We start from the raw sequence: 57671 nt of genomic DNA on the forward strand, positions 1-57671 counted from the left end.
ATGTGATTGCAAATATTACCATCACTGCGGCGTCACGTACGTCATTGTTACTAACCGAGCAGTTGCCTGAAAACACCGCTAAGATATCGGGTCGCGTGTTTGTGGATATTGCTCAAAATGGTGTATTTGAAGCACAAGACGTCGTGCTAACTCAAGTAACCATAGAACTGTCAGGTCAAAATGTATTAGGTCAAAGCGTATCGCTTACTACCCAGACTGATGAGCAAGGTGACTTTAGCTTCGAGCAGTTGTATGCATCTGATGCTGCGGGCTATCAAGTAAGCCAAGTACAGCCTGCACAGTATGTTGATGGTGCTGATTACTTAAATTCGCAACGTATTTCAGAGCAAAATGATCTGATTTCTGATCTGGTTCTGAATGCGGGTCAGCAGCAAACGTCGCTGATTTTCACTGAGCAATTTAATGAATTAGGCAGTATTGCTGCACAGGTTTATTTAGATGCGGATCAGAATGGTGTGCCAAGTGACACTGAGCTAGGCCTACCAGCTGTTACTGTGACATTAGTCGGGACTGATATTTATGGTCGTGAAGTCTCGCTTGAACAGTCAACAAATGAGCAAGGCATTGTTAAGTTCGAAGGGCTTGCTGCCAGTGACACGCAAGGTTATGTGTTAATCCAGTCTCAGCCGGAAGGTTACTTTGATGGTAAAGAGTCTGATCAAGGCGAAGTACTTGCTGAAAATAACGATCAGATCAGCATCACACTTACGTCTGAGCAACAAAGAACTGGGCTTGCCTTTGCTGAGCTTGAAGCGGGTAGTATTGCCGGTCATGTATATGTCGATAGTGATAACAGCGGTACATTTACAAGTGATGCAGATCGTGCCATCCCTTATGTGGCATTAACGCTAAAAGGTAGTGACTTATTTGGTCAGCCGCTAGAGCGTCAGGCTCAAACTGATATTGATGGCGCATACCAGTTTACTGGCTTACCGCCAAGTGATGGCAACGGGTATCAGGTAAGCCAAGCACAACCTGAGTTCTACCTTGATGGCTTTGATTATATTGCTGGCGTCGTTGTTGAAAATTCAACGCAAACAGATGTTATTTATGTTGGCACATTAAAATCAGCACAGCAGATCAACAACATTGACTTTACAGAATCTTATGGTCTTACTGTGATGGGCTATGTGTTTGTTGATAAACAAGACCAAGGTGTTTTAACGCTGGCAGACGATATGTCAGAGATTGCAATTGCCAACAGCGAAATCACGCTCACAGGCTATGACTACCGAGGTCAGTCGGTTGAAGTGACCACCACCACCGACGAAAACGGTCAATATCGTTTTGAAAAACTTGCACCGAGTGACGAGCAAGGTTATGCGATTTCGCAGACCACTCAGCCAAGCGATTACATTGATGGTTCTGAGTCACTTAACGAAGAGGTGTTTGCCAACTCGAAAGGTCGCGACGACATCTTTACGGTAGAGCTAAAAGAGTTACAAACCTTCGGTATGTATAACTTTGCTGAGCTACCTCGTGCTTCATTAGCAGGCGCTGTATACGTTGATAGTAACGAAGACGGTGTGATTAATGACTCTGAGCAGTTACGTGTTGGCAATGTTGAGATCACCCTTGAAGGCACAACCTTAGAGGGTGAAGCCGTGAACCTGACAGTGCGCACTGATGAGCAAGGTGAATACTTGTTCGACTACCTTCGTCCTGGCCAATACAGCATTACCCAAACTCAACCATCAGCATGGCTAGACGGTGAAGAGCAACTTGGTTCATTAGGCGGTGAAGTCGGTCAGGATACCTTCACCAATATCAATTTAGAGCTTGGCGTAAAAGGCTCGGGTTACTACTTTGCTGAACGTGGTAGTCACCTAAGCGGTACGGTTTATGTTGATTTAAATGACAACGGCACCCAAGAAAGTAATGAGCTGGGTCTTGCGAATACACAGCTAGTTATTTCGGGTACCGACTTAGACGGTCAGCCTGTGCAACGTGAAGTACTGACAGACGGGTATGGTCGTTACCAGTTTAAGCAACTACCACTGAGTGGTGGTGAAGGCTTTACTATCACCGAAACACAACCTGAGAATACTCAAGATGGTCTGGACAGCATTGGTAGTATTGGCGGTGTTCAAGAGCAAAATGACGAGCTGAAGCACATTCAGATCAGCGAGCACGTTACTCATGGCGTTGACTATAACTTCGGTGAGCAACTGATGGACCCGGCGAGTATCAGTGGTCTAGTGTGGCTCGATAAAAACCATAACCGTGCCAAAGATGACAACAACGGTCAGTCGGGTTGGATAGTCGAGCTATTACTTGACCCGCAAACGGGTGAAGCAAATCCATTAGACGAAGAGCCGTTGGCAACAACGACTTCGGATGAAAATGGTCGCTACACGTTTGCAGGCCTACCAGTTGGTACCTATGAAATTCGTTTCCGCCACCCTCAAGGTGGGGTTATTTACGGCACGCCAGTGACTGATGATCCTGACGCATCGAGCGAAAAAGGCACCATCTTAAACCTTCGCTTAAGTGCTGGTGAAGAGGTCGACAACCAGTCATTACCTATCGATCCATCGGGTGTGGTTTACGATGCGCAAACGCGTAAGCCAATTCAAGGTGCGATCGTGAAGATCATCGGCCCTGCAGGCTTTGAACCAGATCTACACTTGGTAGGGGGCAGTGCGAACGTTGAACAAACGACCGCAGAAGATGGTTTCTATCAGTTCTTATTCTTTGCACAATCACCAACGGGTATTTATCGTTTAGAAGTTACTGAGCCGGTTGGTTACTTAGCAGGGGGCTCAACACAAATCCCTGTGTGTGAAAACACCTTAACCGCGGGTGCGAGTGAGTTACCTATATTGGTGCATTTTGAAGAGTTGGTACCACAGTTAGATGCACCAATTCACGATCCGAGCGCGTGTGTGGCGCATTCAGATCAGATCACTCAAAACAACAGCAGTACTCAGTACTATCAGAGCTTCTATATTGACCCTACGTTGCCATCTGGCAATGTGGTGAATAACCATATTCCGCTCGACCCGTACGGTGATGACATGGTGCAGGTAAGTAAAACGGCATTAAAACAAGATGTGGTGATTGGTGAGCTAGTGCCTTATCAGATCAGCTACAAGAACCGCTCTAGTGAGACATTAGCACCACTTTCTTTAATCGACCAACTACCTGCTGGCCTGAAATATGTGCCGGGTAGTGCCCGTGTTGATGGTTTTGCCAAAGAGCCTGAAGTACTTGGTCGCGTACTACGTTGGCACAGTTACAGCCTTGCTCCTGAGCAAGTGATAAACATCGAGCTGATGGTTGTGGTGGGTAGTGGTGTAAGCCAAGGCACTTATATTAACCAAGCATGGAGCGAGTTTATTGGTGGTCAGCATTCACTTGATAGCGGTTGGCGTATTTCAAATATTGCCACTGCAGCTGTACGTGTTATCCCAGATCCGGTATTCGACTGTAGTGACTTGAGCGGTAAAGTATTTAATGACCTTAACCGTAATGGCTATCAAGATGGTGATGAAAAGGGTCTACCTGCAGTGCGTTTAGCCACTGCGCAAGGTTTGTGGATCACCACCGACGAGCATGGTCGTTATCACCTAGCCTGTGCCGATATTCCAAATGCGGTGCGTGGTAGCAACTTCATCGTTAAGGTCGATGAGCGCAGCTTACCGTCTGGTGTACGTATTGTGTCTGAAAACCCACGCGTAGTGCGTTTAACGCGTGGTAAATCACAACAAGTTGATTTTGCTGCCAACATTCACCGAGTGGCGCGTATTCAACTGACGCCAAGCGCGTTTGTTGAAAGCAAACTTGCTAATGATTACGAAACACGTTTAGTGGCATTACTCGATGCACTAGATACGCGTCCAACGGTGATCCGCGTGGCCTATCAGGCCAAGCCATCACTTCAGACCGATCAACAACTGAATAACTTAAAGCACTGGCTAAGCGAACAAGCTGAGCTCAGAGAATTACAGCTAACTATAGAAACAGAAATGACCCCAGTAGCAATTCCTACCTTGTCTTCTCTAACTAAGGAGACAAGCCATGACTAAATTACCTTCATTAAGCCCAATTATGCTTGGGCTAGTTTTGGGCCTGCCTGCTTATGTGCAGGCTGAGGAAGCGCAACCCGTATTACCTAAAGCTGGGGTGGCGAAAAACACCGAGCAAGTGTTAGTACAAAAACACTTTGTATTTCATGGTCTAGCCGCACCAACCCCTAAAACGGTGCAAGAAGACTATAAAGAGCAAAGCGATCATAAAGCGGAGTTTGTGAAAGAGTCGGCCATTCGCTTCGTATCGGGCAAGCATTACTTAACCGGCTCAACACGTCGTGAAATGAACCGTATTGTGGACTTTTTACGTGGTAAAAAGCAGCTGCGTATTCATTTCATTGGTCATGCCGACTCACAACGCTTAAGTCCGAGAGCGAAGAAGATCTATAAAACCAACCAAGGTCTGTCTGAGCACCGAGCGAAAATTGTGTCCGAGTTCTTCCGTCAGCAGTTAGAGCTTGATCCGTCGGTGATCACCACAGAAGGTCGCTCTAATCACGAACCAGTCGCAGATAACGGCACGCTTGAGGGGATGGCGAGAAACCGCCGCGTAGAAGTCATTGCCGTCTACATTGAAGAAAAAACCAAAACTCGTGAAGTAATGGGAGCTATGCCAAGTCGTGATCTGGTTTGTCAGGGCGCGCTTGCTAATGCAGCACCTATGATGATCACATTAGATGGTGAAGCGTTTTCTGATCAAGACAGCAGTAATAACGCTGATGAACAGCGTTGTGCTGACGTTGCATTAGCCAACATGCAACTGCAACTGAAATACGACCCAATTAATCTTATTCCGCGTTTGAGTGTGCAGCATGCACTCACTAAGTCGGGCAGTACCCTGATGATGCACTTGCGTGGTTACAGCAACTACGATGCATTTATTGATTATGCTGAAGTGCAGATCATGGCACCAGATGGGCGTTCAATTTTAACCAAGGTTAAGTTAGACAAAAACCACAATGGTAAATGGCGACTACCGAGCAACTTGCTAGGTATGAGTTTGCAGTATCGCCTGCGTGTTTACGACAAACACGGTCGCTACGACGATACACAAATGCAGCAAGTGGACTTTAGACCACGCTTTGCGGTCGAAGCTGAAAAAGTTGATGGCTACTTGATGACCGCCTACGGTGAGTCGCAGATTGCACAAAAGAATATCAAGCTTAATGGCGGCATGTTAACTCTGTACGGTGAGCAAGTGCCAGATCGCCATAACGTGTATTTCTTAGGGCGCACCGTCGCCATTACCCGTGAGCGCAAGTTTGTGCATCAACAAATCGTCCATACCGGTTTCCATCGTGCCGAAGTGGCGGTTCTTGATGGTGAAGGCAACGGTCATTTAATTCACCGCGACTTGGAGCTGCCAGAAAGCGATTGGTTTTATGTGGCGATGGCTGATCTGACACTGGGTCAAAACAGTCATAATGGGCCTGTTGAGCTACTTTCTAGCGATCACAATAAAGATGGTAACTTATTCGCAACGGGTCGTTTAGCTGGTTACATCACAGGTAAATGGCGCGACGAATACAAGGTCACTGCGCGGATCGACACCCAAGAGCAGCCAGTCAATAAACTGCTCTCAGGGTTACATGAAAAAGATCCGAATAGCCTGTTCCGTCGCTTAGAAGAAGAGCAACACCCAGCCGAATATGGCGATGATTCAGTGGTGCAAGATGATGCGCCTTCAAACGGTAAGGTGTATTTAAAAATCGCCAAAGATGACTCGCACGTGATGTGGGGTAACTTCTTTACTAAGATCCAAGATACCGAGCTGGCGCGAGTTGAGCGCGGCTTATACGGTTTACAAACTCAGTATCAGAGCGAAGCAAAAACCAGTTTTATGGATGCAAGCACCCAAGCGCAAGTGTTTGTTGCTCAAGCTGAAACCATGCCTGCATTTGAATCTCATCGCGCGACAGGTGGTTCACTCTATTACTTACAGCATCAAGATATTGTGCGCGGCTCAGAGCAGCTTGCCATTGAAGTACGTGACAAAACCTCAGGCTTAGTACTAGTCAGGCGCTCGCTGATGGCTGGGCAAGATTACGACATTGATGCGTTGCAAGGCCGAGTTATTCTAAATCGCCCGCTGTCTTCATTTGAACAAGACGACCTGGTGGTACGAGCCGCAGCCATGGATGCCAATCCGGTATTCTTAACGGCGCAATACGAATTTACCCCTGGTTTTGATGAGCTCGACAACCTCTCTTACGGTGCGCGTGTTAGTCATTGGCTAACCGAGCAAGTCAAAGTTGGTGCGACACTGAGTGAGCAGCAACTCGATAGTCATGATGACAGCTTATATGCCCTAGATACCACTTATCGATTGAGCGAGCACAGCTATGTAAAAGTTGAAGTCGCCCAATCAGAAGGCATTGGCGAAACACTGAACTCATTTAATGGCGGCATGAATTTTAATCCGGTGCAATCGGGCATATTACCTGTAAAAGCCAATGCGCAGCGCATTGAAGCGGCATTCTCTCTGGCCGACTTATTTACTCAAAATAATGATGAGGCAGAAGAGGCATCTCGTCTGCAATTCTTTTGGCAGAAAATGCAAGCGGGCTTCTCGGGCGTAGGCCAAACCAGCCGCACTGATACCACACTTGCGGGTATTAAAGGTGAGTTTGAGCTCAGTGATGACACACAGTTAATCGTCAAAGCCGATCAAAATAAACAACAAGCGCTTGAACAGCGTCAAGCAGTAGAAGTGAATGTTGCCCATCAGGTGAATGACAATTGGCAAGCAACCGCGGGTATTCGCCACGACGATAGAGAGCCGTTACAGGCGCTTGCTGATTCAACACCTTCGCCGCTCAACCTAGATCAAGGTACGCGCACCGATGCGGTTGTTCAACTCGACTACCAAGGTGCAACAGATTGGCAGGCCTATGGTTTTGTACAAGCTACTTTGAATAGTGAGTCGAGCAGGTTGCGTAATAATCGTGTTGGCTTTGGTGGTGAAATTCAGCTGACTGAAAAATTGGCTCTCAATGGTGAAATCTCTGACGGTAACTTGGGCTTGGCTGGAAAAGTCGGGGTCAGCTATGACTATGCGCCAGAAAGTAACCTCTATGTTGATTTTAGTGACGACCCTGATGGCGGCATGATTACTCAAGGCAAACAGAAAAATTGGGTAACGGGTGCTAAGCATCGCTTTAACGACAGCACTAGCATGTATGCCGAGCAGTTATGGCAATCACAAGCGCAGCAGCAAGGACTAACTCACGCCTATGGTATTGATCATCAAATCAATAGTCGTTGGCTGGTCGGGGTGAACTTTGAGACGGGTGAATTAGAAAGTGATACCAGTAAAGTGCAGCGCGATGGCACAGGACTTTCAATTAGTTATACTTCGCCGATTTTCCAGTGGCGCAGTGCCATTGAATATCGTGAAGATCAAGACACCACTCAAACTCGCACGTCTTGGTTAACGCGTCAAAACTTACGTGCCAACATAAACGAAGATTGGCGCGCACAATTGCGCTTTGATTGGGCGAAGAGTGATTCATCTCAACAAGCCGAAGTGGGCGCGTTGAATAGCGACTTTACTGAAGCACAGTTTGGAGTTGCATATCGACCATTAAAAGCGAGCCCTTGGTCGGGACTTGCGTCAGTGACTTACCTCGAAGATTTAGCACCCGCAGGGCAGCTAAATGGTATTGGCCTTGATAATACACCACAGCAACGCAGTCGAGTTTGGGCAGTGGACGTGAATTATCAGCTCACACCTAAATGGCGTTTCGGTACTAAACTCGCTGAGCGTCATGGTGAAATGCGTATGCGTGATGGCAACAGTCCATGGTTCGACTCAACTGCATCACTCCAAGTGTTTAGAGCCGACTACCATTTACAGCATAACTGGGATGCTACATTAGAATGGCGCCGTTTGGCCGTAGACTTGGCACAAGATCAACGCGAAGGCGCTTTAATTGGTATTCATCGCCACATTGGTGAACACATGAAGTTAGGTGTGGGCTACAACTTTACCGATTTCTCTGATGATCTCACTGATTTAGACTACGACTCAAAAGGTTGGTTTATCAACATAGTGGGTAAATTCTAAAGTAGGCAAAAAACTCTCTGATTGGCTGCTTAATCGCGGCCTTTTTTGTAGCTCGTCGTTCACGGCGACAACTAGAATTTAGGTTCTGTGCTTTGTCGGGCTAAAGCCGCGACCTACAGTTAAAACAAGCACTTGAATTTTAGGCGCGATTTTATATCGCGTATTGGTGTTTATACCGCGCTTTAATGCAGGTCGTCGATTACGGCGACAACTGGTTTGATAGCAAAAACCTAGTTATTTTCGCTGCAAACTAAATTGTTTATAAAAGCTTCATCTTGATAGTTAGGTCATTATTCAGAAGTGCGTTAGAATAGAGGTAACTTTATTCGAAAATAGCAGTGAATGACAAAACAGGATCCCCATCTCCAACGAGAGCAAGAAAAATACGATAACCCGGTACCAAGCCGCGAGTTTATTTTAGAGCACATCAAAAAAGCCCCAGCGAAAGCCACGACGTTTAGCCATCTTTGTAGCAGTCTTAATGTATTTGAAGAAGACCGACAAATTGCATTTAAGCGTCGCTTGCGTGCAATGGAGCGTGACGGTCAGCTGCATTTTAATAAATTTAAGCGCTACGTGATCCCAACTGACGATGGGTTAGTGAAAGGTCGTGTGATTGGGCATCGTGATGGTTTTGGCTTTTTAGTCGTTGAAGGTGAGCCAAAAGATTGGTTTATTGCTAAACACCAAATGAACTCGGTATTACACGGTGATATCGTACTTGCAAAAGCGGCCAGTCGCGGCAGTGGCGGTAAAGTCGAAGCGCGTATTGTACGTGTACTTGAAAGTGAGCGCGCGCCGATTATTGGCCGTTATTTCGTGGAGTATGGCTCTGCGGTGGTGGTGCCAGAAGATCCAAGGATCACGCAAGATATTATTATTCTGCCAGGCTCCGAAGGCGGTGCACGTCACAACCAAATGGTGCAAGTGGAGATCACTCAGCGTCCAAGTCGTCAAATGAATGCAGTAGGTCGTGTGACTGATGTACTGGGTGACCATATGGCACCGGGCATGGAAATCGAAGTGGCACTTCGTAATCATGATATTCCCCATGAATGGCCTGACAAAGTCGTTGATCAAGTTGCAAAGCACGGCGAATTTGTAGAAGAAGCAGATAAAAAAGGGCGTGTAGATTTACGTCACTTACCGCTAGTGACCATAGACGGTGAAGATGCCCGAGATTTTGATGATGCAGTTTACTGTGAACGTAAGAAGTCAGGTGGTTGGCGTTTATGGGTCGCGATTGCTGATGTCTCGCACTATGTGCCAAAAGGCAGTCCGCTTGATAAAGAAGCGATAGAGCGCGGTAACTCAGTCTATTTCCCTGAGCAAGTGATCCCTATGCTGCCAAAAGTGTTATCAAATGGCCTGTGTTCACTTAATCCGAAAGTAGACCGCCTATGTATGGTCGCAGAAATAACGGTGTCAGAAGCCGGTAATTTATCTGGTTATCGTTTTTACGAAGCGGTGATGAATTCACATGCACGACTGACTTACACCAAAGTACACAGCATTTTGCAAGGCGATGAAGTGCTACGTGAGCAATATGCAGAGCAAGTGCCGCATCTCACTGATTTGCACCAAATGTATATGGCCCTTAAGTCTTCTCGCCAGCAGCGCGGGGCAATTGAGTTTGAAACGGTTGAAACGCGTTTTGTGTTTAACGCACATCGTAAGATTGAATCAATCGTACCTGTCGTCCGTAATGATGCACACAAACTCATTGAAGAGTGTATGATTTTAGCAAACGTCGCAGCAGCTAAATTGCTTGAAAAGCATGAAGCGCCAGCACTGTATCGTGTACATGACGAGCCAGATCAAGAAAAACTGAGTCATTTTAGACAGTTCTTAAATGACTTGGGTATTGAAAGTAACCTTGCTAACGACCCATCTCCGTTAGAGTTGACCGAAGCACTCGCACAATTGGGTGAGCGCCCAGAGCAAGAGCTGATTCAAACCATGTTGCTCCGCTCAATGAAACAAGCGGTTTATCAGCCTGATAACATCGGTCACTATGGTTTGGCATTAAAAGCCTATGCGCATTTTACTTCGCCAATCCGACGTTATCCTGATCTGGTTGTGCACCGTGCGATCAAAGCTATTTTAGCATCTCAAGGTCAGCAAACATCTGGCGAATATGCTTATGAAAATGATGAAGCCGATCAGTTGGGTGAACAGTGTTCAATGACCGAGCGTCGTGCAGACGATGCGACTCGCGAAGTAGCCGACTGGCTGAAATGTGAGTTTATGCAAGATCATGTTGGCAGTGAGTTTAGCGGTGTAGTTTCATCAGTCACTAATTTTGGCTTATTCGTTCGTCTAGATGAGCTACAAATCGATGGCATGATCCATGTGTCGACACTGGGTAATGAGTTCTTCCATTTTGATGGCGCGAAACATTGCCTTGTGGGTGAGCACAGTCATCAGGTTTATCGCTTAGGTGATAAGTTACAAGTACAAGTATCGTCAGTCAGTTTAGATGAACGCCGCATCAATCTGGTGCTTGCGGGTGAGTTAGTACAAGACCGCTATGCACGCCGAAGAGCTAAGCCTTCAACAAGTCGCTCGACAGATAAACCGAGTCGTAAACCAAGCGTGCGAGAGCAGCTTAAAGCAGGTAAAATCCCGGGTAAATCGACTAAGTCGGGTGAGCAAGCGAGTGAAACTCGAGGCGAGAGCCATGATGGCAAGCGCAGCTCAAAACGTAACGAACAAGGTAAAAAGCCTAAAAAAGGCAAAAAGACGACGCCAAAAGGCAAACTAAAAAAAGCCAAGAAGGCAGCACTCGATAACCCAACGGGTGCTAAAAAGTCTAAAAAGACCAAAGCAAAGAAAACGCGCCCAGGTAAAAATGCCCGCAAGCGTAATAAACCGAGCGCAGGAGAGTAAAGACAGTGAGCAGTGAATTAATTTTTGGTTTTCATTCTATTGAAGCGATTTTAGCGAATGAACCTGAGCGCTTTTTAGAGATCTTTGCATTAAAAGGTCGTGAAGATAAGCGTTTGAATCCTGTAATTAATGAAGCGCGTAAATTTGGCATTTCAGTGCAATTTATGCAGCGTAAAGCGTTAGATAACAAAGCCAAAGGTGAGCAGCACCAAGGTATTATGGCACGCGTAAAACCTGCGCGTCAGTATAGTGAAAAAGATCTTGATGAGATTATTGCCCGTGAAGCAACACCTTTCTTTCTAGTTTTAGATGGTGTTACTGATCCACATAATCTAGGTGCATGTTTGCGTAGTGCAGATGCGGCTGGAGTACATGGCGTGATTGTGCCAAAGGATAAGTCAGCAAAGCTTAACGGTACAGCCCGTAAAGTTGCTTGTGGTGCAGCGGAAACCGTACCTCTTATTCAAGTAACTAACCTTGCGCGTACATTACGTGACATTAAAGAAGCTGGTGTATGGGTTGTTGGTACTGCAGGTGAAACCGATACCCATGTGTTCGATGCGAACCTAACTGGCCCGATGGCCATTGTGATGGGGGCAGAAGGTGACGGCATGCGCCGTTTAACGCGCGAGCATTGCGATGTGTTAGTTAAAATCCCAATGGTTGGTACGGTATCAAGTTTGAACGTATCAGTAGCAACGGGAATTTGTTTATTTGAAGTGCTACGTCAACGTAGTCTTTAATAAACCAGAACATCACATGAAAAAGCACGATTGATATCGTGCTTTTTTGTGTCTGCACGTGGCATAAAGCCAAGCCTACAGACAGTTTTCAGCTGTGGATTTGTAGGCGCGATTTTATATCGCGCAATGTTTAAACCCTTACCTATGCAGCAATTTTATCAGCTAATAACTCTGCTAATTCATACAAGGAACTAACCGTATAGGTTGGCTCAATCCCGTCTTTACCTTCAACACCTGCATGTTGTAACCAACAGCTATCAATGCCAAAACGATTTGCACCTAGCACATCGCTTTCTAAGGTATCACCTACCATCAGCACCTTACTTTTATCTGGATTACCAAGCTTTGCTAATGCTGCGGCGAAAGGTTCAGGTGCGGGCTTTGCCTTGCCTATTTGCTCAGAAATGATCAAAGCTTCAAAGTAATCGGCAAAGCCAGTATGTGCTAAACGCTTTTGCTGTAACTTGTTAAAACCATTGGTGATGATCCCAAGTTTCACTTTGCCATGTAATGATTCAAGCAGGGCTTTTGCGCCTAACAATGGCTGACAGATCTCCGCCATGGCATCTAAAAATGCGTCGTTTAATTCTTGAGGATTAACGTTGAGCTCTTCCGCTAACTTTGTGAAGCGAGTGACTTGCAACGTTTCAGCGTTAATCTCACCATTTTGATATTGCACCCAAAGCGCTGCGTTATCGTCTTTATACCCTTGGTAATCTTGCTCACTGAATTCAACACCGTAGTTTAATAACATGGTTTTCAAACCTAGATAGGCGTTGAAGCTAAATAGGGTTTCGTCGGCATCAAATAAAATATGTGTGTACTGCATCGTGCTATCACTTATTGTAGAGTTTAGGATGATTAAATGGCGCCATCGCAAGTAATAAAGCTTGTGTATAGCTACTTTCACGGGTTGCTAGATGATTGGTTAGTAAACCAATTGCACCGCCTTTTTGTTTGATGTTTTCGGTATTGAATAAATCATCCATCACATGGCCCAACTCCTCACCCGCCAGTAATTTATCATAAACTGATTGTGGTAGAGGCAAGTTGCAACTACGACCTATGCTGGTGTGTTTTCCGTTTGAAATTACCACAAAGGCAAAAGTGGCTGGACCATAGCTAAACTGATTTGCACCGCCTTCCATTGCACAGTAAAAGTCTGCTTGCTGATGTTTTATAAGATGCTTAACGCGGTTTTCAGCACCGATACGAGTATCGTCTTCTCCTAAAGGTTGATCGGGTACACCACTGGGGGCATGCATACCTTGGCAATCAAGCGTGTGCTCAGGAAAGTACTGTGTGAAAATTTCTTTGGCAGCGGCCACTTTGACCGGATTTTGTGAGCCAACAAGTATTTTTAAAGAAGGCATTATTCCGTGCTCCTTTTATCAGTTGAGCAACTAGTCTAATGTTTTATGAGCGACTTAACTATGTTTTAAATGTTAGAAATAATGAATAGTTAAACTGATCCCTAGATAGGTAAATCAACCGGTGCCATATTCTCCAGAGCCCGTTTTTTTACCAGCAGATCTTTTATCAGCGGAGTTAAGACGAGTTCCATCGCGAGACCCATCTTTCCACCTGGGACAACCAAGGTATTAACTCGAGACATAAAGCTGCCATCTATCATTTGCAAGTAATAAGGAAAATCTACGTTGTCGATGCCGCGAAAGCGAATAACCACAAAGCTTTCATCGAGAGAAGGGATATCTTTGGCGCTAAATGGATTTGAGGTATCAACTGTTGGTACGCGCTGAAAGTTAATGTGTGTGCGAGAAAACTGTGGCGTAATATGGGTAATGTAATCATCCATACTTCGAACAATAGAGGTCATCACAGCTTCACGAGAATGGCCACGCTCATTAGTATCGCGGATCATTTTTTGGATCCACTCAAGGTTAACAATAGGTACCATGCCAATCAGTAAATCAACATGCTTCGCAACGTCGTGTTCATCAGTTACTACACCACCATGTAACCCTTCGTAAAACAACATGTCAGAGTTAGGCTCTAAATCTTGATAGGGGGTGAAGGTGCCTGGGAGTTGGTTATAAGGCACGGCTTCATCAAAGGTGTGTAAATAGCGTCTTAGTTTACCTGTGCCATGCTCACCATATTCAGCAAATAAGGTTTCAAGACCAGCAAAGTCATTGGCCTCTTGACCAAAGTAACTAATATGTTTGCCTTCTTGCAGCGCTTCTCGCTTTAGCTTGTCCATTTCTGGGCGAGTGAAACGATGAAAACTATCACCCTCTACAAAAGCGGCATTCGCCTCAAGGCTACGGAAAATATGTTTAATCGCATTGGTGGTAGTGGTAGTGCCAGCACCTGAGCTACCAGTTATCGCAATGATTGGGTGTTTTTGAGACATATTAACCTGCTGATGTAGTTTTTTATAAGCGCAAATCGGTAATTTACTTGTTTGATGTTACCTGAAGGTTAAGAGATAGCAAGCATTTCAAATTCAGTATGCTTAGAGTGCTTTGGTTGTGTTTTGTTTTTGGTGAAATGCAAAAGCCTCGTTATGATAGAAACATATTTCCGCTCATTTGCTAAAAAGAGCAATAAAAAAGCATGACCAATTAAGGGATTTCCATGTATAAAAAAATGGCTTTAGCTGTCAGTTGCAGTTTAGTTTTCACTGGTTCAGTACTCGCAAATACGTTCCCTAGTAGCCAGATTTATTTGGCGACAGAACTTGAAAATGGCATTAAGGTGAAACCAATCACGGGTGCAAAGGGTTACCACAATCAACCCTTAGTGACAGAAGACGGCATATATTTTACGCAATCGGTCACTGACGGTGATAAAAGTCAGATGGACTTATTCTTCTATGATTTCAAAAAAGCCAACGCTGAGAATTTAACGAACTCGCCGGTTTCTGAGTACTCACCGACGTTATATCCCCATGAAGCGGGTTTATCTAGTATTGTTGTTGAAGCTGATGGTAAACAGAAATTATGGTTTTATCCATTCGATAAAAGCCAAGCACCAAAACGCATTTTTGACCACATTGAACCGGTTGGTTATCACGCATGGGGCAAGACTGAAGATTTAGTGATGTTTATCCTCGGTGAGCCACATACACTGCAGTACACAGATTTAACTGGTCATTTACCGAAAGTAGTTGCGGGTGATATTGGCAGAAGTTTGGCGTTTAACGAAAAACGTTCGCTTTACTCGTTCACGTATCAAGAAGGTAACCAGCATTGGTTTGCGACTTTCTCGCCTAACACCCAGCAAGTTAAACAACACTTTGTGATGCCACAGCAAGTGCGAGATTACACCTGGATTGATTCAGATACTGTTGCTTATGCCATTGATAACCGTATTTATACACGCAATATTGAGCAGCCTAAGCAAGTGTCTCAATGGCATAACTTTACTTCGTATTGTGACTCGCAAATTACCCGATTAAGTTATAAGCAAGGAAAAATGGCATTTGTTTGTCAAAAATTGTAATTCTCAAAGCAATCTTTTTTGATGTTAGTTACAATTAACCAATTATATTTAGGATAAACATTTTAAGGGCTAGTGATGGCAATTTTAGTAACAGGTGGTGCGGGTTATATTGGTTCCCATACGGTTTTAGAACTACTAAATCAAGGCGACGAAGTGATTGTTGTCGATAATTTAAGTAATTCATCGTCAGAATCATTAAAGCGTGTTGCTGAGATCACAGGTAAAGAAGCAACTTTTTACCAAGGTGATATTTTAGATAAAGCATTCTTAGATTCGGTATTTGCAAAGCACAGCGTAGATCAAGTGATCCACTTTGCAGGCTTAAAAGCGGTGGGTGAGTCTGTTCAAAAGCCAATTGAGTACTACCAAAATAACGTACAAGGCACACTAAGTTTACTCGATGCGATGCGCGACGCGGGTGTGTTTAAGTTAGTATTTAGCTCATCGGCTACCGTTTATGGCGACCCAGCAAGCTTACCTATTCGTGAAGACTTCCCGGTGGGTGGTACTACTAACCCTTATGGCACGTCTAAGTTGATGGTTGAAATGGTGCTACAAGATGTCGCCAAATCTGACCCACGTTGGGCGTTTGCTATTTTACGCTACTTCAATCCTGTCGGCGCGCATAAGTCAGGCCGTATTGGTGAAGATCCAAATGGTATTCCTAATAACTTACTACCTTACATTTCACAGGTAGCAGTGGGTAAATTAGCGCAACTCGGTGTTTTTGGTGACGACTACGATACCAAAGACGGCACTGGTGTTCGTGACTATATTCATGTTGTCGATTTAGCTATTGGTCATTTAAAGGCGTTAAATAAAATCAACGCAGAAGCTGGCGCACATATCTACAATCTAGGTACAGGTAATGGCTACTCAGTATTCGAAATGGTCACCGCTTTTGAGAAAGCAGCCAACAAGCCAGTACCATATGAAGTTAAAGCGCGTCGCCCTGGTGACATCGCAGCATGTTACGCAGCACCAGAAAAAGCCCTCAACGAGCTGGGGTGGCAAGCTGACCGCGGTATCGACGAAATGATGGAAGATACTTGGCGCTGGCAAAGCAATAACCCGAGCGGGTATTAATGCTTTTACGATAGCCATGTCATATATTCTAAAACGGTCACATCATGTGGCCGTTTTTATATCTATTAATGAATGGTATAATTTGCAGCTACTTTTGGGCCCTGCCTAATTCAAACCTTATACAATCAAAGCAGCTAAATGCTTTGCATAAAGATCATATAGTTAGAGGTAATTTGTGACGACTCAAGCACTAGACCGCCGTTTTTCTGTTGCACCTATGCTGGATTGGACTGACCGTCATTGCAGAACTTTCCATAGAAAATTGTCTAAACATGCGGTGCTGTATACAGAAATGATCACGACCGGTGCCATTTTATTTGGTAAAGGTGATTATTTGGCGTTTGGTGAGCATGAATTACCTGTGGCACTGCAGCTAGGTGGCTCAGACCCTGAAGCATTGGCAAAGTGTGCTAAGAAAGCCGATGAATATGGTTATAGCGAGATTAACCTAAATGTAGGTTGTCCTTCTGATCGTGTGCAAAACGGTCGTTTTGGTGCGTGTTTAATGGCTGAACCGCAGCTGGTGGCTAAGTGTGTTGCTGCCATGAAAGCGCAAACTGATGTGCCCGTGACGGTAAAAACACGCATTGGTATTGATGAGCAAGATAGCTATGAGTTTTTAACCACGTTGATTGAAGCGGTTAAAGATGTGGGTTGTGATGATTTTATCATCCATGCGCGTAAGGCTTGGTTACAGGGGTTAAGTCCAAAAGAAAACCGTGAGATCCCACCGCTTGATTATCCGCGTGTATACCAGTTGAAAAAAGATTACCCAGATTTACACATAAGTATTAATGGTGGCGTTAAAACCATTGAAGAATGTCAGCATCATTTAACGCATATTGATGGGGTGATGGTCGGTCGAGAAGCTTACAGCAACCCATTTATGCTATCTCAGGTCGATGAGCTGTTGTACGGTGGTGAAGCGTTTACACAAACGCGGCATGAAGTGGTTCGTAGCATGTATGATTACTTTGAAGCGCAAATGAGTGAAGGCGCGAATTTCTGGCATATTGCTCGTCACATGTTAGGTATTTTCCAAAACCAACCGGGTGCGCGAGGGTATCGTCGTCACTTATCAGAAAATGGCCATAAAAAAGGTTCTGGTATCGAGGTAATGGAAAAAGCACTGACATTCGTGCCGGAACTTTAAAGTTTTAGAGTTAAAAAAATAAAGAAGCCGCTAAATCAGCGGCTTCTTTATTTTTATATTCGATGACTTTAATTTTCGTGTAAAAGTACGCGGGATAAACCCGCGTCTACATGTCTAGATTTTTCTGTTGTTGGATTGTCATCCAGGCGAAGGTCAGGATCCAATATTGATAAGATAGACCCTGAAATAAATTCAGGGTGACAAAAATTTAGGTTTATCCTGATAACTCGCAACTCGCAACTCGCAACTCGCAACTCGCAACTCGCAACTCGCAACTCGCAACTCGCTAACTACTCCCCACTGATTAAATTGACTACTTTTTAGTTTATTTAACTAAATCATGAAATTTGTCTCTTCTATAAAAACTCCCAAAAATCATTAAGCTTATGTTTTTATTTGCTTTTATCTTTTGGCACAAAGATTGGAATAGCTCTAGTAACCCAATTGCCAAATGCATAGGAGCAGAACATGGCCTTAATCGACAGAATTGAAGATCTTATTAAATCAGAAATTAATGCGTTTTTAGACAAAGCAGAAGATCCACAAAAAATGACTGCGCAGATTGAGAGTGAGTTACAAGATGCCTTGGCTGAGTGTCGTTCAACTGCTGCACAGATCATCGCAGAGCAGAAAGGCTTATCCCGCCAGCATGATGACTTTGTAAAAGGTATCGAACGTTGGCAGCAGCAAGCAGAGCTAGCGGTAAGTAAAGGTCGTGATGATCTAGCAAAATCGGCACTTATCGAAAAGCAAAAGCTTGTAGATGCTCAGGAAGACAACAAAAAGCAAGCGGCACAATTAGAAGACGCGCTGCACAAGCTGAATGAAGATGCCGCTAGGCTAAGTAATAAAATTGCTGAGGTAAAAGCAAAACAGCAGCAATTTTACAGAGCACAAAATAGTGCATTAGCAAGGTTAAAAGTACGTAGCACGTTAAATAGTGAAGAAGTACAAAATGTTTGCGCACGCTTTTCACAATTAGAGCAAAAAGTGGAGCGTATCGAAGCACAAGTTGAAAGCTACGATATTGGTAAAAATGATGTTTATCAAGAATTCAAACAAATGGAACAAGACGAAAAGCTGAGTGAAGAGCTGGCTGCACTGAAGCAAAAAGTGTCAGACAAGCAGGCTTCAGAAGCATCAACTTCTGCGCAGTAACCAGAAGTTTGCTAGGTATTAATTCGTTTTGATAGGCTCGGCGCAACGAGGCGCCTCCCTAATTTTTCAGGAGTAAGGTTATGAATATGCAACAAACAACGAAAACATGTCGTCGTATTTTAGCGAGAAAGAAAATTGCAGGTGTATGTGCTGGGCTAGCAGAACGTTTTGATTTACCAGTATGGCTAACTCGAGTATTAACTTTGTTGGTATTTTTGAAGTTCCCAATGATGACGGTGATGGCATACGGATTATGCGCTGTACTGTGGCCAAAGCAGTAATTGCTAGATATTAAGTTGTAAAGGTGTAGGAGGTAATTATGAAAACAGCATTGATTTTATTAGCAGCATTACTATTTATTAGCGCATTAAGCTGGGTTCAAACACCTGTTATGTTCTTTGCGATGCCAGAATTTATTTGGGAAATAAGCTGGGTCGGTATCGAGCTATTCGCGCTTTTAGCTGGCATTATTGCTGTGATCGCGCTGGTGGCATTAGTGAGTGTCGGAGTAATTGGATTGGTGTTGGTTGTGCTCATTGGGCTAGTGTTAGCATTATTATTTAATTCCATCTTTATTGCTTTGCCATTACTTATGTTAGTTGGATTAGCTTGGTTACTTAAGGAAGAGTCTCCTGTATATTAGATCTCTACCAGATCAAAGGGTTTCTTGATTTTTCATGCTATGATGTTGCAAGTTAAACTTTTTTCAAAGGAATAAGCATGTTATTAAGAAACCTTTCTCTGGCGGCGGCACTATTACTTTCTGGTTTATCGCAGGCACATGAAGGCCATAGTCACGATCATAGTCATGTACAAAAAGAACTCATGGTGACAGATGCTCAAATTCGTACATTCTTACCGGCGGCAAAATCAACTGCAGCTTATTTCACCATTCATAACCCGATGGATAAATCAGTTTTTCTAAAGAAAGCAACGATTCGTGGTATTGGGCGTGTTGAGATCCATGAGCATGTTCACAAGAATGGCATGATGCGCATGCAAAGAGTCGAATCAGTTGAATTACCTGCGAATCAACAAATAATGTTTCAACCAGGTGGTTTTCATTTAATGGCTTTTGAGCCTGAGCATACATTAAAGGCCGGTGAAAAGCGCAAGTTGACGTTATATTTTGATAACGGCGATAGGCTGTATAGTTTTGTAGAAGTTGTATCTTTGAAAGATACTTTTGAAAAGCCAAAAAATTCTCATCATAACCACCATTAAGGAGGGTTTATGCAACAGCATTTAGGAAAAATTGCAGGCGGGTTTGCAGGTTTAGTTGTAATCGGCTATTTAATCGCGGTTTACTGGAGCTTTGAACCTGCGGCATTCAATGTCGTTGAAAAGGCGAAGCACACTGCTGAGCAGCAACAAGTTAAATTAGTTCCAGGTTATGTCACGTCAACAGCGCTTATTGAAGTAAGTGAGACCTTGCTAAATAAGCCAGGTGGATATTTATCAAATGATAAAATGCCACCGAGCTTATTAATGGATAATATGCCAGCGTGGGAGTATGGTGCCCTTGAAATGGTACGTGACTTGGCTCTGTCGATGCGAAAAGACTTCAGCCGTTCTCAATCTCAATCTACAGAACACCCAGCGCTAAAAAAAGCTCAGCCACAATTTAACATCAGCTCAACAGCTTGGATTTGGCCAAGTGCAGAAGGCGAGTATCAAGTAGGGATCGAGCAATTAAAGCTGTACCGCGCACAGATTGCGAATCCTCAAGATAGAGAGAGCCAGTTTTATGCTCGTGCAGATAATCTACGCGGCTGGTTAAAAGAAGCTGAAAAACGTTTGGGTAGCTTAAGTCAAAGATTAAGCGCAAGTGTAGGGCAAGATAGAGTTAATACAGATCTCGCTGGTGACTCAGCTGCAAACCAAGCGACCAGTGCACCCAGTCATCATGTAGTGAAAACATCATGGTGGAAAATTGACGATGTTTTTTATGAGTCGCGCGGCGCAACTTGGGCATTATTGCACTTTTTAAAAGCAGTAGAACATGATTTTGCTGATGTACTTGAGAAAAAGAATGCTAAAGTTAGTTTACAGCAAATTATTCGCGAGCTTGAGTCAACGCAAGAAACTGTTTGGAGTCCTATGATTTTAAATGGTAATGGCTTTGGTTTTGTTGCTAACCACTCGCTGGTAATGGCAAACTATATATCAAGAGCAAATGCAGCTCTTATTGAACTCAGTGAACTTCTAGCGCAAGGATAAAAAATGAAAAAGTACTGTTTAGCTGCAGCATTATCAATGGCTTTCTTAGCACCAGTTGCAAAAGCAGATATGTTGTTAGGTTTATATGTAGGGGCTGACGGCTGGCAGAGTGAAAACTCAGGTAGTTTTGCAGGCAAAGGTCAGGCAGAAAATTTCAACTTTGAAGATAAGACATTCTCAAGCTACTATGCAGCGTTCGAGCACCCTGTGCCGTTAATTCCAAACATTAAGCTGAAGTACACACAATTAGAGTTAGATGGTAAAACAACTCTAAATGAAACATTTGAGTTCGATGGTCAAGACTTCACTGTGGGCACTGAAGCAAATCTGATGACAGATTTCAGCCACATGGATTACACGCTTTATTATGAGTTATTTGATAACGATTTAGTGTCTTTTGATTTTGGTGTAACGGTAAAGCATTTTGATGGTGATGCAACAGTACAAGGTACGGTTGCAGGTCAGTCAAGAACGGAGACGATTGATTTCTCAGCGCCAATTCCACTAGGCTACTTACGTGGTGAAGTTGGCTTACCATTAACTGGCTTGAGCGTTTTTGCTGAAGGTAATCTATTGGCAATCGACGATAGTAAAATTCAAGATTACCAAGTAGGTATCGCTTGGGAAGTGATTGACAATCTAGCGGTTGATGTGGCGATCCGTGCAGGTTATCGTTCATTTATTATTGAGTTAGATGATGTAGATGACATCAGCACTGATTTAGAAGCATCTGGCCCATTTGCGGGTATTCAGGTTCACTTCTAAGGTTTGAAAGCTAAATGTAACGAGTTGGCGAGTTAAAAGTTAGCGAGTTACAGGCAGTGAATATATGTAGGCGCGGGTTTATCCCGCGCTTTTTTGTGCGTGACATAAAGTCAGCGCCTACAATGGTGCAAAATATACGTTGCGAAGCAAGGTTACTTTTATGCAAGGTGAAATGAGCAATTTTAGCCGCCGCAATGGAGTGCTCTATTTGTAGTTTTGTAGGACATTATTTATGGCGTCAATTTAAAAACTTTGTTGCGCTAAAGCACAACCAACAGGTGATTGAGTTTAGTGACATATAAGCCGTTATTTATAGCGAGCTTTAAATCATACTTTGATTCTCAACGAGCAAATGGTCATTTGCTTACTGCGTCCACTCAAAGTTAAACTCTTCCTGCATTGCTTGCTCTAATAACAGCTTATACTGTTTATTTACCGGTGCGGTGATCAGGCGTTTTAGCTCTTCCCCTGTTTGAGTCAGTTTGTAATAACTTAAAACCAGCTCATTGCTTTTGGCTGTCAACGTTAATTTTTGACCTTGAAAGCTTAAACTAAAACTCTGCCCTTGCTTTAGGCTTGGAGATTCTATTTCTTTTCTGTACATCAAACCAATATCCATCAAAGTGAGAATGTTGGGAAAACTCAAACCTGATTGGGCTAAATTAATAGATTCTTTATTTCCTTTACGTAAAAGGTCAAAAAAAGACGGTTTTTTATAGTAGCCCAGCATAATTAGGTAGCTGCCTTCATGCTCAACAAAACCACATAAAGGCGCACATTTTTGTAATGCGTTGGCTTCTTTTTGGGTCATTTGTTTAAGCGTTTGTAGGCTTTTTATTGAAAATGTACCTGGAGATAGGGTCTCACCTACTAAAATCTTAGCCCATAAAGTTTGCATAGCCTGGTTGGTAATATCTTCAGCAAGTGCAATAAAATGTTCGAGCCAATCGGGATCAGGGCGACCTTTACTGACTACATCAGGGCATAGACTTAAGGCACCAGCCATAATGGCTTCAATGTTAATTTGTCGCTGTATTTTTTGTAGTTGCTGCCTTTTCAGTGCGCGTTTGAGTGCTGAGTTATTCGATTGTACAGAGTACTCGACGGTGCGTTTGCCTTGTGCTGAGTATTCAGGTTGGTCAGGTGCTTTTTTAAAAGAAGCCTTCTTTACCATTGGGTAACCAAGCTTTTCTTCAATCAGCAAAGCGAGATTTGCTTTAGAATTCGCCTTCTTTACCGTCATTGCATGTCCTTATCAGCAAGTTGAATATGTGAACGTAAATTATTTATGCTGGAAGTAAACATTTTATCGGCCAGTGAACGAATATATAAAACAATAATACCCCCACTCACCGTAGAATGAATGGTGCCCTTCAATGAGTGGTTTATAGTTAATTCATTATCATTGTGAATGAGGCTTAAGCTTCCAAGCAATGCATGCTCATTGTTGATCAAGATAGAGTACTGTAGTTGGCTTTGAGATATTTCAGTAATAGTGATCTCAATATCAGCGCTCGAGGTTTGTAAAAATACATTTGCGCCTAAAGTATTGCTTGGAGATGAAATATCAATACTGAGCTTTGAGCTGAACTTATCCCATGCCATAAGCTGAGGCCAGAGTTTCAAGTCAAATAGGAGGGGCCTTACTTGTTCATCAGAGCCTCTGAGGTCGCTTGTTTGCTGAATACTAAAATGCCGTGGTAAAAATACCAGTACCAGAAGCACAAGCACCATAGTTAGTAAGCTAAACTTTAACGTTTTGGCACGAATAGAAATAACGGCACTCCTCGAATGATATTGGCTAGTTTTACTTTTATTTCGATAAGATAGTCTATACTAATTCAATGACCTAAATAAATAAGTTGCAATTCAGCAATTGATGTTGAAGTCATTAGGGTTTACCTCAGCTAACAATTAAGATATACCTTAAGCAAGCGAACATACCCACTTCATTTACGTTTTATTAAAAATAATAAAACTTTAACTAAAGCGGTAGAAGTTGAAGGAATTTGAATGGCGTCTGAGCAAGATGACTTTTTGTTTTTAGATCATGAAGATGATGCACCAGAAAGTAATGAGCCACAGGGCTTTTGGGATATTCTGGTTGTGGACGATGATCCTGAAATACACTCTGTGACCAAACTTGCTTTATCTGGCGTTGAGTTTTGGGGCAAGGCGTTGCGCTTTCATCATGCTTATTCGGGTGAAGAGGCGATTCACGAGTTAATCCACCATCCTGAAATATGCTTATTACTACTTGATGTGGTAATGGAGTCAGACGACGCAGGTCTTAAAGTTGTCAAAAAAGTTCGAGACGATCTCGATAATCACAATGTTCGAATTATTCTAAGAACGGGCCAACCAGGGCATGCGCCTGAAGAGCAAGTTATTCGTGAATACGACATCAATGACTACAAAATGAAAACCGAGCTTACGCGAAGTAAGCTAGTGACGTCATTAATGACCGCTTTGCGTTCGTTTCAACAAATATGTGAGCTAGAAGCCCAAAGTGAAGGTTTAACGAATATTTTAAGTGCCTCCAATGCGATTTTAGGGCACAACAATATCAGTGGTTTTAGTCAGGCTGTGGTGATGCAGTTAGCTAATATTTTAGCGAATGACGCCAATGGCTTTGTATGTGCTCAAGTTTCAGGTACTAATTCATTGGTTTTGTTAGGTGGCACAACGCAATATCACGAGTTTATAGGGCAAGGTGTTGAGCAACTTGATAATGGCCGTGCGATTATGCAGGTCAAAACTTGCATTGAGCAGCAATGTCATCAACAAACAGAACATGACCTCACGCTATTCCTTGAAAAAAACAATGAACAGGCGGCGATTTTTATTGAACTAGCTTTACCTCCGATGCCGCGGCAAATTCAGTTCGCTGAGATCTTCTTAGCCAACGTCAGTGTAGGCTTAGATAACATTAAGCTATTCAGCCAAATCAGAGAAGTCGCATATAAAGACCCCTTAACAAAGTTAGCAAATCGCACTAGCTTTGTAGAGCACTTAGAGAAAACACCTTGTGACGAGGGTTTATCTTTAATTTTGTTAGACATTGCTCAGTTCTCAGACATCAATAATGGCTTAGGGCAAGAAGTGGGCAATCAGTTATTGATGGCAGTGATGCAGCGTCTAGAGCAAGATATTCCTAATGCAAAAGCCTTAGCTAGAATTGGCGCTGACGTTTTTGCGTTTTTACTACCGACCAGCTCTTTTAATGAAGAGTTGCTCGTTGATGCCCTTACTATTCCTTATCAGTTAAAAGAGCACTTATTGTCTATTCACTTTCATATTGGCTTATGTAAATGTGAAGACTTCAGTGACACAGGTCTAGAAACCTTGAAAAAAGGGTATATAGCACTTAACCAAGCAAAACAGAGCCACAAGGTGTTTGATTGGTATACATCAGACTTAGAAGAAAAAATGGCATGGCGTCTAGGTTTGATCAGGCAATTGAGAAGTGATTTCGAGCAACACAAATTAGAAGTCTGGTACCAGCCACAATTTTCTTTAAAAACCCAGCAAATTATAGGTTGTGAGGCTTTATTACGTTGGCCATCGGGAAATGGACGCTATATTTCCCCAGGTATTTTTGTGCCGCTAGCTGAAAGCTCAGGTTTGATTGTTGAAATAGGACAGTGGGTGCTTGAGCAAGCTTGTCAGCAGCAAAAACGCTTTGCTCAATTGGGGCTGGATATCTGTGTCGCTGTAAATGTGTCCGTACCTCAATTTAAAACACCCGATTACGCTAAAACAGTGATTAATACTCTAGAGCAATATCAGGTGCCAAGTAGCAGAATAGAGCTTGAGGTCACAGAAAGTGTTGTGATGGACGAAATTGGAAGCGTCATCGATACGTTAGACGAGTTAAAACGTTATGGTATTGAAGTGGCCATCGATGACTTTGGTACTGGTTTTTCTTCGCTAAGCTATTTACAGAAGCTGCCTTTATCTCGCCTCAAAATCGATAGAGCTTTCGTTAAAGACATTCCTGAGAGCGATACTGGCGCGATCGCCGAATTAATCGTATCCCTAGGTAAAAATCTCGGTTTGAAAACCATTGCTGAAGGCGTTGAAACGCAAGTTCAGTTAGAGCGTTTACAGCAAATGGGCTGTGATGAAATTCAAGGCTTCTTACTCGGTAAGCCAATGCCGGTTGATGAACTAATGCTGTTTGCTCAGAATAAGCTTGGCTCTTAGGTTTTACTTTCAACCCTTATTTTTAAATTATCGAAAAAATTAAAGGATACACTTTTAATGTAGGCCGTCATTTATGGTGACAATATTAACTGTTTTAGCAAACTACAACCGATTTATGATTTAAAGATAGGTAAAGAAGAGCTTTCATATTCTCAATAAGGTATTTGCTTATTTAGAGTTTACGCTTGCAAGCCATCGTTTATGGCGACAAGAAAATCAGTGTAATATTTTGATGAGGTTGATAATTAAAAAAGATGAGATTTAGAAATTTTAAGTAAGATTCTTGAATCTGAAAACACTGAAGAGAAGATGGGGCGACTGATGGGGCTCGAACCCACGACAACCGGAATCACAATCCAGGGCTCTACCAACTGAGCTACAGCCGCCGCAATACCACCTTGTTTGGTGTGGCGCGCATAATACATAAAAAAACTCGGCTTGCAAAGCATAAATTCGATTTTATTTAAATTTAATGAAAAAGTACCTTTTCATAAAGGCAAAGTTCATATTCAGCGTGTATAATGCGCAAAATTCACTCATCAAAAAAATTAAGGAGAGTGCATGGACGTTCTAATCAACTGGATCAACGAAAATTCAGATCTAATTACTCACTATATTTTGCAAGGCATTTTAGCCATCGTAATCCTACTATTAGGATTAAAGGTTGCTAAGTTCTTTGGTAATTTTACCGAAAAAGCATTTGCAAAAAGAAAAATTGATAAAGCAGTTGCCGGTTTTATCTCAAATATTGTCTATGCGCTGGTATTCGCTGCGACGGTATTAATGGCGTTATCGCAAGTTGGTATCGAAACCACATCGTTCGTTGCCATCTTAGGTGCTGCAGGCTTAGCAGTTGGTTTGGCACTTCAAGGATCACTATCTAATTTTGCTTCTGGTGTGTTAATAATCATTCTTCGTCCGTTCAAGTCTGGTGACTATATTGAAGCTGGCGGCAAAGCGGGTAGTGTTGAACGCATAGAGATCTTTGCAACAGAATTACGCACTCCAGATAATAAAGTCATCATCATGCCTAACTCAGCAATCATGGGGGGCGCTATTGTTAATTACTCTCGCCAAAAAACTCGTCGTATCGATTTAGTTATCGGTGTGAGTTATGACGCTGACCTTCGCCAAACAAAAGAAGTATTAAAGAGTGTACTAGACAAAGAGTCTCGCATATTAAAAGATCCAGCCTATACTGTTGCTGTTTCTGAATTGGCTGATTCAAGCGTAAACTTTGTTGTGAGACCTTGGGTAAATACAACAGAGTATTGGCCAACTTATTTTGACCTAATCGAAAATATTAAGATTGCGTTAGACGAAGCAAATATTGCAATCCCATATCCACAAATGGATGTTCACCTACATAAAGATTAATTACAGGGTAATCTATAAATGAAATTAAAACTTTTATCTCTTTGCGTTATTGCAGCAACCTCTTTTCAAAGTTTCGCAGAAGAAGCGAAAGAGCAGAAAACATGGGATGTAACAAGTGAAGTAGGTGCGATTATCACCAGTGGTAACACGTCAACGACAACACTTAAAGGTGGCATTAAAGCAAAGCATCACTTAGAGAACTGGAATAACGAATACAAGATAAGTGGCATCTATAAAGAGGATGAAATTGACAATGATGCGGGTGAGCGTGAGAAAAAACGTACCAATGAAAAGTATTCAGCATCAGCACAAGGCAACTATAAGTTGAATGAAGATCATAGCCATTTATTCGTTTATGGTTCGTATGATTCAGATTACTTTGGTGCGTACCGTAATGAAGCAGTATTATCAATTGGTTACGGCCTTCGCTTACTTAATCGAAGCGATATGTATTTGAATGCTGAAATTGGTCCTGGTATCAAACGCTTTGAAGAGCAAAAGAAATTTGATGAAAATGGTGTGCGTTTACCAACTGTGACAGACAATGAAGCAATTGGCGTTGCTAAGTTAGACTATAACTGGCAGATCTCAGACAATGCGCGTTTCACACAATTAGTTGCAGTTGAATACGGTGATACCAATACAAAAACGGTATCTGAATCTGCACTACTGACAAAAATCAATGGCTCACTCCAGATGAAATTTGCTTATAACATCACACACAACTCTGATGTAAGTGATGACAAAGAAAATACAGATACAGAGACATCTTTAACATTAGTTTACAGCTTTTAACATACCATTGTCGTAAACTTGTAATATAGACAAAAAAAGGGGCTTCAGCCCCTTTTTCTATGCATGTTACTTCGTGTAGAATATGCAATCTTTTTGGCCACAGCTTATAGGATTTAAGTTTGAATATGTTTTTTAAACGTGTCTTTGTATTGATTTTAATGCTTTTTTCAAGTGTTTCTCTGGCATTTACACCAACCCAAGCACAAATAGAACAGTTTAAAAAATTGCCAAAAGCTCAGCAAGAAGCCCTGGCGAAGCAATATGGTATCAATTTATCTTCTCTAGGAAATGTCTCTCAGCAGTCTGAAACATCGAAGCAAGAAAAACAGTCTGTAAATGAGCGTGAGATAGAGGAAACTGAGCAAAAGAGCGAAATTGAACGTTTAAACCCGACTGATAAACCCCTTCAGCCGTTTGGTTATGCGCTTTTTTCTGGGAGCCCTACGACTTTCGCTCCGCCTGAAAATGCATCAGTACCAGATACTTATGTGCTAAGCCGAGGTGATGTAGTCAATGTTACTTTCTATGGCAAAGAAAGCGCTTCTCATACTCTAAAAATAGATAATGAAGGTCGTTTATCGATCCCAAACTTTTCACCTGAGCAAGTTGCTGGCCTTAAATATGGTGAGTTTAAAAAGCTAATTCAAAGTAAAATCGAAAAAGAAGCAATTGGTTTAAACGTTTTCGTTTCAATGTCTCAATTAAATCCAATGCGAATTTTAGTCGTTGGTGAAGCTTACAAACCAGGTAGTTTTATGGTTTCGCCACTATCTACAGTGACTCATGCTTTATATGTTTCGGGTGGTGTGACTGATATAGCAAGTTTGAGAAATATTCAAGTAAAGCGAAATGGTAAAACAGTCGCTACTTTAGACTTATACGACCTGCTTCTAGATGGTAACACTGAGGGGGACATTAACCTTCGCTCAGGTGATGTCGTGTTTATTCCATCGGTTGGCCCACAAATAACAGTAAAAGGTGCAGTTAAAAGAGAAGGTATTTTTGAATTAACACAAGAAGATGATCAAGCATCAGTAGTGAAAATGTTTGGTGGTTTTAAAGAAAATGCATTCACTAAAAATGTAGCTGTGCGCCGCATTGTTGATGGTGCAAAAAGTCGCATCATTTCTGCTGATTTCTCTGAGTCGACTAGTGGCTTTTCACCAAAAGCAGGAGATCTACTTACTGTAAAAGAGGTGAGTGAAGTAGTTACAAATTCAGTAACTTTGATCGGTGCGGTTGTCAGACCAGGATCGTATGAATGGTATGAAGGTATTACCATTGATAAGTTGTTTCTAAACTTCCGAGATGACTTACTTCCTCAAGCCGACTTTAATTACTCAATTATTGTCAGAGAGAAATCTGCACTAGGTGAAATTGAGGTCGTTCAATTCTCTCTTGCAGACGCGCTTCAGAGCAAAAATGTCGCTCTTGAAAAGAATGATGAGATTTATATCTTCAGTCGCTTCCAAATGAAGCAAGTAGAAGAGCTAGCTTTAGCAAACTTGGCATTAACTTCCGAGCAGAAACTTCAACAAGAAAAGGTGAAGTTATGGCATATCTTTGAATTTGAGCAATTTAAAAACACAATAAAACTATCTAATGAAATATTAGAAAATGAATTTACAGTTATCAATACACCTGAAGATAAAATGTATGCAAGTTTTAGTCGTAAAAAGCTACTAAAACCAGTACTCAAACGCTTAGAGTTCCAAAGCTCTAATCTAACAAAATCACATATATTAGAAGTGCGTGGACAAGTTCGTTTCCCAGGAAAATACCCATTGTCGTCAAACTCAACAGTAGAGAAGGCGATCAAGGCTGCTGCTGGTTTGTTAGAATCAGCATTTACTGAAAAAGCTGAACTAACACGGTTTGTCAATACAGAAGTAAGTCTTTTTGAGCACTTACAAATCGATATTAATGATGAAAAAGTCTTAGCTATGCAACTGGAGGGCAAAGATACATTAAATGTACTCATGCAACCGAATTGGCAAGATGATTACAAGGTGAATCTTGCGGGAGAAGTTCGTTTCCCAGGAACTTACACCGTAAACCGCGGTGAAACTCTATATGATGTGATTGAGCGTGCTGGTGGTCTATCGGCTCATGCAGAACCTAAAGCCGCGATTTTTACTAGGTTAGCTATTAAAGAGCAAGAACAGGCCCAGTTATCTAAACTTTCTGATGAATTAAGACGAGAAATCGCATCTAAGAGTTTTCAGCAATCAGTTGGTGGTGGAAGCTCAATTAACTATGATGAAATGAGCAGGCTTTTGAATGATTTAGCTAATGTGGAAGCTGTTGGAAGGTTAGTAATAGATTTGCCAGATATTTTACAAAAAGAAGAGCTTTTAATTTTGCAAGATGGCGACTCTTTATATGTACCAGGTAGACAAGATTCTATTTCAATCATCGGTGAAGTTAATTACTCATCCTCGCATTTGTATAAATCAGGTGTATCAATAGAACAGTATTTAGAGTTGAGTGGTGGCATCAAAGACCGAGCAAATGAAGAGCAGATTTATGTAATCAAAGCAAATGGTGCTGTTTTCATTCCTAAGTCATCGGGGTGGTTCTCTGTTAATTACCATAGCCAATTAGAGCCAGGCGATACGATTGTTGTGCCGATGGACCCTTCACATATGGATAATTTAACCCTTTGGAATACTGCAACTCAGATATTATTCCAGCTATCAGCAAGTGTTGCTGCAATTACGAGACTTTAACCAAAAGAGTTATTATGAGCAATTTAATTAAAGGCAATGATATTAATTTAAAAGAGCTTCTATTGATTCTTTGGAAAGGTAAGTGGATTTTCTTTTTTATTACTTTAAGTTTTTCTACTGCTAGCGTATTTATAAGCTTATCGTTACCGAATATTTATCAGTCGAATGTTGTCCTATATCCGCAAAAAGACGAGGCTGGAGGTGGTATATCTGCACTGGGTGGGCAGCTAGGTGGTTTAGCTAGTTTGGCTGGGGTTAACTTAAAAGGCTCAGATAAAACAGATTTAGCTATTGAGATATTAAAGTCGAGAAAATTTATTGATGAATTTATTAATGAGCATGATTTAGCTGTTCCAATCCTAGCTGCTAAAGAGTGGTCAAAAGATAATAATACGTTAATTTTTGACCCTGAAATATACGATGTTGAGAATAAAAAGTGGTTAAAAACTTTTTCTGATGTGCAATCAGATAACCCATCGACGCAGGCATTGTATAAAGCATTCAGAGAGCTTCTTTCAGTAACTAAACTAAAAGAGGCTGGCTTAGTAAGTATCTCTTTTGAGCATGTTTCACCGCATTTTGCTAAAGGGACCGTTGATAAACTTGTTGTATCAATTAATGCGGTTATGAAAGAGGAAGTTATTAATAACTCTGATAAAAGTATTGATTTTTTAAGTGAACAATTAAATAAAACGGATGTAAATAATATACAAAGTGTTCTTTATGAACTAATAGAAGAACAAGCAAAAAACAGAATGTTTGCTGAAGTTAGAGATGAATATATCTTTAAAACAATAGATCCTGCCATAGTGCCGGAAAAGAAGAGCTCACCAAACCGAGCTTTAATTTGCATTATAGGTACATTTTTGGGAGCGTTTTTAGCTTTTATTATTGTGGTAGTTTCTTACTTTGTTAAAAACGAAAATAAATCTTAATGAATAGGGTCGCTAGAGTGTCTAAATTAGGTAATGACAAAACAGTTACTGTTAATGGTTTGAGTATTGGAAAACGATTCAGAACTAAAAAGCACGCCCTAAATCAAAGGGTTATTTATGTTTACTGTCCCGAAAATAGAGTTAATAAAATACAAGAGCTTTCAAAGAAGTTTGATTTTGATGTTGTAATAAACGACTATTCAATAACTGACTTAACTAGAAAAGTTATTTGTCATTATGAGAGCGCATTACTTTCAGAAGAGAAAAGATCCTTCTTAGTAACAGCAACCGAGCTAGGTTGTTGGGTTGAGCCATTAGTCAGCTACCTAGATGGTAGGCTTGGTTACACAGAGGTTGAACTATTGGGAAGTAGCTACTTTCTTCATCAAAAAGCATTCTCTATACTTTCTACAAAAAGAACTCAAATAGCCAAAAGAGTGATTGATTTAGCTGCGGCTATTACACTTCTTCTAATTACGTTGCCTATATCTTTAATAACCGCAATTCTAATAAAGTTAGAGAGCAAGGGTCCTATCTTTTATAAGCAGAAGAGAACAGGGCTATATAATGAAGAATTTGAAGTAATAAAATTCCGTTCTATGGCTCAAAATGCTGAAGCCTCTGGCGCACAATGGGCGAAAAAGAATGATTCTCGTGTAACTAAAGTCGGTAAATTTATTCGTAAAACACGTATCGATGAGCTGCCTCAGATCATAAATATCCTAAAAGGTGAGATGTCAATCGTAGGCCCAAGGCCTGAGAGAGAGTTCTTTATCAAAAACCTAGAAAAAGAAATCCCTTATTATAGGTTTAGACATGCAGTGAAACCGGGCATCACAGGTCTAGCTCAAGTTTGCTTCCCGTATGGTGAATCATTAGAAGACGCCATTTGGAAGCATAAATATGATACATACTATATAAAGCATCACAGCACATTTTTAGATTTAAAAATCTTACTAAAAACTGTGAAGGTCGTTATTTTTGGAATGGGGCGCTAGTAAGCTAGCAGCCTCAAACTTATGCTTTTTATACTGGAAAGAATAAAACTTAATCAACTATTTTGTTCACTACTTTTAGTGTTGTTGGTTTTTTCTATTTATAATAGAACATTCTCTTTAGGGTTTGATTTTCGTTTTATTGTATTGCCAATCTTATTCATTGGTTTGTCCCTTACTTGCATACTAAAGTTGAAAGAGAAAGACTATTACATTCCGATAGCAGTGCTATCGGTCTTGTTTTTATTGATCCTTATCTTTGTGCAAGACCAACTTGCATGGTTGAGCTCCGATTTACCTAAGAATAACTTCGTTTATAAAAATGTGCTTGTTCTGTATTTTTATAACTTTTTAATTGTCTTTTACTTGCTGTTAAATAAAGAGAATTTTAATCAAAGCGTGTTTATTAATACGCTTATTTTCTCAAGTGTGTTTTTAGCGCTATCCTGTATTTATCAATTGCTATTAGGTGATCTTCCATTAGTATCTGCAAGCTCTACAGGTGAGATTTTCGAAGACAAAATTTCCTTATTAGGAGTAAGGCCGGCAGGATATGCACACGATCCAAACTACACTTCTTTGCTAATGGTTTTTTCAATATATGCAGTTTACAAATTAGAGAATAAGTCTTTATTTCATTACATGTGCTTATTGCTATTTGCATTTACTTTGTTTGCATCAGGCTCAAAAACAGTAATGATGATTTGCTTTTTACTGTTAACTAGATTGGTTTTTATCAAACTAAAAATAAAAGTTTTATTTAATGTTGGTTTTATTTTTGTCTCAACTTTTGGTCTATTAATATTGCTATCTTTGTTTGAGCAATTATCGACATTTTCACAGCGATTAACAATGTGGAATTTAGCCATAAATGGTTTTTATGATAGTCCTTTGATTGGGCAAGGTATTACAGGGGTAAGAAGCTTGCTGTCGTTAGATATGAGATACGTTCAACCACATAATGGCTGGCTTGCATTGCTTGTCGATCATGGCATTTTTGTATTTTCAGTGATCGTCGCTTTTATCATTACTTTAATGTTTAAAGCTAGCACAAGAGGCTTCAGGTACCTTATTGTTGTTTTTTGCTTTTTATCTATCTCAAACGAAATGTGGGTATACCCTTACTGGGTATTGTTCCTTGCGTTCCCTTTTGTATTTAAACTTAATTTAGGAACTAAAAATGTCAATGAATGACACTTTAGTAAGTATATATATTCCATCTCATAAACGTCCTGTTGAACTTGAAACCGCGGTTAAGTCTGTATTGAATCAAACTTACACATCAATAGAGCTAATAGTTGTACTTGATGGTTTATGTTCTGAATCTGAAGAGTTTCTAATTAAAACCTCTAACATAGATAAAAGGTTAAAGTACTTAATAAATGAAGAGCCTAAAGGTGCATGTAATGCCCGAAATAGGGCTATTTCAATTGCTACAGGTGAATTTGTTACAGGCTTAGATGATGACGATATAATGGAGCCTGCTTGTATCGCAGAATACCTGCAGCATTGGAATTCCAAATATGCTTTTCTTTGTGCAACCTACTCAATGTTTGGAGTTGAATCAACTCGCTTCAAAGAGGAAAATTTAGAATATCTCCCAAATAGTCTTTTAGAAAGAAACTATGTAGGTAATCAGGTCTTCACAAAAACAGAGCAGTTGAAGCAAAGCAGTTTTGACGAAGAAATGACGGCTTGGCAAGACTATGATTGCTGGCTGAGGCTCGCATTCTCTGCAAATAAACCTTTTTTAAAATTAGGCAAATCACTATACAAAGTGAACGTAGATCCTAAAAGAGCACGCATTACAACAGGAACTAGAACAGCTAAAGGTGCACAACAGTTTTTGGCAAAACATATAGAAAAGCTAGAAGGAAAGGTTCAGTTTTGGCTATTTAGTGATTTAGTGAACCGAGGGCAGAAGATCCCCGTTTGGTTAACTTTATCCTTAATCGGCACCTCTCAAAGTAAAAGGGCGTTTTACTTTATGTTAAAACACTCAGCACTAGGTCGTGTGGCTTTTTATTGTAAAAACCTAGTCGCTAAAATTAAGTCGTAATTAGAGAATTTTAATGAAAGTTTTATATCTTTTAAACTCAAATGGTGTAGGTGGTGCAGAGGCATCCATCAGAAGAATGGTTGATAAAGGGTTTGTTGACTCTCAGGTAGTTTTGCTTTGGGCTCATAACAATGTCCAAGAAAACTTCTGGCAGAATAGAAAGATGACCCAGCTTACACAAGAGAACTCGCCAATATTGGGTTTCATCAAGTCTATTTTTAGACTGCCTAAATTAATTAAAAGTGAAAATGTAGATGTTGTGCAAAGCCAGTTAAAAGGGGCTGATTTACTTTTATCTTTTTTGATCTTTACTGGTTTAGTAAAAAAAGATTTTACTTACTTAGTTAGCTTGCGAAATTCTTATGATTTTTATTATGGCAATGGTTTTGTAAATAGATGTGTTGGCCGTATTCATAGGTTTCTAATAAACAAAACAGCAGATAAAATCGTCGGTGTGTCGAAACAGGATATAGACAGGTTTACTAAAGCATTTGGCGATAAGTTTAGGGTAATTGAGAACTCCGTTGATATCTCAAACTTCAAAACTAAAGAAAATTTAGAGCTCGATTCAAATGTTGAAATTGCACTTGTTGGTAATGTTAAACACAGAAAAGGGTACGATAAATTAAAATATATCGTTAATTATCTAAATACCACTTTCCCTGAGAGCCATTTTACCTTTTTGATAGCGGGGGCGGTTGAAGATAACGTTTATATGGAAGAAGTTAAAGCTTTAGAGCAAGGTAATGTCTCAATTAAGTTTTTAGGCAAAGTTGAAAAAATTAACGACTTGCTGGTTTCTTCAGATATATTTTTGTCTTTATCGAGAGAAGAAGGGTTACCGATTTCAGTGTTAGAAGCTATGGCTTCTAAGCTTCCAATTTTGTTGTCAGATATCCCGGCACATAGCTTGATTTTGGAACCAAGCGTTTCGCAAAGTATTCTTTTTGAGACACAAGAAGACTTGCAAAAATCTTTACATATGCTTTTGGAGTCAAAGGCGCTTAGAGAGACTATTGTTCGTGAACAATATACTAAGCTTACGAGAGACTTCAGCCTTGAGCGTATGTGCGAGCAATATCTTCAAAATTATACAGGTGAAAAATGACAAAGCTATTAATGATTACCAACTCATGTAGCGGTGGTGGTGCAGAGAAGGTATTTAATAGTTTATTAGAGGGTCTAAAAGAAAATAACGCTGTAGATTTGAGTCACCTTTACCTTCAAGGTGATTCATCAAGTCGGTTATGGAAGCTTTTTGCAATATTTAAATTTATTTGGACGCTTATTAAGTTTAAACCTGATGTTGTGCAATCACATCTTCTGTTTCCAAATATGTTGAATGTACTGTTGTCTAAAGTTTTTAGATATAAGTCACAAATTGTTTGCCATAGCAGTTTCGAACGATTTATAAACACTAGATTAGAGCTGTTAATACGTAAACTTTATGGCTCTTCACATAGTGTAGTATGTGTATCTGAGGAAATGGCTAATCAAGCTAAAGCCTTTCTTAACAAAGAAGTAAATATTGAGACTATCTATAACCCACATGTCTTAGACACATATGAAAAGTTATCTATGGAACAATCCGAACCATACTTTGATGATTATTTTATTGTCGTAGGTAGATTGATTAAATCAAAACGAGTTCAAGATGTGATTGATGCAATTCATAAAATTGATCGTCGTGAGAATCTTCTTATTGTGGGTACAGGACCTGAATATGAGACACTTTCAGATTATGTAAAACAACTAGGTTTAGAGCAGCAGGTAAAATTTACAGGGCTACTAAGTAACCCTTACCCCTATATAAAGCGTGCTAAAGCTATGGTGTTGGCCTCTGAAACGGAGGGCTTCCCTAATTGTTTAGTAGAGGCTTATGCTTTAGGTGTCCCTGTGATTACATCTAACTGCAAGACAGGACCTGCCGAGCTATTAGGTGTGTCATATGAAGAAAAGGCATTAAAGCAAGTTAACCGTAATAGCTTTATTTACCCAGTGGCAGATAAAGAAGCTTTAAAAAAAGCTATTCTTAAGTTTAATAGCGAATACACAAATTCAGAAGATTTAAAAAACACAGTAAGCTATCTCAATTTAAGCAATGTTGTTAAACAGTATGTTGAGTCTGTAGATAGAACCTTGGTCAAACGTCGTTAATTTATTCTTTTAGAGAAAGAGTAGCGATAGCTCTAAACTGTGAAATAAATAATATTTAATAGGAGTTACATGTGAGAATTTTAATTACTGGCGGAGCCGGTTTTATTGGCTCGGCAGTTGTTAGACACATCATAAATAGCACTGAAGATGAAGTGTTAAATGTCGACAAGCTAACCTATGCGGGTAACTTAGAGTCTTTAAACTCCGTATCAGCAAATCCTAGGTATCAATTTGAACAAGTTGATATTTGTGACAAGCAGTCTATGGAGAGGTTGTTTTCATCATTCAAGCCTGATGCTGTGATGCATTTAGCAGCTGAAAGCCATGTCGATAGATCTATTTCTGGCCCATCAGAATTCATTCAAACAAACATAGTCGGTACATACACTTTACTGGAAGTGGCAAGGGCGTACTATTCGTCATTGGCCTTGGAGCAACGCGAAGCATTTAGATTTCATCATATTTCAACGGATGAAGTTTATGGTGATTTGCCACACCCTGATGATGTAGGTAAAAAAGATGGGTTACCACTTTTTACTGAACAAACCTCATATGCACCGAGTAGCCCATATTCTGCAAGTAAGGCTTCAAGTGATCATCTTGTGAGAGCGTGGCAAAGAACATATGGCTTACCAGTCATTGTAACTAACTGTTCAAATAATTATGGACCATTCCACTTCCCTGAAAAACTAATTCCATTAGTGATACTTAATGCGTTAGAAGGGAAGCCTCTACCTATTTATGGTAAGGGAGATCAAATTCGAGATTGGTTGTTTGTAGAAGATCATGCAAGAGCGCTTTACAAAGTAGTGACTGAGGGAAAAGTTGGTGAGACTTATAATATCGGCGGTCATAATGAGAAGCGTAACATTCAAGTTGTTCAAACAATATGTGAAATATTAGACGAGTTAGTACCTAAAAATAATAAGTATTCAGAGCAAATTAAATATGTAGAAGATAGACCAGGACATGATCGCCGCTATGCAATTGATGCAACTAAAATGCAGAAAGAGCTTGGTTGGGTGCCAGAAGAAAGCTTTGAATCAGGCCTAAGAAAAACAGTTCAGTGGTACCTTGATAATTCGCAATGGTGTGAGAATGTTCAGTCTGGAAATTATCAAAGAGAACGCTTGGGCGTAATTAATGAGGGTTAATGAAATGAAGGGGATTATTTTAGCCGGTGGCTCTGGAACACGTTTATATCCTATTACAATGGGAGTATCTAAACAGTTACTTCCAATATACGATAAGCCGATGATTTATTATCCGTTATCAGTACTAATGTTAGCTGGCATAAATGAAGTTCTTATTATTACAACTCCGGAAGATCAAGATAGTTTTCAAAGCTTGCTGGGTGATGGTAGCCGTTTTGGAGTGAAATTAAGTTATGCAGTTCAGCCAAGCCCTGATGGCCTAGCTCAAGCATTCATAATAGCTGAAGACTTCATAGGCAATGATAGCGTATGTTTAGTGCTAGGTGACAATATATTTTACGGCCATGGTTTTTCGCCAAAATTGAAAAGAGCTGTAGAAAACTCAAAGCAGGGTGGCGGAGCTACTGTTTTTGGTTATGAAGTAAAAGACCCTGAACGCTTTGGGGTTGTAGAGTTCGATGAATCTTCAAAAGTTATTTCAATAGAAGAAAAGCCTAAAAAACCAAAATCCAATTTTGCTGTTACTGGGTTATATTTTTATGATAACTCTGTAGTTGAATTAGCAAAGAGAGTTAAGCCTTCTGAAAGAGGTGAACTTGAGATTACCTGTTTAAATGAAATGTACTTAAATAATGATTCATTGAACGTTGAGCTACTAGGCCGAGGGTTCGCTTGGTTGGATACTGGGACTCATGATAGTTTGCTTCAAGCGGCTCATTTTGTTGAAACTATAGAAAAGAGACAGGGTTATAAGGTTGCTTGTCTTGAGGAAATTGCATTCAACAATGGTTGGTTAAGTAAAGAGCAAATAGCAGAGGTTATTAAGCCACTTGTAAAGAGTGGTTACGGTAAATATGTTCTTGAGCTTATAGAAAAATGAATAAAAAAAGAGTTTGTTTAAATATACTAGGTAAAAAGGGCTATGAGTGCATAAAAGGTGTTATAGACTCTGAACTTTATAAAAGCCTAAATATTCTTGTCGTAATAGGACAAGATAAAAATGTGACAAATGATTTTTCTTCAGAAGTAAAAAGTTTATGCGATAGTAATAATATCTCCTTTTGTTACAGAGAAGAATCAGTAGAATATAGTGATTTTGACTTTGTTTTTGCGATTGGTTGGCGCTGGTTAATTCGTGATGTGCACGAGCGGAAGCTTATTGTGTTTCATGATTCCATTTTACCCAAGTATAGAGGTTTTGCTCCTTTGGTTAATGCAGCTATGAATAAGGAGCCTCAATTAGGCGTTACAGCATTATATGGTCATAGTGAGTATGACAAAGGCGAGATTATAGGGCAGCGAATAATAGATGTTACATACCCTAAGAGAATTAATGTTTTAATTGACGAAATTTCGAATTGCTATGCAATTCTTTTTAAGAGTTTAATTAAACAAATTTTATCGGAAAAGCCAATTCTCTCTACAGCCCAAGACGAAACCGATGCTTCTTATAGCATTTGGCTAGATGATGAAGATTATTTTATTGATTGGACAGATAAGGCTGAAAGTATCGTTCATAAAATAAATTTATTAGGAGCGCCTTATAAGCATGCATGTGCTTTTTTAAAGGGTGATAGAGTCAGCTTATTGTCAGCCGAAGTTTATAAAAAACTAAAAATAGAAACGCAACATATTGGAAAGGTTATGTTGATTGAAAATGGGTGCCCAGTAATTATTTGTGGTGAAGGTTTGGTTAAGTTGACTGACTTTGCAGATTCACAAGGGAACTCTCTTATTCCTTATACCTCTATTAGAGCAAGATTTCAAAATGATTCCATTTAATATTCCCCCAAGTCTAGGCTGTGAACTAGATTATTTAAAGCAAGCGATTGAATCAGGTAAACTTTGCGGTGATGGCCCATTTTCAAAGCTGTGTGAAGAATGGTTTGAGAAAAATTTTAACACAGCTAAGGCATTACTAACGCCATCTTGTACTGCTTCTTTGGAGTTAGCGGCACTACTTATTGATTTAAAAGAAGGTGATGAGGTTATTATGCCTTCATACACTTTCGTTTCAACTGCAAATGCTTTTGCGCTTCGCGGAGCTGTGATTAAATTTGTAGATGTTGATGCAAGTACAATGAACTTAGATCATGATCTGATTGAATCTGCCATTACAGAGAAAACGAAGGCTATTGTCCCAGTCCACTATGCTGGTGTTTCATGTGATATGGATGCAATCTCTGAGATAGCGAAAAAGCATAACCTTTGGGTTATTGAAGACGCAGCTCAAGGGGTTATGTCTAAATATAAAGGCCGTGCTCTAGGTACGCTAGGGCATATTGGTTGCTTTAGTTTTCATGAAACGAAGAATTATTCCTCAGGTGGTGAAGGAGGGGCTATCTTAATTAACTCTCCAGAGTTAATTGAAAGAGCAGAGATAATTCGTGAAAAAGGGACCAACAGAAGTCAATTTATCAACGGGTTAGTAGATAAATATACTTGGCAGGATATTGGCTCAAGTTTTTTACCAAGCGAGCTCCAAGCAGCCTTTTTATTTGCACAGCTAAAATCTGCAACAGAAATTAACAACAAAAGGTTGTCAGTTTGGAACAAATATTTCAGCGAGTTATCTGAGTTTTTGACTGAATCTGTGATGCCATATATCCCTAAAAACTGCGAACATAATGCTCATATGTTTTATTTAAAACTTAAAAATAAAGAGCAAAGGAGTAGCTTTATAGCTTATATGAGGGAGCAAGGCATAATTACGCCTTTCCATTATGTTCCTCTTCACTCAAGTCCTGCAGGTAACAAGTTAGGAGAATTTATAGGTGAAGATAAGTTCACCACAAGAGAAAGTGAGAAGTTAGTAAGGTTGCCTCTTTATTATAATATGGCTGAAGAAGAACAAGAAACTGTCATAAAAGCAGTCAAAAAGTTCTTTGTTGAAAATTAAACGAGTTTAGAGATTAGGTTAAGTGAAAGTTTTACATATTTCTTCTGGAGACAAATTTATAGTCTCTTTCGTTCAGTTAGTGAAAGATAACTTTAAGTTTGATGAACATCACTTTCTAATCTCTGAAGGTATTGCGGCAGAAAAGGTTACTAAAGCAAGTAATGTTTTTGTTTCAAATAGTTCGCCTAGCTCAAAAATAAAGCGTCTAGTCCTGACAGTTTTAAATATGCATCGTGCTGAAAGAGTAATGTTACATGGCTTATTTGATAAAAAGCTTATTTATATTTTGTTTTTATGTCCGTGGCTTTTGAAAAAGTGTTACTGGTTTATTTGGGGAGGTGATCTTTATACGTACCAGGCTGAATCAAAAAGTTTTAGCTGGAAAGTTAATGAGTTGATAAAAAAAACGGTTGTAAAAAAACTTGGGCACTTAGTTACTTACATCAATGGAGATGTTGATATTGCAAGGCAGATTTATCATGCAAAAGGGTTGCATCATGAGTGCTTAATGTACACAAGTAATCTATATAGTGAGCTTTCTTTACAAAGAAACAATGAAGAAACTATACATATTCAAGTGGGCAACTCAGCAGATCCAACAAATAATCACTTTGAAGTTTTTGAAAAGTTAAAGCCGTTTGCATCGCAAAATATCAAAGTCTATGCGCCCTTATCATATGGAAACAAAGAAAATGCTGTGAAGGTTATTACAGAAGGAAGAAAAGTTTTTGGTGAAAAGTTCACTCCCATTACTGAACTATTGCCTTTTGAAGATTATTTAAAGTTCTTGAGTAAAATTGATATAGCTTTTTTTAACCATAACCGACAACAAGCAATGGGCAATATCATTACTTTGCTTGGGCTAGGAAAAAAAGTTTATATGAGAAAGAATACGAGTCATTGGGAGTTTTTTAAATCTATTGATATTGACGTAAAATCTGTGGATGAGTTTTCTGGTTTTAATAAAGAAGTTTTAATAACAAATCAAAAAAAAGTTAAGCAATACTTCTCTGTACAGAACTTTTTGGAGCAACTAGATGTTCTGTTTAATAAATAGACTGTATATGTTCCATTTAATTATTTGCTGATGTTATGAATTTAATAAAAATAGCCCAATTTGCAATAGGGCCTGTTGCAGGTGCTCTTTTAGGGTTTATCTCTCTCCCTTTGATAACTTGGTTTTTCTCACCTGAAGATGTTGGAAGAATCGCTATGTATAACATTGCGCTTAGTTTAAGCGTTATGTTGTTTAGCCTAGGCTTAGATCAGGCTTACGTAAGGGAATATCATGAGTCTAAGAATAAAGTTGGCCTCTTAAAGACTGCGATACTACCTGGCTTGTCACTTTTAATGGTCATATTTTTTGTTTCAATACTTTTTTCGAGCACTTGGCTTTCATCTTTATTGTTTAATATTAAGAGCAGCACATTAACAATTATAGTGATGCTCTCAATTGTTGTTGCATTTTTAGCTCGCTTTCTATCACTAATTTTGAGAATGGAGCAAAGGGCCTTTTCTTTCTCGATAGTTCAAGTAGCACCTAAATTATTTTTAATTACTTTAGTTTTGATAACTGTTTTTTTTATGTCTTCAGCAAATACAAAAGAGCTAGTTATTGCAACAGCTCTTGCTCAATTATTTACATTCGGCATATTGACTTATCTAGTTAAAGGTTCAATTTTTAGCTTAATCAAAGAGGGTTTTGATTTTACTCTATGTAAAAATATTTTGGTTTATGGTTTTCCTCTTATCTTTGGTTCACTTGCATTTTGGGGGTTAACTGCTATTGACAAAGTTTTATTGAAGAATTTGTCAGGTCTAGAAGAATTAGGGCTTTATTCCGTTTCTGTCAGTTTTGCAGCAGCAGCCGCAATACTACAAAATGTTTTCTCAACAGTTTGGGCACCTACAGTTTATAAGTGGGTTGCCGATGGAGAAAACCTAGAAAAAGTTAAAGATATCAATCGATATGTGCTTTTTATCGTTATTATTTTGTTTAGCTTTGCAGGTTTGTTCTCATGGGTGGTGCCTTATTTATTACCTAGTTATTATCAGGATGTTCAATGGATAGTGATTTCATGTCTTGGCTATCCACTACTATATACTCTTTCAGAAACAACTGTTGTAGGAATTAATGTTGCCAAGAAAACAAGCTTGGCAATGCTATCAGCTGTTTTAGCATTTATATTTAATGTGGCATTCAGCTATTACCTAATTCCAACGTATGGTGCCGCAGGTGCTGCAGCCAGTACCTGCGCTGCATTTTTAGTGTTTTTTCTATTGAGAACAGAATTTTCAGCAAGAGTATGGGTGTCTTTCCCTAGGGGGGCTTTGTATATCTATACATTTTTACTTGTGCTGGGGGCATGCCTTGGTACGTTATATGGTAAAGCTTACTCAATGTATAACTTCCTATTTTGGTTTGTTATACTGCTTAGCTCATTTTTGTACTTCAAAAATGAGCTAAGGGATTTCATTGGCTTTGTGAAGGTAAAAATGAAAATTAAAGCTACCTAGCTTTTAAAACATATATTTGAGCTGTTTATCAAAGAACTTAATAAATTTATTAGAGTGGAAATTAAATGAAAATTACCGTTGTAGGAACTGGTTATGTGGGCCTATCAAATGCTTTATTGCTAGCAAAGCATAACCAGGTGGTAGCATTAGATATTGATGAATCTAAAGTGGAGTTACTAAACAATAAAGTTTCTCCTATCGAAGATGTTGAAATATCAAAATACTTAAAGGACGATAACCTAAATTTTAAAGCAACGGTCGACAAGCAAGAAGCTATCGAAGGTGCTGAGTTTGTTATTATCGCAACACCAACAGACTATGATGTTGAAACAAACTACTTTAATACCAACTCAGTCGAAAGTGTTATTCAAAGTGTTTTAGAGATTGAACCGTCAGCGACTATGGTAGTGAAATCAACCGTTCCAGTAGGTTTCATAAGCTCAATAAAGTCAAAGTTCGATATTGAAAATATTATGTTCTCGCCGGAGTTTTTAAGAGAAGGTAAGGCACTTTACGATAATTTATACCCATCTAGAATCATTGTAGGTGAGCGTTCAGAAAGAGCTGAAGTATTTTCTGCGCTGTTGGCACAAGGTGCGCTAAAAGAAGATATTGATATTTTGTTTACTGACTCGACAGAAGCTGAAGCAATTAAACTATTCTCAAATACATACCTTGCGATGCGAGTTGCTTACTTTAATGAGCTAGACAGCTATGCTGAATCACATGGCCTAGACACCAAACAAATCATTGAAGGTGTGAGTTTAGACCCTCGTATTGGTGCTCACTATAATAACCCTTCATTTGGCTATGGCGGTTATTGCTTACCAAAAGATACTAAACAATTATTGGCTAACTACCAAGATGTACCAAACAACATGATCCGTGCAATTGTAGACGCCAATACAACCAGAAAAGATTTTGTTGCTGACGCAATTATTGCAAAGCAGCCTAAAGTAGTGGGTGTTTACAGACTGGTTATGAAATCGGGCTCTGACAATTTTAGAGCTTCGGCCATTCAGGGTGTAATTAAGCGTATTAAAGCTAAAGGCATCGAAGTCGTTATTTACGAGCCAACCTTTACTGAAAAAGAGTTCTACCATTCGAAGGTAACTCATTCACTTGAAGAGTTAAAATCATTATCAGATGTGATCATTTCAAATAGAATGTCTGATGATTTAGCTGATGTGGCAGACAAGGTTTATACAAGAGATATTTTTGGGTGTGACTAATATGAGTTTAGAAATTAAAAAGTATTTAGTAACCGGTGCCGCAGGCTTCATCGGTGCAGATGTATGTAAAAGCTTATTGTCTAAAGGTCATAATGTAGTTGGTATCGATAATATTAATGATTACTACGATGTAAACCTAAAAAAAGAACGTTTAAATACTGTTCCTAATGAAGGTTTTAGATTTAAGCAAATCGATATTAGTAATAGAATTGAAATAGAGCAGTTATTTGAATCTGAACGATTTGATGTTGTGATCCATTTAGCAGCCCAAGCAGGTGTTCGATATTCAATTGAAAATCCGCATGCATATGCTGATAGTAACTTAATCGGTCATTTAAACATTTTAGAAGGGTGTAGAAACACAAAAGTGAAGCACTTAGTTTATGCTTCTTCTAGCTCTGTTTATGGTTTGAATGAAAAAACACCGTTTGAAACATCAGATTCAGTTGATCATCCAGTCTCATTATATGCGGCGACGAAGAAATCAAATGAATTAATGTCACACAGTTACTCACACTTATACGATTTACCGACAACAGGGTTAAGGTTCTTTACCGTCTATGGCCCTTGGGGCAGACCAGATATGGCACCATTTATTTTTACTAAAAAAATATTGGCCGGTGAAACAATCGATGTGAATAATAATGGCGATATGTGGCGAGACTTTACTTATATCGATGATATCGTTGAAGGTGTTGTACGTATCTCAGAGGTTATTCCAACACGAGAAGATAACTGGAAGGTAGAAACAGGTACCCCGGCATCAAGCTCTGCACCTTACTCGGTTTATAACATCGGTCACGGCAGCCCAATCAACCTGATGGACTTTATTAAAGCGATTGAAGATGAATTAGGTATTGAAGCGGTTAAAAACTTCCGAGAGATGCAACCTGGTGATGTATATAAAACCTATGCAGATACCACAGACTTGTTTGACGCGGTTGGTTATAAACCAGCAGTAGGCGTTAAAGAAGGCGTTGCTAATCTAGTTAAATGGTACAAATCACACTACAGTGTGTAATTTCGAAATAAATTTAATTAACACACTCTCAACTTGTCGGGCCCAAGGTCCGACAATCTTAGAACACACCATATTCACACTATTGCTATAATAATTACCAAAGGCAGATAAGTTTCCTGGTAGCAGCGATTTTATATCGCGTAATAAGTAAGCAAAATTAAATGCCTGTAGGCCGCGGCTTTAGCCCGTCAATTTAATAAATGATAACCTACACCTCTTCAAGACTTAACATCTGCAGTTTTTTGCTTTAACCCGACAAAGAAATAGCGCAGCATTTAATTCTGTCGTAATAAATAACACCGAACACAACCTCCCCGACTATTTTATTAATAAAAAAATTCACACGACGATTACTTGCTAACAAAATCTACAAGTGGTTTAATTACTCAGCTTTATATAAAGGCTTTAGACAAGGCTAACAAGAACGATTTTAGGAAGAACGAATGGCGCAACGCTATAAAACTTTCATTGCTTCAGCATGCTTTCTGGCAATGAGTGGCTGTACAATTATACCCGGCGGTCATTTTGAAGGACTAAAACAAGGTGAACAAACCGAGAACCTTGAGAAGGAATTGGCAAAAGTAAATATCCAACTCATTGACTCTGCTCTTATTTCCCAACAAAAAGACTTCAATAAAAAAACTGCAGCTCTAATTGGTGCATCTAACTCGAGCAAGAATATTGCAGGACTCGATCTTTCTGAATATGAATACAACCTTGGTGTGGGTGATGTACTTACTATAGGTGTGTGGGACCACCCTGAACTGACAATTCCAGCGGCTGTTCAACGTACCGCCGAGTTTGACGGTTTCCGTGTTCAAGCTGACGGCACAATTACTTACGCATATGCGCCTAATGTGCCAGCAGCCGGTAAAACAGTTGCAGAAGTGCGTGAAGAACTAGTTAAGCGCTTAAGTCGTGTGATTGAAGATCCGCAAATTGACGTAAAAGTAGTCGGTTTCAGAAGCCAAAAAGCCTATATTACGGGTGAAGTGAAAAAGCCTGGTGTTTACCCTGTGACCGAAACGCCATTAACTTTAATTGATGCACTAAACCAAGCGGGTGGTTTAAATGAGCGTGCTGACTGGAAAACAGTGACATTTACCCGAGGTAATGAAACCGAAGTTATTCGTTTAGATGACTTTTATTCCAAAGGCGACATTTCTCAAAACCGTTTATTGCAGCACGGCGATATTGTACATGTAACACGTAACGACCAAAGAAATGTATACGTGCTTGGCGATGTAAAGCGTGCAGGCACTGTAGAAGTGAATCGCTATGGCTTGAATTTAGCCGAAGCGCTCAGTGAAGTTGGCGGTATTGATGAGCGCTCAGCTGATGCTAACGGTATCTTTGTACTTCGTAAACGTGACCTTGAAAAAGACGGTGTAATTGCCGACGTGTATCAGTTGCATGCAAAGAACGTTGCTGCATTAGTGCTAGCAGAGCAATTCGAATTAGATCCACAAGACATCGTTTATGTTACTAGTGCACCACTTGCACGTTGGAACAAAGTAATTAGCTTGTTGTTACCGGCGTTAACAACCGTTGATAGATTACAAGATATAGAGAATCAGTAGTAGGCAAACCAGTATGTTCGATAGTGTTTTAATGGTATGTGCAGGTAACATTTGCCGAAGTCCCACCGCTGAATATGTTTTAAAAAGCAAGTTAGCGGGCAAAAATGTCAAAGTGAGTTCTGCAGGGTTAACTGCCCTTGAAGGTAAGTCTGCTGATAGTTTTGCGCAAGAATTAGCGCTTCAACATGGCGTTGATATGTCAGAGCATAAAGGTCAGCAAATCAGCACAAGCCTTGTAACTCATAACAGTGTGATCTTGGTGATGGAGAAACGTCATCTAGAAGACTTATGTACCCGCTACCCCCAAGCACGCGGCAAAACATTTCTTCTTGGTAAATGGTTAGGCGACAAAGAAGTACCAGACCCTTATCGACAAAGCCGTGAAGCCTTTGAACATGTCTACGAATTAATCGATAGCGCGTGTAGCGCTTGGCAGAAGTATTTATAAGGATGAAAGAGTCAATGAATGCTCAATCAAACCTATTAAGTGGCTCGCAACAAAAGCAATCCACAGAACAAGCGCAAGAAATCGATTTAATGGCCTTGTTAGGCGCTTTACTTGACCGTAAATGGTTCATTATTGCCGTTACAGCCTTATTTATGATTGTTGGTGTTGCTGTTGCAGTATTTAGTACACCGATTTATCAAGCCACAGCCATGATACAGGTTGAAGAAAAGGGCGGCTCAGTCCCTGGTTTTGATGAGCTAGGCGGTATGTTCGAAAGTACCTCGGCGGCAGTGACAGAAATCGAACTATTAAAATCTCGTAGCATCATTGGTGAAGCAGTTGATAGTTTAAAACTTGATACTGTAGCAGAACCAAAGCTTTTTCCAGTTATTGGTGGTAGAGCATTTCGAAAATTCACACCTATGCAAGAAGGTGATATAGCGGAGCCAAGTTTTGGGGCGTCTAGTTATGCTTGGGGCGGTGAGAAAATTGAGGTGTTTAAATTCGAGGTACCAAGCAATGCTGTCGGTGCCGGTTTCACTTTGGTTGCATTGGCAAACGATCAATTTGAATTGTTATCAAGTGATGGTGATAGCATTCTAAAAGGTAAAGTGGGTGAGGAGGTATCAAATGGTGCTTTTTCATTAACATTAAAAACGCTAATTGCTCGCCCAGATACTGAGTTTACCTTAACTAAGCGAGATCGCTTAAATACAATTCTTGATTTACAAGCTGCCATTGGTGCAAGTGAAAAAGGCAAAGACTCAGGTATTATCAGTTTAAGCTTACAAAATGCTAATGCTGAACATGCTGAAACCGTGTTGAATAAGGTTGCCGGTATTTATGTTCGTCGCAATGTTGAACGCAATAGTGCTGAGGCACAAAAATCGTTAGACTTTTTAGAATATCAACTGCCACAAGTAAAAAAACAGTTAGAAGCCGCAGAGCAGCGTTTTAATGATTATCAAGTAAAACAGCAATCTGTAGATATTACCCTAGAAACTGAAGGTGTTTTAAAACAGTTAGTAAAACTCGAAACACAATTACAAGAGCTTGAACTCAAAAAGTTAGAGCTTGGCCGCAAATTTAAACAAAGTCACCCAAGCTATCAAGCCGCTGTTGAGCAAATTGACGCGGTTGAAAATCAAAAACGCCGTTTAGCTGCAGAAGTAAAGGTGCTACCAGAAACACAGCAAGAACTACTTCGCTTAACGCGTGATGTTGAAGTGAATAATGAAATTTACACATTACTACTTGCTAAGACACAAGAGTTAGACATTGTTCGTGCTGGTACTGTAGGTAATGTACGTGTGATTGATCTTGCTGAAGTAAACACATCAAAGCCAGTAAAGCCTAAAAAAGCCTTAATTGTTGTTATGGCAACCATGCTAGGTGGCATGTTGGCTGTAGCAATTGTTCTTATTCAAAAAGCAATTCATAAAGGTATTGAAGACCCGAGTGAAATTGAAGCGTTAGGCTTGCCTGTGTATGCAAGCGTACCTTATTCAGAATATCAGGTTAAACTGACTGGTTTTGCAAAAGCGCGAAAAGGTAAAACAGCCAAGGCGAAATCGATACTTGCGATGGATAACCCTGCAGACCTCTCCATTGAAGCATTGAGAAGTTTACGTACCAGCCTGCATTTTGCCATGATGGAAGCGAAAAACAATGTTATTGCTATATCAGGTCCTAGTCCAGGTGTTGGTAAATCCTTTATATCAGTAAACTTAGCTACAGTACTTGCACAAAGCGATAAAAAAGTGCTTATTATCGACGCCGATATGCGCAAAGGTTACCTACAAACGCAATTCGGTATGCAATGGGATAACGGATTAAGTGATTACCTTTCTGGCAGAATTAACCTAGACCAAGCTGTTAAACACAGCCAAGTTGAAGGGTTAGATGTAATGACGCGTGGGCAGATACCACCTAACCCGTCAGAGCTTTTAATGCATGAAAACTTCTCAAAACTGGTTGAAGAAGTAAGCGCCAAATACGACTTGGTGATTATTGATACACCACCAATTTTGGCAGTAACAGACCCTGCGATTGTAAGTGCCCATGCAGGTAGCACACTGCTTGTTACCCGTTTTGGTCAAAACCATGTTAAAGAGTTAGAGCTAACTCGCAATCGTTTTGAGCAAAATGGAATTGATGTAAAAGGTGTTGTGTTTAATGGTGTTGTTAAGAAAGCCAGCAATGCCTATGGGTACTATGGTTATTATAACTACGAATATAATTCAGATAAATAACCTCTTCCGGAGTTATTTTAAGGGAGAGAGTCATCCTTAAATTGTTGCAGGAGCTATGTGCTATCATATGAGATTTCTTTAGAGGTTGCTTGAATTGTATGCACACCCCAAACCGATTTTAGGGGAGAGAAGAGAAAATGATGAACCTATATGCAGGTTCTTCTTTTGAAGTATTAAAAAGAAAAAAGGTACGTCTGTGAAAGTTCTTACTGTATTCGGCACCAGACCAGAAGCGATAAAAATGGCGCCACTTGTTCATGCTCTTGCAAATGACGAGCGCTTTAAAGCAAAAGTGTGTGTAACAGCACAGCACAGAGAAATGTTAGATCAAGTTTTAGAGCTTTTTAAAATCATACCTGATTATGACCTTAATCTTATGAAGTCAGGACAAACACTACCAGAAGTGACAAGTCGCATTCTTTTAGAGCTAACTCCTGTATTAAAAGAGTTTAAACCTGATATTGTTTTGGTTCATGGCGATACCGCAACGACTTTTGCAGCAAGTCTAGCCGCGTATTATGAGCAAGTTGCTGTAGGCCATGTTGAAGCCGGTTTACGTACAGGAAACATTTATTCCCCTTGGCCTGAAGAAGCTAACCGAAAGTTAACAGGTGCTTTAACGAAGTTCCATTTCGCACCTACTGAAACATCTAAACAAAATCTATTGATTGAAAATTACAGTGAAGAAAATGTTTTCGTTACAGGTAATACAGTAATTGACGCACTACTAATGATTAAGTCACAAATAGAACAAGATCAAGACTTATCCTCAACACTAGCTGCACAATTTCCATTTTTAGATGAATCAAGAAAACTAATTTTGGTTACAGGTCATCGCCGTGAAAGCTTTGGTGGTGGGTTTGAACGAATTTGTGAAGCATTAGCGCAGACTGCTAAAAAACACCCTGAAGCGCAAATTTTGTACCCGGTACATTTAAATCCAAACGTACAAGAGCCTGTAAATCGTATATTAGCTAATGTTGAAAATGTATACTTAATAGAACCCCAACAATACCTTCCATTTATATATTTGATGAACCGTGCTTATATCATTTTAACTGACTCTGGCGGTATTCAAGAGGAAGCACCCAGTTTAGGAAAACCTGTATTAGTAATGCGGGATACGACTGAGCGCCCTGAAGCTGTAGCGGCAGGGACGGTTAAATTAGTTGGAACAGATGTTGGTTTAATTACTTCATTGCTTACGGAGTTACTAACGTCAGAACATAGCTATGCAAAGATGAGTCGGGCCCATAATCCTTATGGTGATGGTAATGCATGTTCACTAATATGTGATATTTTAGCAAATTAGAAAAAATTTTAGTTATTATTTCTCTGAGCTGCCGAAAAATATTTGGCTAAGTTCAGTAATTATATAAAGGGATACCATGTCTTTTGAAACTATTTCGGTAATTGGTTTGGGCTACATAGGTCTGCCTACAGCAGCAATGTTTGCATCACGTAAGAAAAAGGTAATTGGAGTTGATATCAACAGAAATGCAGTTGATACAATAAATCGCGGTGAAATCCATATAGTTGAACCTGAACTGGATATGATTGTCCATGCAGCGGTTACTGAAGGTTATTTAAAGGCTACAACAACACCAGAACCTGCAGATGCATTTCTTATTGCAGTTCCAACACCTTTTAAAAGTAATGGTTCTGAGACCCCTATTCCTGATTTGTCATATATAGAAGCTGCATGCAATGCCATAGCCCCTGTGTTGAAAAAGGGGGACTTGGTTATTTTAGAGTCAACATCTCCTGTCGGCACTACTGAACAGATGGCAGAGTGGTTATCAGCAGAAAGACCGGATCTAGTTTTCCCTCATCAGGATTATGATAATTCTGATATATGTGTAGCTCATTGCCCTGAAAGAGTCTTACCAGGCCATGTAGTTAGGGAGTTAGTTGAAAATGACCGTGTAATTGGGGGGCTGACACCAAGGTGTTCGGAATCAGCTATTAATCTTTACAAAACTTTCGTTGAAGGCGAGTGTGTTATAACTAATGCCAGAACAGCAGAAATGGCAAAATTGACTGAAAATTCATGTAGAGATGTACAAATAGCTTTTGCGAATGAATTATCAATGATTTGTGACAAGTTAGAAATAGATGTTTGGGAGCTGATATCATTGGCAAACAGGCACCCTAGAATTAGTATTCTTCAACCTGGGGCTGGGGTTGGTGGGCATTGTATTGCCGTTGATCCGTGGTTCATAGTTAGTAAAACTCCCGAATATGCGAAGCTTATAAAAACTGCAAGAAATGTTAATGAGTACAAACCGCAATGGGTGGTGGAGAGATTCAAAAGTATATTTGCAGAATATTTACTTGCACATCCAGACTGTAAAGCCGGTGACATAGTAGTAACTTGTTATGGATTGAGTTTCAAAGCAGACATCGATGATTTAAGAGAAAGTCCAGCTTTAGAAATAGCTAGAGAGATAGCTAATCTACATAATGGAAAGCTGATGGTTGTTGAACCTAATATAGAGGAGTTACCTGCTGAACTAAAAAAAGCAGAGCTGGTTAATATTCAACATAGTTTTAAGAGTTCGCATATTCATGTGTTGTTAGTAGATCATAAAGAATTTAAATCTATTGAGACCCCAGATTTAGGTGATTATGTTTTAGATGTGAAAGGAGTTTGGAAGTAATGGACAAGATAATTATCATTGGTGGAGCTGGTGCAATTGGACTTAACTTAGTCGAATACCTTTCAAAATATCAAGCGCAAGTGTTTATTGTTGATAACCTTTCCTCTTCATTTCGAAATGAGAAGTTGCCTAACGTAGAGCTTATATATGCAAATATAGAGGATAAGGCTAAAATTACAGACGTAATTAGAAGTATTAACCCAGACTATGTTTATAATTTGGCAGCCCACTTTGCTAATCAAAATTCTGTAGATTATCCTTATGAGGATATAAATACAAATATTATTGGTCAGTTAAATGTTCTTGAAGCGTGCAAAGGTTTAGATAATTTAAAGAAGTATGTATACGCATCATCTTCATGTGTTTATGGTTCTAGTGCTGTAATGAAAGAAACTGATCTACTTTATCCTTACGAAACTCCATACGCTATAAATAAATTCGTAGGTGAACTATACACTAAGTACTTTTCTTCACAGTTTGGTTTGCCATGTGTGTCTGTCAGAATATTTAATACTTATGGTAAGTTTGAATTAGCGGGCAAGTATAGAAATGTAATCCCCAATTTCATAGATAAAGCTCTTAAAAATGAAACTATAACAATTACTGGTAGTGGGGATGAAACTAGAGACTTCACTTTTTCTCAAGATACAGCCCATTGTCTCCATGCAGCTGCAGAGTCTAAATACTGTGAAGGTGAAGTGTTTAACTCTGGGACAGGGAAAAGCGTTAAAATTAAAGAACTTGTTGAGTTGATATTAGAATATACAAATTCGCAAAGTAAGGTGGAGTATAAAGAAAGAAGAAAATGGGACCATGTTAGTAGTAGGCGTTCTGATATAAATCTTTCAAAAGATTTATTGGGATATGAACCAAAGACTAACTTGTCTGATGGCTTGTCAATAACTATAGATTGGTACAAGAGTCAAATTCAATGTTAAAAACAATTTTACTATCACGGAATTTTGAAACTTACCGTTCGGGCTATTACCATCAGGATTTAGTGAATTCAATTTGTAAAGAAACAAACTGTTTCGTTTATGGTCCTGGTTACGAGAACTACTCTGAAGACGATTGTTTTGATGATGTGGTTGATAAATCACCTTTTGAGTTGGGTGAGTTGGATTTAGTTGTCTGTAGTACTTCTTGGGATAATGATCAATGTGATAAAACTGTTGATCCTCATAAAAAAATCAATTTATCAAAATATAACTCGTTTAAGAAAGTGTATTTTCTCAATAAAGAGTACAAGAAGTTAAATGAGAGATTTGATTATTGTAAGTTAAATCTATTTGATTTTATTTTTACTGTTCATCCTAATGCCGAAAAATGGTCAGTTGAACATGGGTTGAATATTAAGCAGCTCAATTTTGGCATAGACATGAACCGTTTCTCGTATGATGGTGAGTTAAAAAAAATCGACTTTGCTTTTACAGGAAGTTTACATCGTAGTCATCTTGATTATAGGTACAATGTAAAGTCAAAATTGTTTAAAAGTGAATTCTTGAATTATAAATCAAATTATGAATGGAAAGCTTTATTTAAACAAGTATTTGAAGCAGAGTTCAAAAAGTATGAAATTTACTGGGCGGAGTTTGGTGCAAAGAGCATTTTTGGTAAGTCTTTACTCCCATTTGGTGATAAATATGGTGAGCTGCTTAAAAGTACGAAATGCTTTTTAAATACCCCTAGTGCTGTAGGTATATTTAATACTCGGTTCTTTGAACTTATGGCAAGTAAAAGTCTAATTATATGCCCAGATGTTGATTGTTATGACAACATATTAAAAGATGGTTATAACTGCATTATGTATAAACCAGACATGAGTAACTTCAACCAAGTGCTAACTGAATCAATAGAGAATAAAGAATTAAGAGAAAGTATAGTTGCTAATGCATTTAATGATGTTCATAGCCACACTTATGACTCTAGAGTGAAAAAGATGATAGAGATAGTGATTTAACACAGTGTTAAATATAAAGTTGATAATACAATATAGCAACTCTTTAATCGTTCTTTTTATTAATCTACTTTTCACTACTAAAGTGGTTAATACATTATCAAAATCTGAGTACGGTGAATACTCCTTTATTCTTTCATTCTTAGTGCCGATTACTATATTAACTTCCTTTGGTATTCCTGGTGCTCTCAAGAAGATAGTTCCAAATGTTAAGCTTAACAGTAGGAAAAGTGAGGTAATAAATTATATTGTTATATTCAAAGCTCTACTGGTACTTTCTGCTTTCATTGTTTTCTATTTATATGAAGGTGGGGGCGTGTTATTGCTTTGTGTGTTTGGATATTTTTTATTCTTCCTTCTGAATCAAGTCTTGTTTGATAACTACCTTGTTATTGAAGAAAAGCAGGAATTAGTTTTAATTTTTAGGTTGATTTACGGAGGAGTCAAGTTAGCTCTAGTATATAGCATTAATGATTTTAATGTTTTAAATGTCCTGAAAATACTGTTTTTCAGTGAAGCTGTTGGTTTGATTTTCTTATATAAGTATATTTTCCTCATTCCAAGAAAGTCAACACTAGTCATAATCAAGAAAGAGTTAAGTACTTTTAAAGTATTTTCAATAAATAACTTAGCTGAGCTTTTAGTTAGTAAAGCTGTTTGTTTGTGGATAGTAGGTTATTTTTTAAGTCGTGACGAATTGGCAAACTTTGCATTTGTCTGTAACCTCTCCTTACTTTTGCTTAGTTCTGCGTCTGTGATGGCAAGGTTTGAAACGATTTTGATTTCAAGAAGGGATAAGGGGGACTCATACGAGAAACTATATAAGCTTTCTGGCTTTTTATTTTTTGCTCAGCTTTTGCTTAGTGTTTGTATAATTCTACCAAACTATGATTTTTTTCTTTCTCTATTATTTCCAGGGGCAGCATACAAAGAACAGTTTTTAGATTTAGTTGTTTTTTCTTTTAGTCTTCTATTGTTACATTGTATATATTTTTTCTCTGCTGATATTTATAAAAATAATAAATTAAATACTTTTGTTTTTTCATCTTGGGCGGCTGGTATTGTTAATATTTCACTTTCTATTTTGTTAGTGAATACTTATGGGTATAGAGGTGTTTTGTTTTCTTTTGTTTTTGCTCATTTAGTTAAGCTTTTTGTGGTTTCTTATAATTCAAAAGTTAAATTAAATTACTTTAAGTGTGTTCTTTATTCTGTTGTACTTTCAATAGTTTGTTTTGTTTGTATAGGCGTTCAATGGTTGGGTTTTTCTGTGCATGCTAATATTTTGTTGAGCTTATTAGTATTTATTACAGTGCTTTATTTGGTATATAATAATGAGTTTAAAAAAAGAGAAAATATTAAGTTTTGATGTAATACTGTGTGTCTTTTTTATGACAGCATTTTTTTCAATGGCCACAGTTAAAGTATTTGATATAAACGTTAGAATACTGTTTGCTCTTTTTGTATCTGCATACGCTATACTTATAGAGGTTCGAGAAAAAAGTACTGTTTTGATACCAGTGTTGGTAAAAACACCGTATTTTATCAGTGTGATATCTCTTTTTTCCTATTTTCTTATATTTCTACTCTTTTCAGATACTGAAGTTAAGCTTTCAGAGCTTTTTACTCTATTTCTTTTACCTTTATTTTATTTTTATTCTACCTATTTCTTTGTTTCTAGGTTGGGTATAAAGAGGTTTTGGCTTTGTAATATTATAGGCTTTTCACCTAGTATCATATTTCTTTTAGGGCAGCATGCTGGAGTTCAATTTTTTTGGGATGTTAAACTCGCGTTAGACTTAAAATATGCACCAGAGTTTATTCATTTAAATGAAATGATGTTAAAACCTCCAGGTTTGGCTCTTTTTAGTGTGCAGTTATCTTATGATTTATTGTATTTATGCGTTTTGACATCCGTCTACTACTTGTTAACTATTGGGCGAATAGAGAAGTTTCATCTTTTTGTTTTTATGTTATTCGCTATTTTGAGCTCATCAAGGTCAATGCTGTTATCTGTGCTGTCAAAGTTGTTTTTAGTTAGAATTGGTAGGAGTACATTTATAATTATTTTGGTACTACTAATACCTTTTATTTATTTTCTTTTTACCATCGATTTCTCAACTTTTTCCAATATATCGAGCAAAGGGAGAATGTTTCTTTTTTCTTCTGGTTGGGCTGTTTTTTTAGACAACCCATTTGGTTTAGCTGTCCCCTATTTTGAAGCCGTTGAGCAAAGTGCCTTACATATAACCCCCCCGGATGGAGTACCAAATTATTGGAATAAGCTTTATACTCCACACAATGGATTGCTCAACACAATTGTAAAGTATGGTCTTTTTGGCGGGTTAATAAGCATTTGTTTCTTTCTTTTTTCTTACATCAGCTGTGGGAAAAATAAAAAAATATTTTATGTTGCTTTTGTTCCTTGGTTTATACATGCTAGTTTTCATAATGCAGGTTTCTTATATAATGACTATGTATTCTCTTTGTTAATTGCAGTTTTTACTTATGCTGTTGGTCAATCAAAAAATAGTTTTAGATGGTGATCTTTAAATGAAAAAGTTAGGGCTAATTCTCACGAAAGGTAGTTCATTATTAAGTTGGAAAGAAAGTGGGCTTTATGATCGAGAGATTGCGATATATAAAGAATACATAGCAAGTAACTCTATAGAAGAAGTTACAGTTTTTTCATACTCATCAGATGATATTTGTAATGTTAAAGGCATTAATTTGGTAAAGAAGCCTCGCATTTTTTATGGCAAACTAGGAGACTGGCTCTATTCATTTTTCTTACCTCTAATTCATTATAAAACTATAAAGGGTATTGATGTATTTAAGAGTAACCAAATGTTGGGAAGTTGGGCTTTGGTTATAATTAAATTAATTTATAAAAAGCACTACTTACTCAGAACAGGTTATACACTTACTTTATTTTTGAAAAAACAAGGTGTAAGTAATTTTAAGCTTAATTTATTTGGTTTTTTAGAAAAGTTATCATTTAGATTTGCTACGGTAGCTACTTGTGCATCGGAACAAGATAAGAGTTACCTGATTGAAAAGTACAATTTTCTTAATGATGAAAATTTATTTGTTCAGAAAAA

46 protein-coding genes and 1 tRNA gene (2 of these 47 cut by a window edge) are annotated in these 57671 nt (G+C 39.3%); 41 read left to right on the forward strand and 6 right to left on the reverse strand.

Annotation, left to right across the window (positions count from 1 at the left end):
• From ACXAC4_RS01510 to rlmB, 4 genes are all read left to right on the forward strand, one after another.
• A protein-coding gene (locus ACXAC4_RS01510; protein WP_475158518.1) for an SdrD B-like domain-containing protein crosses the window boundary here: on the forward strand, positions 1-4049 show its 3' portion. 13906 nt of this gene lie to the left of the window's left edge; 4049 of the gene's 17955 nt are visible here — the last part of the coding sequence; its start codon lies off the left edge, out of view; the stop codon is at positions 4047-4049.
• Positions 4042-8118 (forward strand): OmpA family protein, encoded by a 4077-nt coding sequence (locus ACXAC4_RS01515; RefSeq protein ID WP_475158519.1) that lies wholly within the window; start codon positions 4042-4044, stop codon positions 8116-8118. The genes ACXAC4_RS01510 and ACXAC4_RS01515 overlap by 8 nt, the downstream gene beginning before the upstream one ends.
• A gap of 342 nt (positions 8119-8460) precedes the next feature.
• A complete protein-coding gene (rnr, locus tag ACXAC4_RS01520) occupies positions 8461-11007 on the forward strand; it encodes a ribonuclease R (protein WP_475158521.1) in 2547 nt (848 codons plus the stop codon).
• 5 nt (positions 11008-11012) lie between these two features.
• The gene (rlmB, locus tag ACXAC4_RS01525; RefSeq protein WP_475158522.1) at positions 11013-11750 is read left to right on the forward strand and encodes a 23S rRNA (guanosine(2251)-2'-O)-methyltransferase RlmB; all 738 of its coding nucleotides are present in this window, start codon (positions 11013-11015) and stop codon (positions 11748-11750) included.
• Positions 11751-11892: 142 nt separating this feature from the next.
• Here the strand turns inward: rlmB and yjjG are convergent, their stop codons facing one another.
• The 3 genes from yjjG to ACXAC4_RS01540 form a co-directional block, all read right to left on the reverse strand.
• The gene (gene yjjG, locus ACXAC4_RS01530; RefSeq protein WP_475158523.1) at positions 11893-12579 is read right to left on the reverse strand and encodes a pyrimidine 5'-nucleotidase; all 687 of its coding nucleotides are present in this window, start codon (positions 12577-12579) and stop codon (positions 11893-11895) included.
• A gap of 7 nt (positions 12580-12586) precedes the next feature.
• Positions 12587-13123 carry an inosine/xanthosine triphosphatase gene (yjjX, locus tag ACXAC4_RS01535; RefSeq protein WP_475158525.1) on the reverse strand — a complete coding sequence of 179 codons (537 nt, stop codon included), beginning with the start codon at positions 13121-13123 and terminating at the stop codon, positions 12587-12589.
• A gap of 101 nt (positions 13124-13224) precedes the next feature.
• Positions 13225-14124 carry a phosphoribulokinase gene (locus ACXAC4_RS01540; RefSeq protein ID WP_130255511.1) on the reverse strand — a complete coding sequence of 300 codons (900 nt, stop codon included), beginning with the start codon at positions 14122-14124 and terminating at the stop codon, positions 13225-13227.
• Between the two features lie 224 nt (positions 14125-14348).
• Here ACXAC4_RS01540 and ACXAC4_RS01545 point away from each other — a divergent pair, with 224 nt between their 5' ends.
• From ACXAC4_RS01545 to ACXAC4_RS01585, 9 genes are all read left to right on the forward strand, one after another.
• A complete protein-coding gene (locus ACXAC4_RS01545; protein ID WP_475158527.1) occupies positions 14349-15215 on the forward strand; it encodes a hypothetical protein in 867 nt (288 codons plus the stop codon).
• Between the two features lie 75 nt (positions 15216-15290).
• Positions 15291-16301, forward strand: coding sequence for a UDP-glucose 4-epimerase GalE (gene galE / locus ACXAC4_RS01550; RefSeq protein WP_475158528.1), 1011 nt, complete (start codon positions 15291-15293; stop codon positions 16299-16301).
• A gap of 175 nt (positions 16302-16476) precedes the next feature.
• Positions 16477-17454, forward strand: coding sequence for a tRNA dihydrouridine(20/20a) synthase DusA (gene dusA, locus ACXAC4_RS01555; RefSeq protein WP_475158530.1), 978 nt, complete (start codon positions 16477-16479; stop codon positions 17452-17454).
• Positions 17455-17922: 468 nt separating this feature from the next.
• Positions 17923-18612: a PspA/IM30 family protein gene (locus tag ACXAC4_RS01560; RefSeq protein ID WP_475158531.1), complete on the forward strand. Its 690-nt coding sequence runs from the start codon at positions 17923-17925 to the stop codon at positions 18610-18612.
• A gap of 80 nt (positions 18613-18692) precedes the next feature.
• Positions 18693-18893, forward strand: a complete 201-nt coding sequence (locus tag ACXAC4_RS01565) for a PspC domain-containing protein (RefSeq protein ID WP_390446544.1) — start codon at positions 18693-18695, stop codon at positions 18891-18893.
• 38 nt (positions 18894-18931) lie between these two features.
• Positions 18932-19255 carry a hypothetical protein gene (locus tag ACXAC4_RS01570; RefSeq protein WP_475158533.1) on the forward strand — a complete coding sequence of 108 codons (324 nt, stop codon included), beginning with the start codon at positions 18932-18934 and terminating at the stop codon, positions 19253-19255.
• Positions 19256-19332: 77 nt separating this feature from the next.
• Positions 19333-19836, forward strand: coding sequence for a copper chaperone PCu(A)C (locus ACXAC4_RS01575; RefSeq protein WP_475158534.1), 504 nt, complete (start codon positions 19333-19335; stop codon positions 19834-19836).
• A gap of 9 nt (positions 19837-19845) precedes the next feature.
• Complete coding sequence (locus tag ACXAC4_RS01580; RefSeq protein ID WP_475158535.1) at positions 19846-20832, forward strand: DUF2333 family protein; 987 nt, start codon at positions 19846-19848, stop codon at positions 20830-20832.
• Between the two features lie 3 nt (positions 20833-20835).
• Positions 20836-21597 (forward strand): TIGR04219 family outer membrane beta-barrel protein, encoded by a 762-nt coding sequence (locus ACXAC4_RS01585; protein WP_475158537.1) that lies wholly within the window; start codon positions 20836-20838, stop codon positions 21595-21597.
• A 364-nt stretch (positions 21598-21961) separates the two neighbouring features.
• Here ACXAC4_RS01585 and ACXAC4_RS01590 read toward each other — a convergent pair whose 3' ends face one another.
• Positions 21962-22840: a TIGR03899 family protein gene (locus ACXAC4_RS01590; protein ID WP_475158538.1), complete on the reverse strand. Its 879-nt coding sequence runs from the start codon at positions 22838-22840 to the stop codon at positions 21962-21964.
• Positions 22837-23202 (reverse strand): hypothetical protein, encoded by a 366-nt coding sequence (locus ACXAC4_RS01595; protein WP_475158539.1) that lies wholly within the window; start codon positions 23200-23202, stop codon positions 22837-22839. The genes ACXAC4_RS01590 and ACXAC4_RS01595 overlap by 4 nt, the downstream gene beginning before the upstream one ends.
• A gap of 408 nt (positions 23203-23610) precedes the next feature.
• On the opposite strand from ACXAC4_RS01595, the gene ACXAC4_RS01600 reads away from it, so the two are divergent.
• Complete coding sequence (locus ACXAC4_RS01600; protein ID WP_475158541.1) at positions 23611-25803, forward strand: bifunctional diguanylate cyclase/phosphodiesterase; 2193 nt, start codon at positions 23611-23613, stop codon at positions 25801-25803.
• A gap of 310 nt (positions 25804-26113) precedes the next feature.
• On the opposite strand, the gene ACXAC4_RS01605 is transcribed toward ACXAC4_RS01600, so the two are convergent.
• Positions 26114-26189, reverse strand: a tRNA-His gene (locus tag ACXAC4_RS01605).
• Positions 26190-26364: 175 nt separating this feature from the next.
• Here ACXAC4_RS01605 and ACXAC4_RS01610 point away from each other — a divergent pair.
• The 27 genes from ACXAC4_RS01610 to ACXAC4_RS01740 form a co-directional block, all read left to right on the forward strand.
• Positions 26365-27180 (forward strand): mechanosensitive ion channel family protein, encoded by an 816-nt coding sequence (locus tag ACXAC4_RS01610; RefSeq protein ID WP_475158542.1) that lies wholly within the window; start codon positions 26365-26367, stop codon positions 27178-27180.
• Between the two features lie 18 nt (positions 27181-27198).
• The gene (locus ACXAC4_RS01615; RefSeq protein ID WP_475158544.1) at positions 27199-27975 is read left to right on the forward strand and encodes a DUF481 domain-containing protein; all 777 of its coding nucleotides are present in this window, start codon (positions 27199-27201) and stop codon (positions 27973-27975) included.
• Positions 27976-28100: 125 nt separating this feature from the next.
• Positions 28101-30704: a polysaccharide biosynthesis/export family protein gene (locus ACXAC4_RS01620; protein ID WP_475164022.1), complete on the forward strand. Its 2604-nt coding sequence runs from the start codon at positions 28101-28103 to the stop codon at positions 30702-30704.
• A gap of 14 nt (positions 30705-30718) precedes the next feature.
• Entirely contained in the window at positions 30719-31639 is a 921-nt protein-coding gene (locus ACXAC4_RS01625; protein WP_475158545.1) for a Wzz/FepE/Etk N-terminal domain-containing protein, read from the forward strand.
• 59 nt (positions 31640-31698) lie between these two features.
• Positions 31699-32637 (forward strand): sugar transferase, encoded by a 939-nt coding sequence (locus ACXAC4_RS01630; RefSeq protein ID WP_475164024.1) that lies wholly within the window; start codon positions 31699-31701, stop codon positions 32635-32637.
• Between the two features lie 21 nt (positions 32638-32658).
• Positions 32659-33828, forward strand: a complete 1170-nt coding sequence (locus tag ACXAC4_RS01635; RefSeq protein WP_475158546.1) for an O-antigen ligase family protein — start codon at positions 32659-32661, stop codon at positions 33826-33828.
• Positions 33815-34693, forward strand: coding sequence for a glycosyltransferase (locus tag ACXAC4_RS01640; protein ID WP_475158548.1), 879 nt, complete (start codon positions 33815-33817; stop codon positions 34691-34693). Before ACXAC4_RS01635 ends, ACXAC4_RS01640 begins: the two co-directional genes overlap by 14 nt.
• Before the next feature lie 13 nt (positions 34694-34706).
• A complete protein-coding gene (locus tag ACXAC4_RS01645) occupies positions 34707-35801 on the forward strand; it encodes a glycosyltransferase family 4 protein (protein WP_475158550.1) in 1095 nt (364 codons plus the stop codon).
• Entirely contained in the window at positions 35798-36850 is a 1053-nt protein-coding gene (locus ACXAC4_RS01650; protein WP_475158551.1) for a glycosyltransferase, read from the forward strand. The genes ACXAC4_RS01645 and ACXAC4_RS01650 overlap by 4 nt, the downstream gene beginning before the upstream one ends.
• A 71-nt stretch (positions 36851-36921) precedes the next feature.
• A complete protein-coding gene (gene rfbB, locus ACXAC4_RS01655) occupies positions 36922-38004 on the forward strand; it encodes a dTDP-glucose 4,6-dehydratase (protein ID WP_475158553.1) in 1083 nt (360 codons plus the stop codon).
• A 4-nt stretch (positions 38005-38008) separates the two neighbouring features.
• A complete protein-coding gene (gene rfbA / locus ACXAC4_RS01660) occupies positions 38009-38884 on the forward strand; it encodes a glucose-1-phosphate thymidylyltransferase RfbA (protein WP_475164027.1) in 876 nt (291 codons plus the stop codon).
• Positions 38881-39786, forward strand: coding sequence for a formyltransferase family protein (locus ACXAC4_RS01665; RefSeq protein WP_475158554.1), 906 nt, complete (start codon positions 38881-38883; stop codon positions 39784-39786). Before rfbA ends, ACXAC4_RS01665 begins: the two co-directional genes overlap by 4 nt.
• Entirely contained in the window at positions 39773-40903 is a 1131-nt protein-coding gene (rffA, locus tag ACXAC4_RS01670; RefSeq protein WP_475158556.1) for a dTDP-4-amino-4,6-dideoxygalactose transaminase, read from the forward strand. Before ACXAC4_RS01665 ends, rffA begins: the two co-directional genes overlap by 14 nt.
• A 22-nt stretch (positions 40904-40925) precedes the next feature.
• On the forward strand, positions 40926-41960 hold the full coding sequence (locus ACXAC4_RS01675) for a TDP-N-acetylfucosamine:lipid II N-acetylfucosaminyltransferase family protein (RefSeq protein WP_475158558.1): 1035 nt from the start codon (positions 40926-40928) through the stop codon (positions 41958-41960).
• A gap of 35 nt (positions 41961-41995) precedes the next feature.
• On the forward strand, positions 41996-43420 hold the full coding sequence (locus ACXAC4_RS01680; protein WP_475158559.1) for a lipopolysaccharide biosynthesis protein: 1425 nt from the start codon (positions 41996-41998) through the stop codon (positions 43418-43420).
• Between the two features lie 65 nt (positions 43421-43485).
• The gene (locus ACXAC4_RS01685; protein WP_475158562.1) at positions 43486-44652 is read left to right on the forward strand and encodes a nucleotide sugar dehydrogenase; all 1167 of its coding nucleotides are present in this window, start codon (positions 43486-43488) and stop codon (positions 44650-44652) included.
• A 1-nt stretch (position 44653) separates the two neighbouring features.
• On the forward strand, positions 44654-45673 hold the full coding sequence (locus ACXAC4_RS01690; RefSeq protein ID WP_475158563.1) for an NAD-dependent epimerase: 1020 nt from the start codon (positions 44654-44656) through the stop codon (positions 45671-45673).
• Positions 45674-46116: 443 nt separating this feature from the next.
• The gene (locus ACXAC4_RS01695; protein ID WP_475158564.1) at positions 46117-47253 is read left to right on the forward strand and encodes a polysaccharide export protein; all 1137 of its coding nucleotides are present in this window, start codon (positions 46117-46119) and stop codon (positions 47251-47253) included.
• A 13-nt stretch (positions 47254-47266) separates the two neighbouring features.
• Entirely contained in the window at positions 47267-47701 is a 435-nt protein-coding gene (locus ACXAC4_RS01700) for a low molecular weight protein-tyrosine-phosphatase (protein ID WP_138568519.1), read from the forward strand.
• Positions 47702-47715: 14 nt separating this feature from the next.
• Positions 47716-49953, forward strand: coding sequence for a polysaccharide biosynthesis tyrosine autokinase (locus tag ACXAC4_RS01705; RefSeq protein ID WP_475158567.1), 2238 nt, complete (start codon positions 47716-47718; stop codon positions 49951-49953).
• 196 nt (positions 49954-50149) lie between these two features.
• On the forward strand, positions 50150-51265 hold the full coding sequence (wecB, locus tag ACXAC4_RS01710; protein WP_475158568.1) for a non-hydrolyzing UDP-N-acetylglucosamine 2-epimerase: 1116 nt from the start codon (positions 50150-50152) through the stop codon (positions 51263-51265).
• A 76-nt stretch (positions 51266-51341) separates the two neighbouring features.
• A complete protein-coding gene (gene wecC / locus ACXAC4_RS01715) occupies positions 51342-52613 on the forward strand; it encodes a UDP-N-acetyl-D-mannosamine dehydrogenase (RefSeq protein ID WP_475158569.1) in 1272 nt (423 codons plus the stop codon).
• The gene (locus tag ACXAC4_RS01720; protein ID WP_475158571.1) at positions 52613-53551 is read left to right on the forward strand and encodes an NAD-dependent epimerase/dehydratase family protein; all 939 of its coding nucleotides are present in this window, start codon (positions 52613-52615) and stop codon (positions 53549-53551) included. The genes wecC and ACXAC4_RS01720 overlap by 1 nt, the downstream gene beginning before the upstream one ends.
• Entirely contained in the window at positions 53545-54573 is a 1029-nt protein-coding gene (locus ACXAC4_RS01725) for a glycosyltransferase (protein WP_475158573.1), read from the forward strand. Before ACXAC4_RS01720 ends, ACXAC4_RS01725 begins: the two co-directional genes overlap by 7 nt.
• 4 nt (positions 54574-54577) lie before the next feature.
• Positions 54578-55939: a lipopolysaccharide biosynthesis protein gene (locus ACXAC4_RS01730; RefSeq protein ID WP_475158575.1), complete on the forward strand. Its 1362-nt coding sequence runs from the start codon at positions 54578-54580 to the stop codon at positions 55937-55939.
• Positions 55905-57116 carry an O-antigen ligase family protein gene (locus ACXAC4_RS01735; protein ID WP_475158577.1) on the forward strand — a complete coding sequence of 404 codons (1212 nt, stop codon included), beginning with the start codon at positions 55905-55907 and terminating at the stop codon, positions 57114-57116. The genes ACXAC4_RS01730 and ACXAC4_RS01735 overlap by 35 nt, the downstream gene beginning before the upstream one ends.
• A 7-nt stretch (positions 57117-57123) precedes the next feature.
• Positions 57124-57671: the 5' portion of a glycosyltransferase gene (locus tag ACXAC4_RS01740; protein ID WP_475158579.1), read on the forward strand. 592 nt of this gene lie beyond the right edge of the window; only the first 548 of its 1140 coding nucleotides appear in the window; the start codon lies at positions 57124-57126; its stop codon lies off the right edge, out of view.

Source organism: Pseudoalteromonas sp. AWM4_233 (genome assembly GCF_056158285.1).

Bases quoted from the DNA above. Each gene is read 5' to 3' on its own strand.
- ACXAC4_RS01725 (WP_475158573.1), top strand. From the start codon at position 53,545: ATGTTAAAAACAATTTTACTATCACGGAATTTTGAAACTTACCGTTCG.
- ACXAC4_RS01640 (WP_475158548.1), top strand. From the start codon at position 33,815: ATGTCAATGAATGACACTTTAGTAAGTATATATATTCCATCTCATAAA.
- wecC (WP_475158569.1), top strand. From the start codon at position 51,342: ATGTCTTTTGAAACTATTTCGGTAATTGGTTTGGGCTACATAGGTCTG.
- rffA (WP_475158556.1), top strand. From the start codon at position 39,773: ATGATTCCATTTAATATTCCCCCAAGTCTAGGCTGTGAACTAGATTAT.
- galE (WP_475158528.1), top strand. From the start codon at position 15,291: ATGGCAATTTTAGTAACAGGTGGTGCGGGTTATATTGGTTCCCATACG.
- ACXAC4_RS01590 (WP_475158538.1), bottom strand. From the start codon at position 22,840: ATGACGGTAAAGAAGGCGAATTCTAAAGCAAATCTCGCTTTGCTGATT.
- ACXAC4_RS01615 (WP_475158544.1), top strand. From the start codon at position 27,199: ATGAAATTAAAACTTTTATCTCTTTGCGTTATTGCAGCAACCTCTTTT.
- ACXAC4_RS01645 (WP_475158550.1), top strand. From the start codon at position 34,707: ATGAAAGTTTTATATCTTTTAAACTCAAATGGTGTAGGTGGTGCAGAG.
- ACXAC4_RS01600 (WP_475158541.1), top strand. From the start codon at position 23,611: ATGGCGTCTGAGCAAGATGACTTTTTGTTTTTAGATCATGAAGATGAT.
- ACXAC4_RS01635 (WP_475158546.1), top strand. From the start codon at position 32,659: ATGCTTTTTATACTGGAAAGAATAAAACTTAATCAACTATTTTGTTCA.
- ACXAC4_RS01540 (WP_130255511.1), bottom strand. From the start codon at position 14,124: ATGTCTCAAAAACACCCAATCATTGCGATAACTGGTAGCTCAGGTGCT.
- ACXAC4_RS01515 (WP_475158519.1), top strand. From the start codon at position 4,042: ATGACTAAATTACCTTCATTAAGCCCAATTATGCTTGGGCTAGTTTTG.
- ACXAC4_RS01680 (WP_475158559.1), top strand. From the start codon at position 41,996: ATGAATTTAATAAAAATAGCCCAATTTGCAATAGGGCCTGTTGCAGGT.
- ACXAC4_RS01610 (WP_475158542.1), top strand. From the start codon at position 26,365: ATGGACGTTCTAATCAACTGGATCAACGAAAATTCAGATCTAATTACT.
- yjjG (WP_475158523.1), bottom strand. From the start codon at position 12,579: ATGCAGTACACACATATTTTATTTGATGCCGACGAAACCCTATTTAGC.
- ACXAC4_RS01695 (WP_475158564.1), top strand. From the start codon at position 46,117: ATGGCGCAACGCTATAAAACTTTCATTGCTTCAGCATGCTTTCTGGCA.
- ACXAC4_RS01560 (WP_475158531.1), top strand. From the start codon at position 17,923: ATGGCCTTAATCGACAGAATTGAAGATCTTATTAAATCAGAAATTAAT.
- ACXAC4_RS01575 (WP_475158534.1), top strand. From the start codon at position 19,333: ATGTTATTAAGAAACCTTTCTCTGGCGGCGGCACTATTACTTTCTGGT.
- ACXAC4_RS01620 (WP_475164022.1), top strand. From the start codon at position 28,101: ATGTTTTTTAAACGTGTCTTTGTATTGATTTTAATGCTTTTTTCAAGT.
- ACXAC4_RS01700 (WP_138568519.1), top strand. From the start codon at position 47,267: ATGTTCGATAGTGTTTTAATGGTATGTGCAGGTAACATTTGCCGAAGT.
- ACXAC4_RS01595 (WP_475158539.1), bottom strand. From the start codon at position 23,202: ATGGCATGGGATAAGTTCAGCTCAAAGCTCAGTATTGATATTTCATCT.
- ACXAC4_RS01650 (WP_475158551.1), top strand. From the start codon at position 35,798: ATGACAAAGCTATTAATGATTACCAACTCATGTAGCGGTGGTGGTGCA.
- ACXAC4_RS01720 (WP_475158571.1), top strand. From the start codon at position 52,613: ATGGACAAGATAATTATCATTGGTGGAGCTGGTGCAATTGGACTTAAC.
- ACXAC4_RS01545 (WP_475158527.1), top strand. From the start codon at position 14,349: ATGTATAAAAAAATGGCTTTAGCTGTCAGTTGCAGTTTAGTTTTCACT.
- ACXAC4_RS01685 (WP_475158562.1), top strand. From the start codon at position 43,486: ATGAAAATTACCGTTGTAGGAACTGGTTATGTGGGCCTATCAAATGCT.
- ACXAC4_RS01580 (WP_475158535.1), top strand. From the start codon at position 19,846: ATGCAACAGCATTTAGGAAAAATTGCAGGCGGGTTTGCAGGTTTAGTT.
- ACXAC4_RS01665 (WP_475158554.1), top strand. From the start codon at position 38,881: ATGAATAAAAAAAGAGTTTGTTTAAATATACTAGGTAAAAAGGGCTAT.
- rfbA (WP_475164027.1), top strand. From the start codon at position 38,009: ATGAAGGGGATTATTTTAGCCGGTGGCTCTGGAACACGTTTATATCCT.
- yjjX (WP_475158525.1), bottom strand. From the start codon at position 13,123: ATGCCTTCTTTAAAAATACTTGTTGGCTCACAAAATCCGGTCAAAGTG.
- rnr (WP_475158521.1), top strand. From the start codon at position 8,461: ATGACAAAACAGGATCCCCATCTCCAACGAGAGCAAGAAAAATACGAT.
- ACXAC4_RS01735 (WP_475158577.1), top strand. From the start codon at position 55,905: ATGAGTTTAAAAAAAGAGAAAATATTAAGTTTTGATGTAATACTGTGT.
- ACXAC4_RS01690 (WP_475158563.1), top strand. From the start codon at position 44,654: ATGAGTTTAGAAATTAAAAAGTATTTAGTAACCGGTGCCGCAGGCTTC.
- ACXAC4_RS01625 (WP_475158545.1), top strand. From the start codon at position 30,719: ATGAGCAATTTAATTAAAGGCAATGATATTAATTTAAAAGAGCTTCTA.
- ACXAC4_RS01585 (WP_475158537.1), top strand. From the start codon at position 20,836: ATGAAAAAGTACTGTTTAGCTGCAGCATTATCAATGGCTTTCTTAGCA.
- ACXAC4_RS01570 (WP_475158533.1), top strand. From the start codon at position 18,932: ATGAAAACAGCATTGATTTTATTAGCAGCATTACTATTTATTAGCGCA.
- ACXAC4_RS01565 (WP_390446544.1), top strand. From the start codon at position 18,693: ATGAATATGCAACAAACAACGAAAACATGTCGTCGTATTTTAGCGAGA.
- ACXAC4_RS01705 (WP_475158567.1), top strand. From the start codon at position 47,716: ATGAATGCTCAATCAAACCTATTAAGTGGCTCGCAACAAAAGCAATCC.